Genomic DNA, 57,671 nt, shown 5'->3' on the forward strand with positions numbered 1-57,671 from the left:
CCCCGTCCGCTCCGCCTCACGGCGGTCCGCGTCACTCACCGGTGCCTCCGCCGAGGGCCGCCCGGCGGCTGCCGAGACGCCCGGCCGTCGAACGCCGCCGGGCGGCGGGACGGGGGGTGGAGCCGGAGTCGAGGTGACGGGCCAGCGCGCGCACGGTCGGGTGGTCGAACAGGTCGATCAGCTCGACATGCCGACCGGTCCGCCGGGCGATCGCCGCCTGGACCGACTGGAGCAGGAGTGACTGCCCGCCCAGGTCGAAGAAGTTGTCGTCCTCGCCGACCTCGGGGAGTTCCAGGACCTCGCACCATATTTCGGCGACGAGGGTCAGGGAATCCTTCTCCGTCGGGGATGCGTCAGACATTCCGCTCCTCAAGAATTGCCGAACTGCCCGGGATTCGTGGACAGTCGCCGGGCCGCTTCGGACCGGCGGGCTCCGGGAAAATGATCCGTCCCCACCGGGCGGCGCGTCCAATAAAAGGTCTCCACACCCGCAGAAGGCATCCTTATGAGCCCCGCCGCGAAGGGCTCACCGACGGACGACCGTCTTGCTCCGCATCAGGAATTCCCCCAGGTACCCGTCGTGCGGCAGACCGGGCCGGTGCCAGTGCGTGGCATGGCTGCCGATGTGCAGATTGCTCACCGTCGGCTCGTCCAGCAGCGCCTCCACCAGGTCGGCGTCCCGGTCGCCCGCGGTGACGACGGTCAGCACCAGCGTGTCCTGGAACGGCTCGATGTCGTCGTCGCGGCTCCACGGCGCCACCCACACGCACGGAAAGGGCACTTCGGCTCCCAGCTGGGGCGCGAGCGCCGAGTCCAGCTGGTGGACGACCGGGCGCAGCACCGCGCTGCCGTCGCCGAGTTCGTCGGCGAACCCGCTGCCGCCCAGCCAGGCGCGCGTGCCCTCGGCCCGGCCCAGGACGAACTTCTCCAGCGCCCGCGCCGACTTGGCGTGCTGCACCGGCAGGCACGCCTGCTCGTCGTGCGGCGGCAGGCTCGGCAGCGCCGCCAGCCGCTCGGCGATCGCCCCGGCCAGCGGGGCGGGATCGCCCTCCACCAGGACGCCGGTCACGTTGACGCAGCCGCTGCCCGCGTGCCGTACCGCTGAGTCGACGATCATGTCGAGGTGATCGCGCCACTCCACCCCGGCGGTGAGCAGGATCTTCGAGCGGCCCGGCCGCAGCGACAGCACGCGCGGATCATCCGCGTACCGACGGATCACCTCGTCGCCGCCGTACGCCAGATCCGCCTCCCGTACCAGGGAGTCCGCCGTCTCGTGGGAGCACGGCAGAAGCATGACCCGGTCCGCCCCGAAGCCGGCCTCGCGCAGGGCCAGCACCAGCCGGTGCGCGGTGAACGGCTCCCGGGCGGAGGGCCGGACCGCCACCCGGTAGCCGACCGCCAGCGCCTCCGGCCAGAACCCGTGCGTCCCCGGGTGGTTGCCCGGCACATGCACGGCGAGCACCTCGCCGCGCCGGGTCCACACCGCCTGCGCACTGCGTACGAGCGGATCGTCCGCGTCGGCCACCGCCCCCGCGGGACGCGCCAGCTGAACACTGCGGTACGAGGCCGCGACCCGCTCCGCGCAGGTGGCGGTCGCCTGCTCGACCACCCGGATCGGCAGCCCCGACACCCGGCTCACCAGCTCCTGGTAGCGGGCGACGGTCAGCCCGCCCAGGGTGCCCGTGCGGAACAGTTCGGCGGCCCGGGCGAGCGCCGCCGCCCGCTCGGCGGCCGGCAGCGGGCGCGCGGCGTGCAGCGCCTTCATCGCCCGGTCCGCGAACAGGGTGGGCACCAGGCTCATCTCCGCCACGACGGTGCCCGTCACGTCCGTGACGTCCTGTCGGTTGTTGGTGCGGTAGGGGCCCCGCGGGCCCTGGGCGTCCAGCAGGACGGGCTCGTCGGCGGACGGCCGGGCGGCGCGCTGGACCGGCAGCCCGGCCCGCGCGGTCTCGATCGTCCCCTCGGCGCTCATCAGTAGACCCCCTCGATGACGTCCTCGTCGTCGAAGCGGGCCACCGGCGCGATGTCCGCCGCGGAGTCGCCCTTCGTGCCCTCGGGCGCCGCGACCCGCACCGCGGTGTCCCGCTCCAGGTTGTTCGGCAGCAGCAGCGCCTTGCTCACGTGGTGCATGACCACCTGGCCACGCTCCCCGTAGGCCACCGGACCGCCGCCGGGCCGGACCACTTCGAAGGTGATGTAGGGGGAGAAGGTGTCAAAGACACAGGACTCGCCGGGCTCCGAGCCGTGCCGCTGCCCGGCGATACCGAGGATCATCGTGCTTCCGTAGTGCCCGTAGAGGATCGCGTCGGGGAAGATCTCGGTGCGGTACAGCGCCGCCGTGTCGGGGTCCATCTGGGTGCCGCCCCAACGGATCGCCTTGACCTTCGAGTTGATCAGGTCGACCAGATCGTCGCGGCGGGCGATGCGCTCCAGCAGCGGCGGTGTCACCGTCATCACGCCGATGTCCTGGGTGCGCAGGATGTGCGCCGCCTGGTCGATGACGTGCTCCGCGTAGGCGTCGGCCTGGCTGCCGCCGCCCTGCGCGACCAGCCGCTTCACCCAGCGGGGGTCCAGGTCGACCTGGAAGCCGTACCGGCCGTGGGTGGCGGCGGAGCGGCGGAAGATCTCGCCGACGATGTGCGGCCCGGAGGGGGTGATGCCCAGCCAGTCCACCCCGCGCGGAAAGCCGTGCACGTCGAGGTTGGCGTTGCTCCAGCCCACCAGCTTCTCCAGCCAGTCGGCCGGGCAGACCACGCGCTTGGGCGCGCCGGTGGTGCCGCCGCTCTCGAAGACGCCGACGATGTCGGGGTGCGGACCGTAGCCGCGCGGCACCAGGTCGGCGACCGGGACCTCCCGGAGTTCGTTGGCGACCTGCGGGAACAGGCTCAGGTCCGCGTGGCTCCTGACGTCGGCGCGCGGGTCGAAGTCGAGGGTGCGGGCCCGCTCGAGCCAGTAGCGGGATCCGGTCTCCGGATGGAAGTGCCACTCCATCGCGGCCCTCACCACCTCGTCGGGATCAGGGTCCGCGTCGTACGGAAGGTCAAGAATCTTCGGGTCGGCGGAAGCCACTCGTTCCTCCAGAGAACTTCTACGTCTTGGGTGTATGGGACATTCGAGCACCGCGCGAACGCGTGGATCCTGAGTAGTTACCACTCAATGGCCGACGCGGTGGACCGTGCACAATGGGGCGCGGCGCAAAGGGAACTGAGTCGCTGTGCCGGAAAGGAAGGGGAATCGTGAACACGGGGGAAAGTGCGGGACGGCCGATGAGAGCGATGATCGCCTGGTGGGATCTCACCGACGCCGACGAGAACGCCGAAACGCTCCAGGACTTCGTCGCGGCCGAGGAGAAGCACTGGGCGGAGATACCGGGACTGCTGCTCAAGGTGTGGATCTCCGACCCGGACACCCGCCGCTGGGGGGCGGTCCTGCTGTGGGAGTCGCAGGAGGCCGCCCGCGACGCCGTGCTGCCGGGCAGCCCCGCCGTACGGATCGGCCATCCCGTCGACTTCCGGGCCTGGTTCGACGTCGTCGCCACCACCGGTCCCGGTGTCGCCGAGCACCTTTCGGCGTCCGGCCGCCGCCCCGCGCCGCCCGGGACGGAGTGAGCGGACTCAGTGCGCGGGCCGGATGTTCCGGTTGAACCGGAACAGGTTCCGCGGATCGTGCGTCGCCTTCAGCTTCGCCAGGCGACGCAGGTCGGCCGCCTCCCAGAAGTCCTCGGCGGGTGGCCCCTCGGCGTACCCGCCGTACACCAGATTCTGGAACCGCCCCACTCGCTCCCGCGACGCCACCCCGAGCACCGCGGCCTGTGCCGCCGCGACCTGTTCCCGCCCGGCCCCCGTCAGCGGTGTCAGCACCCGCAGCAGATATCCGGCCGACCGATGGCCCACCGCGTTCGCCCACTTCGGCGGCCGGCCGAGCTGCCCGCCGAGATGACGTACGTCCACCACGCAGGGCACGGCGGCGCCCGGCCCGGCCAGCGCCGTGACCTCGTCGGCCTGCTCGGGGCCGAAGTCCCGCAGCAGCGCGTTGTCACCCTGGTAGGCGTGCGGCATCGGAGGGTCGCGGTAGATCTCCGCGCACTCGGTGTACGGCATCTCGGCGACGGTGTCGGCCAGCAGCGGCCCCAGTTCCCGCAGCGGGGCGACGAGTTCGGCGCCCAGCCGGGAGTCCCCGGTGTACGCGATGCGCACCTGCGCGGTGAACCGTCCCCGAAGGTGCGCGGGGAACATGGGCAGATCCGGATGGGCGACGAGCGAGACCGACGATGTGAGGGCCTCGGGCAGGTCGCGCGTCCAGCGCAGGTAGGCGGCGAGCAGACCGGGGTGACGGGCCAGGTCGAAGGCCAGCTCGCCGCCGTAGATCCTGGTCACCGGCATCAGCTCGATGTCCAGGGCGGTCACCACGCCGAAGTTGCCTCCGCCGCCGCGCAGTGCCCAGAACAGATCGGGTTCGCTCTGCGCGGTCACCGTGACCGGGGTGCCGTCCGGCGTGACCAGGCGCACCGATCGCACATGGTCCGCCGCGTACCCGAACTCCCTTGCCAGCAGCCCCAGTCCGCCGCCCAGCACATATCCGACGACGCCGACACCCGGCGCCGAGCCGTTGAGCGGGGCGAGTCCGTAGCGGGCGGCGGCCTCGACCACCGCCGCGAACCGGGTCCCTGCCCCGACCCTCGCCGTACGGGCGGCGGCGTCCACGACGACGCCCTTCAGCGCGTCCGTGCGCACCAGCAGCCCTCCCGCCGCCGGCACCGAGAGCCCGTGTCCGGTCGCCTGAACGGCCACCGGCATGCCGAGCCCGGCGGCGCACGCGACGGCGGCGGCGACGTCCGCCTCGTCCGCCGCCCGCACGAGCACGTCGGGGCGATGCCGGTAGGCCGTCTGGAAGCCGGCGCACCGGGCGTCGAACCCGTCGTCGCCCGGCAGCAGGACCTCGCCGCGCACCTGGTCACCGAGGGCGGTCAGGGCAGGATTCACGGAATGCACTCCTCGACGGACGCGGTTGCTCGAAGGACGGGTCACAGCAGTACGGGTTCCAGGCGGCCGGAGACGACGTCCTCGCGCAGCGCCCCCCGGTCCACCTTCCCGTTGGCGTTCAGCGGCAGCACGTCCGCCAGGTGGTAGGTGAGCGGGATCATGTACGGCGGCACGGCCGAGCGCAGCCCGTCGTCCACCGCCTCCACGGCGTCCTCGTCCAGCGTCTCCCCGGACAGGACGGCCGCCAGCACGGTCGTGCCCTCGTCGTCCCCCGGCACCGCCACCACCACGGCCTGAGCCACCCCCGGCTGCCGCAGCAGGTGCGCTTCCACCTCGCCCGTCTCGATGCGGTGCCCGAGAATCTTGACCTGGGTGTCGGTGCGGCCGAGGTACACGAACTGGCCGTCCGGCAGCCGCCGGGCCAGGTCGCCGGTGCGGTAGGCGCGTCCGGGGGCTCCGTCGGGGCCGGCCGTCGTGTGGAAGGCGCGCCGGGTCTGCTCGGGGGCGTCGAGATACCCGTCGAAGACCTGCGGCCCGGCAAGGCACAGTTCGCCGGTCGTGCCGTCCGGGAGCACGGTCCCGTCCTCGGCACGGACCGTGGCGGTGGTGCCCGGGTACGGGGAACCGATCGGCACGACGCCGTTCACCGCCGACGCGGGCGAGGCGTCGGCGTCCCAGCGGTGTGCCAGGGCGGCGATGGTGGCCTCGGTCGGCCCGTACAGGTTCTCCAGCACGGACTCGTCGGCCGCCTCCTGCCAGGCCTGCGCGGTGGACACGGCCAGGGCCTCGCCGCAGAAGAGGCTCCAGCGCAGCGACGGCAGGCTGCTGGGTTTCAGCGTCCCGCGTCGCTGTTGGAGGACGGCCACCGAGGGCACCGAGAACCACACCGTCACCTCGTGCTCCCGCACGAAGTCCAGCGGCTCGGCCAGCTCCGCGGCGTCCATCGGCAGCAGACAACCGCCACTGCCCCAGGCCATGAACAGGTCGAACACCGAGAGGTCGAAGGTCTGGTCGAAGGTGTTGGTGAAGCGGTCGTCCGGGCCGAACCCGTACCGCCGCGTGTTGGCGTCCAGGAACGCGACGACGTTGGCGTGGGAGACCGGCACTCCCTTGGGGCGGCCGGTCGAACCCGATGTGAACAGCAGGTACGCACTCTCCTGCGGCCGGGCCACGGGCTCGGTGAGCGGGGCCTGGCCGGCGAGGTCCGTGCGGGTGAGCACGACGGCGTCGTCGGCCGGCCCGCCCGGCCGCTCGTCGCTCTCCGGCAGCAGCAGCCGCGGCACCTTCTTCATGCCGTCGAGCAGCCCCGCCAGCGACGCGGCGGCCCGGTCGTCGACCAACAGGGCGTCGACCTCCGCGCGCTCCAGGATGTCCCGGTTGCGGGCGGCCGGGTACTTCCGGTTCAGCGGAACCACGGTCGCCCCGGCGTAGAGGGCCGCCAGGAACCCGGTGTAGGTGACGGGGGAGCGGTGGCCGAGCACCCCCACCCGTCGCGGGCCGGCCCCGCCGGCGGCGAGCGCGGCCGCCCAGCGCAGGGCTGTGGCGTCCAGCTCGCGGTAGGTCCAGGCGCGCCCGTCCAGCAGGAGCGCGGGGCGGTCCGGGGAACGCAGGGCCGATGCCCGGAAGCCGGAATGGAGGAAGGGACCGGTCGCGGCGGGGGAGTCGGCGGCAGCCTGCATGGTCTTCTCGCGTTTCGCGTCGATGGAAGGGGTGCGCTGGGGGAGCCGGCGCGGGTGCGCCGGGGAGGCGGAGGAGTGCCCCGGGCTCAGGGCTGGAGCCGGACGACCCGCCACTGGCCGCCCTCGCGCTCGTACTGCAACCGCTCGTGCAGCCGGTCGCGGCCGTCCGCCCAGAACTCCACCCTGTCGAAACGGAGTTCGTACGCGGCGAAGGTGGGCGGGCAGGGCAGCGCCCGCCCTTCCCGGGCCAGCTCCAGGGCGCGCGCCCGAAGTGCGGCCACGTCCTCGGGGCCGTCCAGCGGTTCGCTCTGGCGCGAAGCGGTGGTCATGGCGTGGGTGAAGACGGGGCGAGCCCGCCACAGGGCCTCGACGGCCTCGTCCGACAACGGGGTCACCGGACCCGACACCGAGATCTGCTGACTGGTCTCGCGCCAGTACAGCACCCCGGACGCCCAGGGATTGACGGCCAGTTCACGGCCTTTGCGGCTGCCGCGGTGAGTGAGGAAGACCAGGCCCCGGTCGGTCACCTCGCCCGCGACGACGATGCGGGTCGAGGGGCGGCCGTCGGCGTCGGCGGTCCCCAGGGCGAGCGCGCGGGGTTCGCGCACCTCGCGTCGCACCGCCTCCGTCAGCCAGGCGCGCAGCAGCGCGACCGGTTCGGCCGGCGGATCCTCGAATGCGGGAAACGGGACGGTGATATCGGCGGTCAGGCTCTCCGACCTGCTCGGGGTCGGGTAGGTGCTGGTCACGGTTGCCTCCTGGTCGTGCACGCGCGGGCGGACGTGAGCACGCGGCGGCCGGCCCCGTGGGGCGGCCGCCGCGAGCGTGTGGCTCACACCAGCAGCCTGCCTTCGAGGACCATCGCCCCGTCGCCCCCGACCTCGACCCGTGTCACCTTCTCCGCACTGCCCTCGGCAACCGCACGCATGGGGGAGGGGCGGCCCATCTCCACCCCCTGGGTGATGACGATCGGCTGCCCGAAGTCGATCAGCTCGTGCCGCGCGAGGTGGATGGCGATCGGTCCGGCCGCCGAACCTGTGGCCGCGTCCTCGACGACGCCGTAGGCGGGCGAGAACATCCTGCTGCGCCACGCGGACCCCGAACCGGCGAAGCAGTTGGCGGCCATGTCCTCGAACGCGGACAGGGCCCGGTGGTCGGGGTGGAGCGCGGACAGCTCCTCGGTGCTGCCGAGGGCGACGAGGACGTGCCTAGGTCCGTTGCGGTAGATGTCCACCGGAAGGGCCGTCTCCCGCACGCCCAGCGCGGCCAGCAGTTCCTCGCGCCGGTCGAAGGGCTGCCAGGTGGGGATCGGCTGTTCCATCCGGGCCGCCGTGACGAGGTCGCCGGTGCGCTCCAGCTCGAAGGGCACGGTGCCCATCTCCGTCTCCAGCCGCAGCCGGTCGGCGGGGAAGCTCTCGCGCGGGTGGTGGTTGCCGTACGCGATGGCGGTGCCCAGCAGCGGGTGACCGGCGAACGGCAGTTCGTTGACCGGGGTGAAGACCCGGACGCGGGCATCGCCGCCGCGCCGGGGCCGCAGCAGGAACGTGGACTCCGAGAGGTTCATCTCCGCCGCGATCGACTGCATCTGAGTCGCCGTCAGGTCATCGGCGTCGAAGAAGACAGCGACCGGGTTGCCGGTCAGGGGCTCGGTGGCGAAGGCGTCGACGACCACATAGGAGTGCATCCGGATCCCTTTTTCGTGTGCTGGGGTTCAAACGGTCGTTGCCGGAAGTGGGCCCGGCGGTGGTGCTTCAGGCGCCGAGCACGTTCCGTACGGCGTCGGCGAGGATGTCCGGCCCGTGCTGGGTGAGCAGGGACTCGGCGTGGAACTGCATGCTCATGAAGTGCGGGCCGCGCAGCCCGTACACCTCGCCGGAGGCCGCGTCGCGGTTGATCTCGACGACACCGAGCCCGTCGACCTCCTTCTTGTCCTCGGGACTGTGCGCGGCGAAGGTGTTGTAGAAGCCGACCCGCCGGCGTTCGCCGAAGAAGTCGATCTCCTTCTGCAGCCCCTGGCGCGGCCGGGGCAGCCGCCGCAGCTCCAGACCCAGGGTGAGGGCGAGCACCTGGTGGCTCAGACAGACCGCGAGGAACGGCTGCCGACCGGCGAGCAACGCCCCCACCGCCGTGTGCAGATGACCGATCCGAGGGTCCTCCGCGTGGCCCGGGTCGCCGGGGCCGGGGCCCATGACCACCAGGTCGTGGTCGTCGAAGGAGTAGGCCTCGTCGAAGCGCCTCAGTTCCACCTCCAGTCCCAGCGCGCGCAGTTGCCCCGCGATCATCGCCGTGAAGCTGTCCTCGGCGTCCACCACCAGCACCCGGTGGCCCGTCGGCCCGGCCGCCGCGGCGGGGCCCGCGTCGGGGCCGCCGAGCCAGAAGGCGGACAGCTCCTCGTTGCGGCGGGCCAGCCGGGCCCGTACGTCGGGATGCGCGGCGAACGCACCGGTGCGGCCGGCCTCAAGGGCGGCGATCAGACCGGCTGCCTTGGCGCGGGTCTCCGCGGCCTCCTGCACCGGGTCCGAGTGGCGCACCAGGGTGGCGCCCACCCCGATCTCGACCCGCCCGGAAGCGTCGATGTCCGCGGTGCGGATGAGGATCGCGGAGTCCAGGGCCCGCTCCCCGTCGTCGTCGCGCCCGATCAGCGCGGCCACCCCGCTGTAGTAGCCGCGGCCGTCCGGCTCGTACGAGGCGATCACCCGGCAGGCGCTCTCCAGCGGCGAACCGGTCACCGTCGGCGCGAACATCGTCTCCCGCAGGATCTCGCGGACGTCGCGTCCCGTACGGCCCTCGATGACGTACTCGGTGTGCGCGAGCCGTGCCATCTCCTTGAGGTACGGACCGTGGACCCGGCCGCCCGACTCGCAGATCCGGGCCATCATCTTGAGCTCTTCGTCGACGACCATGTACAGCTCGTCGGCTTCCTTGCGGTCGTCCAGGAAGGCCATCAGCTCCGGGAGGGTGGGACCGGACGGCGGATAGCGGTAGGTGCCGCTGACCGGGTTCATCACCGCGGTGCCCGCCCGCAGGCTCACGTGCCGCTCGGGGGTCGCGCCGACCAGGGTGCGCTCTCCGGTGTGGATGAGGAACGTCCAGTACGCGCCTGCCTCCAGCCGCATCAGCCGGGAGAAGAACGCGAGCGCGGAGTGCGGCCCGAACCCGTCGATGTGGGCGACGAAGGACCGCTTGAGGACGAAGTTCGCGCCCTCGCCCGTCCCGATCGCCTCGTCCACGACGCGGCGCACCCGCCGCGCGTAGTCGGCGTCGTCCACGTCGAAGTGCGCTCCGGTCAACGGCGTCGGCACCTGAGGGATGCGCGGGAGCAGGTCGGCCGGGGCCAGTCGCTGCTGCCCGGTGACGGACAGCGCGATCAAGGGCGCCCCGTCGTCGGGTGCCGTGAACCCGCGCTCGGTGATCTGCCGGTACGGCAGCACCGCGAGCACTTCGTGACGGGCGCCGGTACGGTCCGCGTCCGGTTCCGGCAGGGAGATGTCGGAGAGGACCGCCGGCGTGCTGACCTCGCCGACCAGCACGTCGATCGCGTCGCCGCCGCCCGACTCGGGCCGGTGCAGCAGGGCGAAGGGCCCGGACGTGCCGTCCAGCACCTGTGCCAGAAGGTCCACCGGTATGCCGCTCACGTGAGGATCTCCTTGGTGCTGACCACCATCGCGCAGCGGGCCGCCGCGTACTCCAGAGCCATCCTGTGGTGCCGAGCGTCGAAGTCGGCGACCGCGTCGGCCACCAGGAAGGTGCGGATGTCGTGGGAGAACGCCTCGACCGCCGTCATCAGCACACCGACGTGCGCGTACACCCCGCACAGGATGAGCTGGTCGCGTCCGTCCGCCCGCATGCGCTCCAGCAGCGGCGAGCGGTGGAAGGCGCTGTAGCGCCACTTCGTCAGCTCCCAGTCGCCCTCGCGGGGTGCGAGCGCGTCGACGACCGCCCGGTCGGCGGGCTCCTTGCGCATGCCGGGGCCCCAGAAGTCCATGAGCAGACCCCGTTCCTCATCGCTCATGCTGCCCGGCTGCGCCGTGTAGGCGACCTGGGCCCCGGCGGCCGCGAGGCCGTCGCGCAGCGCCGCCGCGTTGCTCACCAGCGGGGCGCGCACCTCGTCGGGGAACGGGGCCAGGAAGAACCGCTGCATGTCGTGCACCAGCAGCACGGCGCGCCGCGGATCCGGTGTCCAGCGGGCGGTGTTGGCCGGCAGCTCCGCCGCTGTGGGGAGGGCGTACGGGTGGATGCGGGGAATTCCAGGCAAGGGATGGGCCTCCGGTTCGGGTTCAGGCGCTCCAGGCGGAGACGACGGAGAGGGCCTGCTGAGGATTGAGCCGCGGGTCGCAGTACGTCAGGTACTTGTCTCCGACGCCCGACAGGCCGGCGTTCGGGTCCAGGCACTCGGTGACGTCGTGCGGGGTGGTCTCCAGGTGCAGCCCGCCGCAGACGCCGCCCTCGCTGCCGACCGCCTCCTGGAAGTGCCGTATCTCGCGCACGATGGTGGTCACCAGCCGGGTCTTGTGGCCGTCGGGCGCCGTGACGGTGTTGCCGTGCATCGGGTCGGTCAGCCAGATCACCGGGTGCCCGGCTGCCCGCACCGCCCCGACCAGCGGGGGAAGTCGGTCGTGCACCAGATCCGCGCCCATGCGGGCGATGAGCGTCAGCCGGCCCGGCACCCTGTCGGGGTCCAGCCGCTCGCACAGGGCCAGCAACTCCTGCGGTGTGGTCGTCGGACCTATCTTGCAGCCGACCGGGTTGGCGGCCTTGGCCAGCAGCGCAACGTGCGCGCCGTCCGGCTGGCGGGTGCGTTCGCCGATCCACGGCCAGTGGGTGGAACCGAGGTAGGGGCGGCCGTCGTCGTCACGGCGCAGCATCGGCAGCTCGTAGTCGAGGAGCAGAGCCTCGTGACTGGTCCACACCGGCGGTCCCAGCGGATCGTGCAGCGGATCCGGCCCCTGCCAGCCGAGGCTGCGCATGATGTCGTCGGCGGCCATGGTGCAGGTGAGGATGCGCAGCGGGTCCAACGCCCGCGTCTCCGGACCCGGTTCGGGCCCGTTGACCATATGGCCGCGGAAGGCGGGCAGCAGGACGCCGCCGATCTCCTCGGTGTCCCGCGAGCGAGGCTTGGCGTACTGGCCGGCGATCCGGCCCACCCGTACGACCGGCTTGTGCGCGGTCATCCGGAGCGTGCCCGCCAGCAGGTCGAGGAGCGCGACCTTGCGGGAGACGTCGACGGGCGTGCACTCCGCGGGATCCTCGGCGCAGTCACCGGCCTGGACGACCAGGGCGTCCCCGGCGGCGACCCGGGCCAGTGCTCCGCGCAGCACGGCGAGGTCGTCGGGGCGCACGAGGGCCGGCCGGACCGACAGGCTCTCGCGCACCCTCGCCACCTGGGCCGGGTCCGGCCAGGCGGGCTGCTGCCGAGCCTCGCGGGTGCGGATGTCGCGCAGCACTTCTTCCACGGAATCTCCAGGGAGGCGGGGGGCGAGACGGAATGGGAGGCGATCGACGGCGTCAGGTGGGGATGCCCGCGCGCTTGATCTCGGGGACCGGAATGCCCAGGGCGCGCAGCTGGTCGAACGGGTTCATGAACTCGCGCTGGAGCTTGATCTTCCCGTCGACCAGCTCGAAGGAGTGCAGGAAGTGGTTCTCGTAGTAACCCTCGGGATAGTCGGCGAAAAGAATCTTGCCGCGGCCGTCGCACTCCACCCAGAAACGGTTCGGGTCCTGGGTCTCGAAGATCTCGACGTTGTACCACTCCCAGTCCGGGAAGGTCTTCAGCGACCAGACGGCGTGCTCGCCGAGCGTGTCCCGCCCGCTGATGCGGATGGGTGCGCCGGTGTCGGTGGTCCACAGCCCGCCCACGCCGTCCTCGGTGAACAGGAGATGCCGGGTCAGCCTCGCCTCGCCGAGGGCGGCCATGTACGTCTCGACCGTGCGGCGGTTCTTCCGGCGGAGCTCGGCCTGGTCGGCGTCCTCGTTGCTGAAACTGATGCTCTGGGCGACGTCGGGCATGCTTGTTTTCCCCCTGTACGAAGGTGCGTTCGGCTCGTCGACCCAGATACTGCCGGTCGTATCCGGGGGCTGCAAGAAAAGAACACTCAGGCCAGTGTCAGGCTAGGCAAACTCTGTGCAAAAAGTGACTCCCGGCAGCGTCAGAGGAATGTCAACTCGCTGGTGAAAGCGGCCGTCTGTGCGGGCTCCGGTGAAGATTTCACGCCACCGGAGAGAACTGAGTAGTGCGGCTGGAACTGAGTGGTGGCTACTCAGGACCGGGCCCCCTCCAGCGTGTTCGGCTGTGGGCACACTTCGCCCGCGATTCGTGTGAGGGCGTCCGAAGGGAACGACGATGAAGTTCGAGAACACCTACCTCGCCGGACTCGGCACCCACGTCCCCGGCCTGGTCACCACGGAGAAGGCCGTCCAGGAAGGCTGGTACGAGGCCCAGGCGCGGGAGGCGTCGGGCCTGGAGTCGGTGGCGATCGGGGACGCGCTGTCGGCCCCGGAAATGGCGGTCCTGGCCGCCGGAGAGGCAATTCGCGGATCCGGGCACGCTCCCGAGGATTTCGGTGCGCTTTTCCACGCGTCCGCCTATCACCAGGGGCCCGACGGCTGGTCCCCGGCTCACTACATTCTCCACAACACGCTGAACACTCCGATAACGGCGCTGGAAATCAAACAGGGCTGCCAGGGAATGTTGAGCGCCCTTGCTTTCTCGGCGCACCGGCTCGCGTGCGACAGCAGCAAGTCCGCCGTCCTCGTCACCGCTGCCGACAACTACTCTGCCCCGCTCGTCGACCGCTGGACGACGTCGCGCCTGTCGATCTTCGGTGACGGCGCCGCGGCCGCCGTCGTCTCCCGATCCGGCGGCCTGGCGAAGCTGCTGTCCATCGGCACGTACTCCGCACCCGGTATGGAGTCCCTGCACCGCGGCAGCGAGCCGATCTTCCCGCCCGCCGTGACGGTCGGCCGAGCGCTGGACTACGAGGAGCGCGTCAAGTTCTGGATGGACGAATGGGCGAAGGGCAACACGCCACCCATGGAGCACCCCGGCGAAGTGCTCCAGAAAGCCCTCGACGTGGCCCTGGCGGACGCCGGCATCACCGCCGGCGACATCAAGCGGGTCTGCCACCCCAGCGCCACCCTCGACGCCCTGCGCGACCAGTTCCTCGATCCGATCGGCTTCGATCTGGAATCCGGCATCTGGGAGCACACCAGCAAGGTCGGGCACATCAGCGCCGCCGACGTGTTCATCGGCCTGCACCACCTGTGCGCCACCGGTCAGGTCGGCCAGGGGGACAAGGTGCTGCTGTTCACCGGCAGCCCTGGTTTCGAAGCCGGGGTCGCCATCGTGGAGATCGTCGGCGAACCGGCCGTGTCCTAGAGAGGTGCCCCCTCACCCTGTCGCCGCCCGTGCCGTACGGAAGGATTCGCCCGACCTCATGACTGATGCCACGCCCGGCCGCACCCGGCCCCAGGTTCCCCTAGTCGCCGGAGAGGAGCTGCGCACCGCCCTGGCCGCGCTGATCGGCATCGCGCCCGCGGAGATCGAGGACGATGCCAACCTCATCCAACTCGGCCTGGAATCACTTCAGATGATGCGCCTGGCCACCAAATGGCGACGTGCGGGACTGACCGCCACCTTCGGTGATCTCGCCGCGTCGCCCACCTACGCCGCCTGGAACGAGCTGATCGTCCGGACGCTGAAGGAGCAGGAGCGCGATACCGCCGGCTGACGCCCCGGTGCCGGGGCGCGGGCCGCGCCCGGGGTCAACCCGTGCGGCCCGCGCCCGCCACCGGGCGCACCGCGAGCTCCGCCCTGCTGGTCACGCCCAGCTTGGCGTACGCCCGGTAGAGGTGGTTCTCCACGGTCCGCACCGACAGGACGAGCCGGTCGGCGATCTCCTGGTTCGACAGCCGGGCGCCCGCGAGCGCCGCCACCTCCTGCTCCCGGGCGGTGAGTTCGTGGTGCGTGCGCGGTTCGTCCCAGGGCGGCGCCGCCCAGGCGGGCACCCCCGTCTCACAGCGCGCGGCCAGCGCCTCCCCACGGCCGCGCGCGGCCCGTGCCGCTCGTGAACCGTCCGCGGACCGGTGCGCACCGGCCGCCTGGGCCGACGCCTCCGCCGCGAGCGGCAGCAGCCCCAACTCCTCGTAGGCGTGCGACACATCGTCCAGAGCCGATCCGTCACGCCGGGCGAGCGCGCGTATGTGACGCAGCCGCACCACGTCCACGGGCGCGCCCACCGTCACGGGCGAGGCGTGCGTCCGCCACAGGGCCAGCGCCCGCCCGGCCGCCCCCGCCCGCGCGGCCAGGTGCAGGGCGGTGAGCCCTTGGGAGCGCCGCCCGGCCCGCAGGGCGCGCCCGGCCGTCTCCAGAGCCTGCCGCGCCGCACCGGCCCGGTCGCCCAGGCACGCGGTCACCCGTGCGGCCTCCAGGGCGACGGCGTCCGCCATCAGCGGATGGCCGGGCTCCGCCTGCTCGGCGGCCCGCGCCTCCCGCAACAGCGAAGCGGCCTCCCGCGTATCGTCCGACTCCGCCACCGCGCCCGCGAGCAGGGCGATACGCCATGCCCGCGTCGTCAGCCAGTCGGCCGGCCCGTGGTACGCCGCCGCCCGGCGCGACAACGCGGCCGCGCGCGTCTGCCGGCCGGTTTCGCGCAGCAGTTGGGCCTCCAGCAGGTCGGCGTGGGCGAGCGCGCGCGGCCCGCCGTCCGCCCGCAGACCCTCCACCGCCGGCCCGACCGCGGCGGGGCCCGAGGTCGCCCGCGCGATCCAGCCGCATAGGAAGGCGGCATCCACTCCCGAGTCCCCGTTCCTCGACGACGAGGGCCGCGGCAGCAAGGCCAGCGCGCCCCGGCCGTCGCCCGACACATACCGCAGCAGCGCCAGCAACGGTCGCGCATCCCCGCTGTCCCCGGCGCCACCGGTCTCCGCCGCGGCCTGTTCGGCCAGCCGCAGCGCCTCCGGGACACGGTCCTTGAACAGCCGGACCAGCGCACGCACCCCCCGGTCGGCGCCGGCGACGGCCTCCGCCTCGGCAGGACGGCCGAGCCCGAGCGCCAGGTTGAGCGCACGGCGGCGCACCACCTCGCCCCGCTGGGGGGGCCGCGCGAAGCAGGCCTCCGCCTCGATGTACCGCCGCTGCCCGGCGAGAGCCGCCCCCAGCATCACGAGCGCCTCATGGGCGGCGGGCCCCGGGACGGCACTCCGCGACAGGGAAGCGCACAGGCTCTCCGCCAGCGCGAAGTCCTCGGCGTGCAGCGCCCCGGTCGCCGCCGCTGCCCGCAGCTCCGCGTCCGGCTGCCGCCCCGTGCCTGCCGTGACCCGTACGATCCGCACCGCGTCGTGCAGACGGCGCGCGCCCGTCGCCCCGATCGCCTCCGCGATCCGCAGGCGCAGCCGGCGCTCCGTCAGCTCGGGCAGACGCGCCGCGAGCACGGCGCCGTACAGCGGTGGATCCAGCCGCAGGGAGAGACGGTAGCCGCTGGTCTCGGCGGTCAGGATGCCGCGGCGCTGCAAGGACTCGGCGGCGCCGCCGAGCCGGGCGACGACGTCGAGCCCGGCCTCCAGCGTGCCCGCGAGCGCCAGCATGCCCGCCAGTTCGCGCTCGTCCGGTGTGAGGTCGCTCAGCAGCAGGTCCACCAGGTCCGCCGGGCCGTCGCCCGGGGGGCCGGAGGGGCCCGGCCAGTGCCAGGTGCCGTCGGTGCGGCGCAGCGTTCCCTCGGCGCGGGCGTGGTCCGTCAGCTCGCGCAGGAGCAGCGCGTTGCCGCCCGACAGCTCCCAGAAGCGTTCGGTGGTGTCGACGCCGACGGGGCCTCCCAGCCGCGCCGCCAGCAGGCCGGCGGTGCCGCTGCGGTCCAGCGCCGCCACGCACAGCCGGCGCATCCGCCGCCCGGCCAGCAGCCGCCGCACCCCCTCGGGCAGCGGCGCGCCCGTCTCGGCCGTGGCGATCAGCAGGGCCTCACCCTGGTGGGCGAGCCGGTGGGCCGCGCCCCACACGGCACGCTCGGCCAGATGCACGTCGTCGATGCCGATGACCAGACGGCCCCGGGCCCGCCGCACGCCGGCCGGTATCCGCTCACCGAGATGTTCACCCCGCACGATGCGTGCCCCGGCCCGCCCCGCCTGCTCCAGCGCCGCCTCCAGCAGGCTGCTCTTGCCGACACCCGGCGTGCCCACCAGCAGCGCGCCCATCCGGTCCGCCGTACAGCGGCCGATCTCCGCGAGCTCCGCCGACCGCGCGACCACGGAATGCGCCGTGTCGGGAGCGTGCGGCACAGTGCGCACGTCGGGCAGGACTGGCACGGTCATTCGGTTCCCCCTACGCCGGGCGCGGCACGCCCGGCCCGGCCCGGCCAGGGCGTGTTTCGAAAGTGGCGCCGTCCGCCCGGAGGGCCTAGGGCGCGACGGCGCGCACGTACACGATCGGGACCGGTACGGTGATCAGCCCGTCGTCGGCGCGCAGGGCGTCCAGCCGCCGGGACACCTCGGCGACCACCCGTGCGCGCTCCTCCTCCTCGATGCGCTCCCACATACCGCGCATCCCGGTGGTGTAGGTGAAGTCCACCCACTGCTGCCCGGAGGTGACGACGACCGGCAGGTCCTCCTCGACGACCTCGCAGTTCACGAAACCCGCCCCGGCGAGCGTCTTGAGGATGGACTCCTCGCTGACGAGCCAGTTCGTGCCCGCCTCGGCGAACTGGGAGTCGTAGGTCCCGTTCTGCTTGAGCGACTGGAGCATGTACGGCATCAGGAGGTCGCTGACGGCGTCGGGGAACAGCGACCACTTGCCGTGCACGGTGGAGAAGAACGACGGGGCCGCCGTCGCGAACCGGCCGCCGGAGCGCAGCAGCTCCCGGTAGGGCACCACGTCGTCGGCGGTCTTCACCCAGATGAACAGGCTGCAGCTGCCGATGACCGCGTCGAACCGCCCCGCCGGGAACTCCGGCCGCTGCCCGTTCATCGTGGTCACGCCGACATGGTCGAGCCCGAGTGCGGCGATGCTCTCGTTCGCGTACCCCACCATCTCCTCGGAGATGTCGATGCCGGTCACCTCACCCCGGACGCCCACGGCCTCGGCAGCGGGGAAGAGCGCCGCGCCGCGGCCGGCGCCGACGTCCAGCACCCGGTTCCCGGCGGATATCCCGGAGAACTCGACGAGCCTGCGCCCGATCGGGCCGAAGAACTCCACACCGCTCTGGTCGTACGACTTCGCCGCGCGGTCGAACAGTTCCTGCATCTCGGCGGTCTTCTCTGTACTTGACACGGTCAGCCTCCTTGCTGGGGAGAGACTGACGAATTGCCCTCCCCGGACCCGCTGTCGATCCCAACACGGGGTTTCGGCAGCGTCCAATAGCGAAGCGTTCCCCGGGCATTGGGAAGTGTTATGCGGCCGGACGAGCCCGACCGCACCACCGCGGCAGCACGATGGCGCGGGCGGATCCGTTCAGTGGGCCGCGGCCTTCTCCGGCTCGGTCGGCATGTCCGCCTCCTGCGCGGCGGGCGTGATCCGGCGCAGCAGGAAAGCGGCCAGGGCCCCCAGCAGCAGCATCATCGGCGCGGCCACGAACGAGTTGACGCGCAGCCCCAGGGCGAACGCCTCCCGCGCCGCGTCCATCAGCGCCTGACCGGCCTGGTCCGGCATCGCCGCCGCTGTCTCCAGCGCGCCGGCGAGGGTGTCGTCCGACCCGGTCGGAGCCCCCGACGGATACGCGTCCGCCAGACTGCGCCCGTACACGGCGGTCGCGATGCTGCCCACCAGCGCGATGCCCAGCGCGCCGCCGAACTCGTGGGCCGTCTCCGAGAGCGCGGCCGCCGGTCCCGCCTGGTCAGGAGGGGCCGCGCCGACGATCAGGTCGGCGCCGAGCGCCGCCACCGGCGTCACTCCGACGAACATCAGGATGGAGGCCGTCAGCACCGTCCCCGGACCGTCCCCCGCCGAGACCCCGCTGAGGATGACGAAGCCGACGGCGGCCAGCACCAGCCCCGCCGCGAACACATAACCCGGTCGCACCCTGCGCACGAGCGTGATCGCCGCGAACGCCGACACCAGCCCCGACAGCACGGCCGGCAGCAGCCACAGCCCGGTCTCCAGCGGAGACAGCCCCAGCACGCTCTGCAGGAACTGGGCGATCAGGAACTGGTTCCCCATCAGGAAGACGACGGTCAGGAGGAGGATCGTCAGGGACGAACTGAAGGCCCGGTCGGCGAACAGACGCAGGTTCAGCAGGGGATGCTCCAGCCGCCCCTGGCGCCGCACGAACACGTAACCGACCAGCAGCCCGGCCACGATGGCCGCCCCGGACGCGGTGTCGATCCCGTACTTCGCGGTCTCCTTCAGCCCGTAGATCACGGCGAGGACCGCCACCAGCGACAGCGCCGAGCTCACCAGGTCGACCCGCCGGCCCTCCGGGTTGCGGTGCTCGGGCAGCAGAACGGGGCCGAGGGCGAGCAGGGCCACCATCACCGGCACCGCCAGCAGGAACACCGAGCCCCACCAGAAGTACTCCAGCAGCACCCCGCCCACGACCGGGCCCAGCGCCCCGCCCAGCATGAACGACGTCGACCAGATCGTGACGGCCGTGGTCCGCTCGGCGGGCCGGGGAAACATGTTCCGGATCAGCGACAGAGTCGACGGAGCCAGACACGCGCCCGCCACGCCCAGCAGTGCCCGGGCCGCGATCAGCAGCTCCGGCGAGGTGGCGTACGCGGTCAGCACGGACATCAGCCCGAAGGCCCCCGCGCCGATCAGGAGCAGCAGCCTGCGGCCCACCCGGTCGCCCAGGGTGCCCATGGTGACGAGGAAGCCGGCGATCGCGAAACCGTAGATGTCGGTGATCCACAGGAGTTCGGAACTGCTGGGATCAAGGTCCGCGCTCATCTGCGGCACGGCGAGGTGCAGCAGGGTGAGGTCCATCGTCACCAGCATGGAGGGCAGTGCCAACACGGCCAGCCCGATCCACTCCCGTTTCGTCGCACGGGGTTGCGCGTTGTCCATCAGCGGCGCTCCTTCGTCGTTCTCTCGGCGCGGGCTCGTGCCCTCGCAGGGGGGAGCGGCCCGGAGCACGTCGGCCGCGCCCCGCCCGGAGAACCTCCCGGGCGGGGCGCGGTCCGCACTCAGGCCGCCGATCGCCGGGCGATCAGGAACCGGGGGTGTCCGTGCGCGTCGGTGCGGGAGGCGACCGCGTCGAACCCGGCCTCGCGCACCACCGCGATCACCTGGTCCGCCAGGGCGTCGTCGTGCTCGATCGCCAGCACCCCGTCGTCGGCGAGCAGCCGGGCCGCGGCGGCGGCCGTGGCCCTGACCGCGTCCAGCCCGTCCCAGCCGCCGCGCACGGCAGCCCGCGGCTGGTGCGCGGAGAGCTCGGGGGCGATCTGCACCCGGTCGGGGACGCTCGGCACCACGGCGGTGATCAGCTGCACGCCGCCGGCGAGGTCGGCCAGGAGTTCCGGATCGCCCGCCTTCCCCTCCACGAAGGCCACTGCGTCCGCGGCACCCGCGGTCTGCGCGTTGCGCCGCGCCCAGGTGAGGGCCGCCGCGTCGTCCACACCGGTCACCTTCGCGCCCGGCCGCCGTGCGGCCACCGCGATCGCCAGAGCACCCGACGCCGTGAACAGGTCGACCACGCGGGGCTGTTCGGCCGTGCACCACGTCAGCGCCTCGGCGACCAGCGTCTCGGAGCGGCGTTGCGGGACGCGTGCCCCGGGGCCCACGTCGAGCCGGAGGTCGAAGAAGGGGGCCCGGCCGGTCAGGTACTCGAGCGGTTCGCGCTCGGCCCGGCGGCCCACCAGCGCCCAGAACTTCCCGGTCTGTTCCTCGGTCATCGCGGCGTCCAGAGCCGCGTCCGGCGTGGCCTCGGCGGACGGCTCCTCCAGGACGTACGCGGCCAGCTCGAGGGCGTCCGCGCGACCGGTGGGAACCCGTACGGCGGTGAGCAGTTCGGCGGCGCGCTCCACATGGCGGCGCACGGTGTCGGGTGCGGCGGGGTGCGGCGCGGAGAACCTGGCGCGGCTGTTCTCGTAGTACGTGCGCAGCCACTTGGCGATCTCGGGCTCGGTGCGGGCCGCGGCGAGCACGTCGGGCTGCGGGGTGAAGTCCGGGTCCAGCTCGTCCGCCCACTGCGCCCACACGGGCTTCAGGCTGACGTCGAAGTACTCCTGCCAGCCGGTGGGCACCGTCCAGCCCTGCTCGTACCCCGTCGCCAGAGTGTGCTCCACCGTCGCCTCGACCACGGCGTCGCGCGACAGGCCCTGCAGCGGGGCGCGCTCGGGGGTGAAGGCGTCGAAGTCCTCCTCGCCCTTGCCCTCCAGCATCCGGGTGGCGAACTCCTTGGCCAGCAGCGGCGACAGGAACAGTCCGTCGCGGTAGGTGCCCGTCATCAGCCACAGCCCGTCCAGCGGGCTCTCGCCGAGCAGCGGGAAGCCGTCCAGGGAGATCGGCCGGTTGCCGACGTTGACCGCGCTGACCGTGCTGCTCCACAGGTTGCGGCGGGTCTGCCGGTGGGCGCACTCCAGCAGGAACAGCAGGTCGCCCATGACCGGGTCGGCCAGCGGGTGGGGGCTGACGATGTTGGTCGCGCCGACGTAGACGCGGCCTGCCCCGCGCGGCACCACGTGCAGTCCGCAGGCGAAAGCCCGGTTCGGGGTGCGGATGACCGATTCGGGCTGGGTGCCGTCCTGGAGGGTGACCAGCGCGGAGATGCCGACGCCCGACACCAGGCGCGGGATGCAGTCGCCGAGTCCGGGCACCGAGTCGACGAGCGTCTGGGTGCCGACGCCGCCCGCGAGGAGCACCTGCCCGGCGGAGAGGGTCCGTCCGTCCTCCAGGACCACACCGCGCGCCCGCCCGTCCTCGTCGACGACCGAGAGGGCCTGCCCGTCGATCAGGTCGACGCCCAGAGCACGGGCGGTGTCCGTGAGGCGCAGCAGCAGTCGGCCGGAGTCGACGGCGTGCTCACCGGGTATGTGCAGTGCCTGCAGCGGACGGGAGTTGGGGTCCGGGTCCAGCCAGTCGACATCCGCCGGATCGACGGTCTCCCACGGCTCGTCGTGCTTGTCGAGCGTGGCGCGGATCGCCTCGAAGTTGCCCGAGTCGATGGGGCCCGTGCCGACGCTGTTGAGCAGGACGGTGGTGCCTTTCGCGGTCAGGATGTCCTGCCCGTCGGACAGCCCGCCGGAGATGCTCTCCAGCCACTGCGGCCAGATGTCCTTGGCCCGCAGGTCGAGGGCGAATTTGGCCTGCCCGTAGGTGTTGCCCAGGAGGCCGGTGGTGACCTCGCCGAAGCACCCGAGCATGGCCCCGGCGGCGGTCGAGGCGGCGAACGGCCGGTGCGGGCGGCCGACCAGGCACACGGATGCCCCGCGACGGGCGAGTTCGACCGCGGTGGACGAGCCGAGGGCTCCGTTGCCGACGACGATGACGTCGTAACCGGCTTTCTGCCCCTGATCGGGAAGGGTCGACATCGTAAGAACTCCTTCAAGGGTGCGCCCCCAGGGGGCGTCCGGTCCGTGCGTCCGGACTCGCGCGCGACCGCTCGAAGCGGCGGGCGCAGTCCCCGAAGACTCCTTCGACCGGTGGACGGGACCGTGGTCGGCCGGCCCGATCATCATGGGCAGGCGTCTTCCCGGCCGTCCAATAGCCTGCGGAGCTGAGCCCCAGAAGGAATCCTTATGCGTACGGGCGCAGGTCACCGACCACGCGTGAGGGTCGACCAAACCCCCGTCCGGTCCGCCGGCAAGGGATGCCGCGGCCGGACCGGCAGGCGTCAACCCGCCTAATTTCACAGTCTTCTGACGACCCCTCACCGCCGAGCCGACTCCAGCTCGGTGACGACCATCCCGGCTGCCAGCGCTCGGGCGGCATCGGCGAAGTAGTCCTCGTCGGCCCCTGGTGCGAGGCCCAGAAGGACGCCCTGACTGAGGCCCACGAACAGCGCGTTGAGCGCGATGGTGAGCCGATGGGACTGGTGGGACGTCACCGGCTCCCGCCCGTGTCGCCTTCCGGCGAACAGGGCGATCAGCTGGTTCTCCTGGGACCGGACGGACGCCGCCAGCCGACCGCCCAGCTCCGGGTCGTGCAGGGCCCTGTCGAGGAAAGTGATCTGGAGCGACAGACGCGACACCGCCTCCGGGTCGTCACAGCTGCGCCGGTAGTACCGGGCGAAGGCGTCGACCGCCTCCAGCAGGTCGACCCCGGCGGGGACCGCCTGCTCGATCTCCTCGTAGTAGGGCCGCAGATGCTCGGTGATCAGGGCGACCATCAGGCCGTTCTTGCTCCCGAACAGGGAGTAGACGGCGCCGGTGGTCAGACCGGCGCGTTCGGCGATCTCGTCGAGCCTGGCCGTGTACCCGTCCCGGGTCACGATCTGGAGCGCCGAATCCAGCAGGGCGCTGCGATTGCGCTCCTTGGCCTGGGCCCTAGTCATTCGCATAACTCAAATATTGCCGTAATCTGGTTATGGAAACAACCCGACGAGCTCCAAGGAGGACGCTCATGGCTCAGACCGTGACATCGCGAGTGCCCCGCGAGATGGTGGGCGCCGCAGCCGACGGTGCCTTCAAGGTGGTGCTCGCCGTGGCCTTCGTCGCCGGCGCCGCCCCGCTCGGCGAACTGCTCGGTGCGCCGGTCTGGCTGATGGTCGGCGCGGGCGTCGCACTGCTGGTCGGAGGCGTCATCGAGCTCAGGTATCTCCGCGGCCGGCCGATGCGCACCTATCTGAAGCTCATGATCGGCTACGACGCGTGCTGGGTGCTGGCCGCCCTGGTCGGGCTCCTGATGGCCTGGCAGGGCAGCACTGCCGGTGGCGAGGTCTGGATGGGGTACCAGGTGATCGCCCCCCTCGTCTTCGCCGCCCTGCTGATCGCGGCAGCGCCCGCGCGGCTGCCGTCGGAGGCGCGGGGCGACGCCTCCGCCTGACCGCGTCACCGCCCGGGCTCGCGCCTGACCGCCGAGCCCGGGTCTCGGCTCAGCTGCGGGCGATGCCGTCCTGTGCCGCCTCGTCCAGCCAGTGCGCCCGGCCGATGGTGACCAGCCGCAGGCGTCGCCGGGCCACCCGGACGACTTCCGCCTCGCCATCCGGCCCGGCCTCCAGCAGGGTCGACGTGGTGATCACCATGTGGTCCACATAGAGGCCGCCGAGCATCAGCAAATCCTCCTCGCTCCACCCCGCGGCCCCCGGCTCCTGGCCGAGCGCGCTCGCCACCTCCTCGGCGAACCGCCGCAGCCGAGCCGCGATCGCCGCGCGCACCGGGCCGACCCCGCCGTGCTGCTCACGGGCGATGAACCGGAAGTGGTCCTCGGCCTCGCCCTGGGCGTCGCCGACCTCGCCGCCCTGGTCACCGCCAACGGCGCCGTCGCCTGGAGCGGCGGGGGCTGACGTACACCCCGAAGCGGCCTCGTGAGCCGCCGTCCCCGTTCCGGATCGGACTCCGGACCGCGTCCTTCGGCCGTTCTCCGTACCGGTCCGCCGCACTCCATGAAGGCGTGCGCGGGGGCCAGGCCGTGACGCGCCCGGCATGCGCCCCACCCCGGGCTCGTAGAATCGGCTCCACCATGGCTTACCTCGACCACGCCGCGACCACCCCGATGCTTCCCGAAGCGGTCGGGGCGATGATCGCCCAGCTCTCCGCCACCGGCAACGCGTCCTCACTGCACGCCGCCGGCCGCCGGGCTCGCCGTACCGTCGAGGAGTCCAGAGAGGCCCTCGCGGACGCCCTCGGCGCACGCCCCAGCGAGGTGGTGTTCACCTCCGGCGGCACGGAGGCCGACAACCTCGCCGTCAAGGGCCTCTACTGGTCCCGCCGCGACGCCGACCCCCGCCGCACCCGCGTCCTCGCCGGCCCCGTCGAACACCACGCCGTCCTCGACGCCGTCGACTGGCTCGCCGAACACGAGGGCGCGACCGTCGACTACCTCCCCGTCGACCGCCACGGCCGGGTCCACCCCGAAGACCTGCGCGAGGCGATCCTCCGGAACCCCGACGACATCGCGATGATCACCGTGATGTGGGCCAACAACGAGATCGGCACGATCATGCCGGTACGTGAACTGGCGGCGGTGGCGGCGGAGTTCGGGATCCCCATGCATGCCGACGCGGTCCAGGCGTTCGGTCAGCTGGAGGTCGACTTCGCCCGCTCCGGACTGGCCGCGATGACGGTCAGCGGACACAAGATCGGCGGCCCGTTCGGCATCGGCGCGCTGCTGCTGGGCCGCGACCACACCCCCGTGCCCGTCCTGCACGGCGGCGGCCAGGAGCGGCACGTACGCTCCGGCACGCTGGACGTGCCCGCCGTCGCCTCGTTCGCGGTCGCCGGACGGCTGGCGGCCGAGCGGCGCGAGGAGTTCGCCCGGCGGGTGGGCACCCTGCGCGACGAGCTGGTGACCGCCGTGCGCCTGGCCGTACCGGACGCCGTGCTCGGCGGCGACCCGGACTCGGCCGGACGCCTGCCCGCCAACGCCCACTTCAGTTTCCCCGGCTGCGAGGGCGACTCCCTGCTCCTGCTGCTGGACGCGCAGGGCATCGAGTGCTCCACCGGCTCCGCCTGCACCGCAGGGATCGCCCAGCCCAGCCACGTACTCCTGGCCACCGGGACCGATCCGGACCTGGCCCGGGGCACTCTGCGCTTCTCGCTCGGCCACACCTCGACCGAGGACGACGTGAAGGCGCTCGCCGAGGCGATCGGCCCCGCGGTCGAGCGGGCGAGGACGGCAGGGCTCAGCTGACGACAGGACCTACGCCTTCGCCGACGGCGTGGGGGAAGGGCTCGGCGGCGCCGTCGCGGCCCGCCGCACCAGCTCCAGGTACCGGTCCCAGTCCCAGTGCGGCCCCGGATCGGTGTGGTCGGTGCCCGGCACCTCCACATGCCCGATGATGTGCTCCCGGTCGACGGGTATGCCATGCCGCGCGCAGATCGACGCGGTGAGCCGCGCCGAGGACTCGTACATCGCCTTCGTGAGGTCCTTCGGCCGGTCCACGAACCCCTCGTGCTCGATGCCGACGCCGCGCTCGTTGTACGCGCGGTTGCCCGCCTGGTACGCCACGTCGAGCTCGCGGATCATCTGCACCACCCGCCCGTCCTGCCCCACGATGTAGTGCGTCGCGGCCTGGTGGGCGGGGTCCTGGAACACCCGCACCGCACTGGCGAAGCTGCCCTGGGTGACGTGGATGATCACGCGGTCGATCGTGAAGTCGTCCGGCCGGTCCGCCTGCCGCCAGTTCGCCTCCGACGCGGCCACCCAGGTCGCCCCCGCGTAGTCCAGCTCGCCCGGCTTCCGGGGCTTCTCCACCCCGGGCACCTGCCACCACAGACGCCTGACCCGGTCGCGCGCGAGCACGGCGGCGGTACCGGCGGCCGCCACCGCACCGCCGCCGATCAGCAGCGCGCGCCGGCTGACGCCGTTCGCCGGCTTCTTCCGCGAAGACGAGCCCGCAGTCGAGCCCGAAGACTTTCCCGAGGGCTTTCGCGCGCCCCGGGTGCTCCCGTTGTTCCCCATGTGATCGTCAACGCATATCCGCGAGCGTTCGGTTCCCGGCGACCCGTACCCTGGAGGAGCTATGACTCAGACTTCCCAGCGCCCCCTGCGTGTCCTCGCCGCCATGTCGGGCGGCGTGGACTCCGCCGTCGCCGCGGCCCGTGCCGTCGAAGCGGGCCACGACGTGACCGGTGTCCACCTCGCCCTGTCCGCGAACCCCCAGTCCTTCCGGACCGGGGCGCGCGGGTGTTGCACCATCGAGGACTCCCGGGACGCCCGCCGCGCGGCCGACGTCATCGGTATCCCGTTCTACGTCTGGGACCTGGCGGAACGCTTCCGCGAGGACGTCGTCGAGGACTTCGTCGCGGAGTACGAGGCCGGGCGCACCCCCAACCCCTGCCTGCGCTGCAACGAGAAGATCAAGTTCGCCGCGCTGCTCGACAAGGCCCTCGCCCTCGGCTTCGACGCCGTGTGCACCGGCCACTACGCCACCGTCGTACGCACCGAGGACGGCAGCCGCGAGCTGCACCGCGCCTCCGACATGGCCAAGGACCAGAGCTATGTGCTCGGCGTCCTGGACGAGAAGCAGCTCGCCCACGCCATGTTCCCCCTCGGCGACACCCTCACCACCAAGGACGAGATCCGCGCCGAGGCCGAGCGCCGGGGCCTGGCCGTCGCCAAGAAGCCCGACAGCCACGACATCTGCTTCATCGCCGACGGCGACACCCAGGGCTTCCTGGCGAACCGCCTCGGCGGCCCGGCCGAGGGCGACATCCTCGACGAGTCCGGTACGAAGCTGGGGACCCACGAGGGCGCTTTCGGCTTCACCATCGGCCAGCGCAAGGGCCTGAAGATCGGCCACCCGGCCCCCGACGGCAAGCCGCGCTACGTCCTCGACATCTCCCCGGTGAACAACACCGTCACCGTCGGCCCCGTCGAGGCGCTCGACGTGACCTCGCTGACCGCCATCAAGCCCCGCTGGTGCGGAACGCCCCCGTCCGGCCCCGGCACGTACACCGCCCAGCTCCGCGCCCACGGCGGCGAGACCGAGGTCACGGCCGAGCTGGTGGACGGCTCCGAGCTGAACATCACCTTCACCGAGCCGGTCCGGGGCGTGGCCCCCGGCCAGGCGGTCGTCCTGTACGACGGCACGCGCGTGGTCGGCTCGGCCACCATCGCCACGACGTCCCGGCGTGAGCGGGTGGCCACAGGCGGCTGAGGGAGGCCGGCCGGTGCCCTTCGATGGCCGCATCCCGACCATCTCGTATGATCAAGCCGGGCTGGCTCAGCCCACTCGACCGTCATAGGCTGCCCCTTGCGGACCGTCCGCGCGAAGACGCACGTGGCGGGGCAGTCACCCCGTCCTGTCAGGAGGTACCGGTGCTCCTGCGCTTTCGGGTGGCCAATCACCGCTCGATTCGTGACGAGTGCGAGTTGTCGCTGATCGGGACGGCGCTGAACGAAGGCACCGCCCGCGACACCGGCCTGCGCCACGACGACCATGAGGTGACGGCCCTCCCCGTGGTCGGCGTCTTCGGAGCCAACGCCTCCGGGAAGACCAACCTGATCAGCGCGCTGCGCGACATGAGAGCCGCTGTGCGCACCTCCTTCGCGGACTGGCCCAAGTCACCCGGGGTGCCCCGCAAGCCCTTCAAGCTGGATCGTGAAAGCTCCGAGGAGACGAGCCTCTACGAAGTAGATCTCACGCTCGGCCGAAAGCCGGTCCGGTTCACCTACGGTTTCGAGCTCTCGGACGACCGGGTGGAGGCCGAGTGGCTGCACGCCTACCCGAACGGAGAGCGGGAGATCTGGTTCGACCGGGAGGCCGACCGGCCTGATGCGGAAGGCGGCGAGTTCGTCTTCGAGAGCGACAGTTTCGTCGGCCAACGGGACGCGCTGGTCTCCTTCACCCGGCCCGACGCCCTGTTCCTGTCCACGGCGGCCACTGCCAACGACAAGCAGCTCTCGGCGCTGTACCGATGGTTCCTCGACAACCTGTGGCTGATGACACCGGGCGCGGACGTCGTCCACCGAACGAAGTGGACTCAGGAGCTGCTCGGCGAACCCGGCCGCAAGGGTGGCTACGGTGAGCGCATTCTGCAACTGCTCTCCGTTGCCGACCTAGGTGTCACCGGCATCGAGATCGACCGCGAGACGCAGGAGATCCGGCTGCGCCACCGGACCACGGAAGGCGAGGACGTCTCACTGGACTTCCTCACAGAAGAGTCCTTCGGCACGCACGCCTGGTTCGCCTTCCTCGGCCCGATGCTCACCGTGCTCGACAAGGGCGCCGTACTTCTGGTCGACGAGCTGGATTCGAGCCTCCACCCGACGCTGGCCGCCGAGGTCGTCCGGATCTTCCAGGACCCGAAGGCGAATCCCCGTGACGCTCAACTGATCTTCACGACGCATGATGCCACTTTGCTCGGCAGTGAGGTCCTGGACCGGCCACTGGGCAGTGATCAGGTCTGGCTCACGGCGAAGGACCGTACGGGAGCGACCGAGATCTATCCCCTCACCGCAGCCCGTCCGGCGGACGACGAGAACCTGGAACGTGGCTATCTGCGGGGCCGGTACGGCGGCACCCCGCGTGTCAGCGCGGGCGAGATCGCCCGTGAGGTGTCCTGGCAGGAGGCGAAGGCGTCAGCGTGAGTACGTGGGACAAAGGGCAGCAGACCCCGTCGGCGCACGACGGGAGTGAAGCCCCGTCGGAGGCTGGTAGCCCGAAGCCGAAGAAGCGCCGGAGTGGAAAAGGCGAAGCGCAGCCCCTGATTCCGGCCCCGACTCCGCCGGTGGACGATTCCCGTGCGGTGCGCGTGGTGTACGTCGGCTGCGAGGGCGAGTCCACCGAGCCGGACTACCTCAACCACCTCAATGCCAGGTTCGGGGACGGCAGCGGTTACGAGGGGCAAAGGTTCCGTATCCAGCCCGTCTACAAGAAGAATGGCTATACCCCGGCGGAGGCTGTGGCCGCCGTGCGCGAGAAGGCGCAGGAGGACGACGCGTGGGCCATGTTCGACCGTGACGACCACCATGACATCCCGAAAGCCTTGAGGGAGGCGGCGGAGACCTCGACCGAGGTCTGTTTCTCCCATCCTTCCTTCGAGCTGTGGCTGCTGCTCCACTTCCAGGAGTTCGGCGGGCGTCAGAGCGGCAAGAACAAGGAGATCCTGAAGAAGCTGCGACAGGCGCACCCCGCGTTCAAGAAGTTCGACACCAAGAACGACAAGAGCGTGAAGGACGACCGGCGAGCGGCGCTGGACGCAGACGGACTTCTGGAAGAGGCGGTGTCCCGGGCGAAGCGTCTGGTCAGCCAGTGCGAGCACGGTTCGTGCAAGGCGAACAACGCCAAGACGAACCGGTTCAGTCGCGACAACCCGCCGAAGACCACGCCCGCGTGGGCCGCGCGCTCGGGGCACGCACACGACTGCGAGACGCTACGACGCGACCCCTCGACCGATGTATGGCGTCTGGTCGTGAGCCTGGGCATCGTCAAGGACCCCTCACGGACAGCGACGGACTGGGGCCACAGTTACTCAGCAGGGGCCTGGGGCGTCTAGGCTGCCGTAGCACTTCCGGTTCCCCAGGCCTCCTCGGGGCCCCTCGATCTCCCAGTCGTACGAAGGAATGGCGCGTGGCCAGAATCACCCTGCCCGAGCTCGAAAGGCACCTCTTCTCGGCCGCGGACATCCTGCGCGGACGGATGGACGCCTCGGAGTACCGCGACTACATCTTCGGCATGCTGTTCCTCAAGCGGGCCTCGGACGAGTTCGAGCCCGAGTGGAAGCGCGAGTACGCGACGGCGCTGGATTCGACGGGCGACCCGGTGAAGGCGCGAAAGCGGGCCGACAATCCCGAGCGCTACACCCGTGTCTTCTACGTTCCGCCGCAGGCCCGCTGGTGGAAGGGCCCGCATGTGATCGACCCGGTCACGCCGGACGGTGAGACCGCGACCGTGCCGGGTATCCGGTATCTCACCGACAAGGTGGGCCAGGGACTCGACCAGGCGCTGATCGCTCTGACCGAAGGCAACCGGAGGCTGGCCGGCGTCACCTCCCACATCACCTTCAACGAGGTCATCGGAACGAAGCCTCGCTTCACCAACTCCGAGCTGCGCTCCCTCATCCGTCACTTCAGCCTCTACCAGCTGCGGAACGAGGACTTCGAGTTCCCCGACATGCTGGGGGCGGCGTACGAGTATCTGCTCGGCAGGTTCGCCGACTCGGCGGGGCAGCGCGGCGGGGAGTTCTATACCCCGCGCTCGGTGGTCCGGATGCTGGTCCGGCTGATCGATCCGAAGCCCACGGAAACCGTCTACGACCCGTGCGCGGGCTCCGGCGGCATGCTCATCGCGGCACGGGAGCATGTGGAGGAACACGGGGGCGACCCCAACGAGTTGGGGGTCAACGGACAGGACAAGAACGGCCCTTCCTGGTCCATGGCCAGCATGAACATGGTGCTTCATGGCATCCGTGAGTTCGAGCTGGAGCACGGTGACACCCTGACCGAGCCGCTGCACCTGACGCCGGACGGCCGACTGCGCACTTTCACCAAGGTCCTTTCGAACCCGCCCTTCTCGCTCAATTACGACGCGGATCTCGTCGCCAAGGCCGACGAGCTGTACGGCACCCGGATGAAGTGGGGCTGGGCGCCCGAGGGTGGCAAGAAAGCCGACCTGATGTTCGTCCAGCACATGGTCTCGGTGCTGGAGCAACGGGGTACGGCGGCGATCGTCATGCCGCACGGCGTGCTGTTCCGGGGCGGCAAGGAACGGGACATCCGGGAAGGGCTGCTGAAGGACGACTGCATCGAGGCGGTGATCGGCCTCGGCCCGAACCTCTTCTACGGCACCGGCATCCCGGCGTGCGTTCTGGTCCTGCGCCCCCCACGCCGCAAGCGCGGGGAGCGCGAGAAGAAGGTCCTGTTCATCAACGCGGACCGTGACTTCACAGCGGGACGAAACCAGAACGAGCTCGGCCCCGAGCACGTGGAGAAGATCGTCACCGTCTTCCAGGCATGGCGACAGCTCCCCGGCTACTCGCGCGCTGTGGAGGTCAAGGACCTGCTGGCGGCGGAGGCGAACCTCAACATTCGCCGCTGGGTGGACAATTCACCGCCGGCCGAGCCACAGGACGTACGGGCACACCTGTACGGCGGAGTTCCGGTGAGCGAGGTCGCGGGCAAAGAGCAGCTTTTCACGGCGTACAGGGTCGATGCGACGGCGCTCTTCGCCCAGCGGGACGACGATCCGGAGTACTACGACTTCCTGGACGAGGGACCGGAGGCGACAGCCCAACGTATCCCGGGTCTGGCGGCGGACCGCGAGAGGAAGCTGTGGGAGGCGTACGGCACCTGGTGGGAGGAGCACGCCCCGGGCTTCGCCCAGCTCGCGGCGGACCGGAAGCTGATGGACCTCCGAGGCCGTTTGGTGACCGGATTCACCAAGTCGGTGGGAGACGTCGGCGTCCTGGACGAGTACACGACGGCCGGGATCATGGCCGACTGGTGGACGGCGAACAGGTACGACGTCAAGGCACTCGCGGCCGGCGGTTTCGAACGGGTGCTGGCAGGCTGGGTCGACTCGGTCGAAGCGATCGTCGACCCGGCGCTGCCGCCGACGGAGGAGGGCGACACCCCGGCGAAGAAGCCAACGGTGTCCGGCGCTGACCGCCGCCGAGCGATGGACCACCCGGTGGTGCGTGCGTTGATCCCTGAGTTCCTCGACGCGGTGTCCTCGGCCGATACGGCGGTGACGGAGGCGGACGCGGCGTACCGGGCGGCGCTGGAAGCAGTGGCGGAAGCGAGGCCGTCGCCGGTTGCTGACGCGGAGGACGACGCCGATACCGATGCCGACGAGCCGTCCGACGGCGATACGGAGACTGTGGCCCCGGTCTCTCCGGAGGAGATCGCCTGCCTGGACAAGGTGCTGGCTGCGCGCAAGCGGGAGCTGGCGGCGGCGAAGAAGAAGCGGAAGGCGCTGGACGACCGTTTCCTGAAGGACCTGCGGGCGGCAGCCGAGGTCGCCGTGGTGACGTCGGGCGACGCGGAGCGGGTGGTCCTTGAGGTCCTGGACGGCGACTTGAGCCGCCGCCTGGGCGCTTCGGTCGCCTCGGGCCGCCGTGAGCTGGTGGCTGCGTTCCGGCGCTGGGCCGAGAAGTACGCGGTGTCGCTGGAGGAGCTTGAGGCGGAGAGCGACTGGGCGGCGGGGGAGCTGGCGGGGTGGCTTAAGGAGCTTGGGTATGCGCGCACCAACTGACTCAGATGCCAAGCCTGTTATGACCGTGCTCGAGCATTATCTGCTAGGCATCGAGACAGGGAAGAGCCCTGCTGCGCAAGACACTCCTGCTGGTGATGGCGAGTGGGGGGTACTTAAGGTAAGCGCGGTCCAACCCGGCAGATTTGAGGCGCTGGAAAACAAGGTTGTCCGAGAAGCAGCGAACATCTACCCCTCGTTTGAAGTAAGGCCGGGGGACTTGCTGATGACGCGGGCCAATACGGAGGACCTTGTCGGGTTCGCCTGCGTAGTGGAGTCAACCCAGCAACGACTCATGCTCAGCGACAAGACGCTGCGACTCTGCGTCGACGAGGCCGTAGCTGACTCGAGGTTCGTCGCGCTGGTGCTGTCACAGCCTGCTACTCGCGCGCAGATCCGTGCGCTGGCGACCGGTACGAGTGCTGGCATGAAGAACATCAGCCAGAAGAGTATTCGCTCACTCAAGGTGCCAAAAATTTCACTGGATCAGCAACGGCTTTTGGTTGACTCTCACGCAGCATTTGAGTGCCGAATTTCTGCACTGGAAAAGTCGCTAGAAAAATTGATCTCTGTGCGGAGAGGGCTCGTTCGCGATGCAATGTCTGGCCCTCTGGTAAAAATCAGTGATCTCCTTTCTGACAAGCCGAGGAATGGATTCTCGCCGCCTGAAGTTCACGAGTGGACGGGGCTTCTGACGCTGGGCCTTGGGTGCCTAACCCCTCAGGGCTTCATTCCGCGACAGTTGAAGAGCATTCCGAGCACGGTTCAGGCTAAGAGGTTCATTCTCTCCGACGGTGACCTTCTTATGAGCCGAGCCAACACTCGGGAACTTGTTGGGCTTGTAGGGCGTTTTCGTGATGTTGACCAACCCTGCATCTATCCGGACTTGATGATGAGATTGCGACCCGATACGGATCGCTGCCTCCCTTCATATCTGGAGATCATTTTGGGGGCTAGCGCTATCCGTAAGGCTGTTCAGGCTGCCGCACGAGGTACTTCCGAAAGTATGGTCAAGATCAGTGCTGGTGTTGTTGAAGCGCTTCGCATTCCTCTTCCTGCCCTCCGAGTGCAGGAAGAGGTCGTCGCGACCGTGGGAGCGCTGGACGCCAGGATCGCCAAGCAGGGTGCGGCAGTGGCCAAGCTTCGCGTGATTCAGCAGGGTGTGGTCGAAGATCTCCTCCGGGGCAGGCAGCCAGCGTTGGCAGCGTAGAGCCGGAGGGTGGCCGGCGCCTGCCAAGGTGTCACTCCTCGACAGGCACGAATTTGTCGGCCTTTAGTCCTTGTACGAGTGCATGGAGCGCGATGCGGGTCGTAGGGATGATCCGGGACGGCCGGGTGCTGTCGCGGAGGGAGACACGGTTCTCCTTGGTCGCGGCGACTTCCACGCAGTTGTTACCGCCGTCGCCCGAGAACGAGGACTTTATCCAGCGCAATTCAGACGTGTAAGGCATCTCTTTACATCTCCTTGATGATGGTGTGAATGAAATCCCTTGACTTCGATGCAGTCAAGGCCATTTGCTCGGTCAAGTCCAGCCGGGTGCGGAAGTTGGCGAGCTGGGCCGGGGAGTCGATGAACACCGCTCCCGTCGGCGCGTCCATCTGCACTGTGTCCAGGTGACAGTTGGAAGCCTCGGCGTAGAGGACCGACGAGTCCAAGAGGGGGAAACCGCCGACTGCGAACGGGATCACTCGCAGTGTTACATTGGGACGTTCGCCGGCGTTGAGCAGGTATCGCAGTTGAGCTCGGGCGATGCTGCGGCTGCCGATCTGCATGCGCAGCGCGGCCTCGTGGATAATTCCGATGTATGGCACGGATGTTTCTCCGGTCACTACCGACTGCCGAGCCAGGCGGTGAGCCACCCTCAGTTCCACTTCCAGACGCTGAAGTGGGGGCACGGGCAGTTCGAAGGTTGCTCGTGCGTGGTCCTCTGTCTGGAAGAGGCCAGGCAGATGAGCGGTTTGGGCTGTCCGCAGCCGTACGGCGTCATGTTCAAGCTCGGAAACGTCGAGAAACCCGGGGGGAATCTTGCCCCGGTACTCGTCCCACCAGCCCGCCTGGCGTCCGCCGGTCATAGCGGCAAGTGAGTCGATCAGCTCCGGGTCGTTGCACTCGTAGATGCTTGCCAGCCGGCGTAGCCGTTCTTCGCTGATACCGAAGCGCCCTGCTTCGATGTTGGAGATCATCGTGCGGTCCGACCCCAACAGGGCGGCTGCCGTTGGTGCAGACATGCCTGCCGCATCCCGGAGTCGTCGAAGTTCCATTCCGAAGCGCCGCTGCCGGATGGTGGGGGTGTGTCGCGGTGCCATGGAGTGTCTCCTCGCTCGCTCGCGCGCAGTCTGCCTGCGTCGTGCGGCAGGGGGCGCGATACGGCATGAATGTAACCCGTTTTAGTGACATGGGTAGCACGGGTTTTGAGTATGCCCTACGGTCTTAGGTGTGCCACTCGTTCAACGTCGGGGAGTGCACCGGCTTCGTCCTGTCCGTCCGGGATGGCGGAGCCGCAACCGGTACTGCCATCGTCGACACACCGCCTGAACAACCCGGAACTACCCAATAGTTCAACTCCACCTACTCATTCACGTCACGCACCCAGGAGGTGCTTCGTGAGCAGACCCGCAACCGAAGCTCGGCCCAGACCCCGCGTTGGACAACCTTCTTCCCAGAGTGCCCGTCCCGTTTCGTGGGCGCACGCAGTATGGCCCCAGCATTCTCCGCGACCTCGCGTAGAGGCTGACGAGCACCTCCGCATTGCACACCGCAGGGTGGGTGGCTGCCTGAACTTCCCGGCTGCTCCTCGTGCCGAAGGTCTTCACTTGGAGGAGTAGCCCCAGCCTGCCCCATTCGTGCCGTCCAGTCGGAGCGTCGGGAGCGGCAGCAGGTGCGGAATGGCGATTCGCGATCTGGTCGCCGACCGCTGGGGAGGTCGCGCCGTGCGGGAGGGGGGCGTGCGGACCCGGCGGCAGGACCACCTGCTTCGAATCAGCCATGAACAGCTGTCCTCCACCGAAACCCAGACCGTGGAGCCGTTCCCGCGCCGTTGCTTGACGTAGGCCCTGTCTTCGTCTGCGGACGCGTGGAACACGGCGATCACCCGAGCGCGCCACCGAGGCGAACTGCGAAAAGTGTCGAGACCAACAAGACCGCTTGACAGGTGAGGAGAGTCCCATGACCGAGGTGCCGGCGACGACGGAAGCCCGTTCAGAGCCAGAACTGATGCCCCCGCTGGGGCATCAGGAATACGCGACCCTGCTGGCGGAGGTAGTGGCCGAGTCCATGCCCCGGCTCTTCGCCGTCGTACAGGAGGTGGGTGACCGGGAAGACGGGTGGGTGGCCGCCTGGGGCCTGGCGTTCGAAGGTCGGGCCGAGGTGGTCCCGTACGGGACGGGTGTTCGTATGAGTCTGCCGTCGGCCGAGAATGCCCTCCGGTACTTCGGGCGAGGTGGAGACGTCAGGGCAAGCCTGCACTGGATCGGTTCCTGAGTCGCCGGGCCGCGATATCGACCGGTGCTTGTGACTTCCGACCCAGGTACGGGCCGAGGCCGGCCCCGGGGCCCTCCCGCGCTGGTCAGCACATGAGCAAGCGGCCTGGCCCCTATTCTCGTCCCCCGCTCACCCGCGGGTAGAGTTTCGCGCACATCCTTTCGGGGGGTGCGCGGGACGTACGGTGACGGGCGGACGGGGAGACCAGCGATGGGGCAGCCGGAGTACGACAAGGCCGAGAAGCCCCTGATCGACCAGCTGGTCGCGATGGGTTGGCAGTACGTACAGGGAGGGGAACCCGGCGTGCCCGCGACCCTTGCGAGCGCTTCCGGGCGTACCTCCTTCACACAGGTCGTGTACGACGACCGGTTCCGTGACGCTGTGGCCCGGCTCAACCCCGACCCCCGCGCCGACGACGGCCGGACCTGGCTCTCGCCGGGGCAGTTGGACCACCTTCTCGCGCGTATCAAGGGAACCGCGCCCGGCCAGGGCCTCCCCGGACGGGGCGCGGCCGGGAACCGCGAAGCGACCGACATGCTCCGGAACGGCATCAACGCCCGTACGGTCCCCGGCTGGACCCCCGAGCATCCCGAACACATCCGCCTGGTCGATTGGGGCGGCGAGTTCGGTCCCGTAGGCAAGGGCGAGAGCGAAGGCAGCGCGAGGGGAAACGATCTTCTCGCGGTCTCCCAGTTCCGGGTGGAACGCAAGGGTGCCAAGCCCGTCACTCCCGACCTCGTCCTGTTCGTCAACGGTCTGCCCTGGGTGGTGATCGAGTGCAAGGCCCCCCTGCTGACCGACACGGACAGCAGGGCCGCGGTGGACGCGGCCGTTGATCAGGTCATCGGCTACGCGGGTGCCGGTTCGGCCGCTCCCGTCGCCGAGTTCGTACGGTACGCGCAGGTGCTCATCGGCACGGATCGTGACCATGCCGAGCTGGGCACCGTGACAGCCGGGCCGGAGCACTTCGCGCCCTGGCGAACGGTCCGGCCTCGTTCGGAAGCCGACGTGCGCGCCGATGTGGGCAAGAGCGAGAGCACGCCGCTGACCGCCCAGGACGTACTCGTGGCGGGTCTTCTGTACCCCGCCCACCTGTTCACCCTCGTTCGCGACTTCACCACCTGGACCGGACACGGCAACCGTGCGGGGAAGATCATCGGCCGCTACCAGCAGTTCCGGGCCGTGCTGACTCTGTCGACACGGCTCCGGGACAGGAGCGAGGCGGTCGCGGCCGAGCGCGACGTATCTCAGCGAGGCGGGGTCATTTGGCACACCCAGGGCTCCGGTAAGAGCCTGACCATGGCGTTTCTCGTGCGGCATTTGCGCAGCAACCCGGACCTCGCCAGCCATAAAGTGGTGGTCGTCACCGACCGGATCGACCTTGAGAAGCAGATCCGGCGGAGCCTCGGCGCCAGTGACGAGAAGGTACACCGTGCGTCGAGTGTGAAGAGCGCCCGCAAGTACCTGGCCGTCGATGTGCCCGATCTGGTGCTGATCACGCTCCAGAAGGCCCGCAAGGACGACATGGCGGACGACGGCAGCGTCGAATCCCTCGGTGAGGACACCGAGGACACCGAGGACGACGAGCCTGACGACAAGGGCAACGAAGCCCGGATCCACAACCTGGTCGCCAACCCGCATCACACGGTCGTCGTCCTGATCGACGAGGCCCACCGGGGGAACGCCCACTGGCAGCACGCCAGGCTGCGCGCCATGCTGCCGAACGCCGTTCTGGTCGGCTTCACCGGTACCCCGATCATCGACAAGCGCCGGAAGACGACCGAGAAGATCTTCGGTGCGTTCGCGGACACCTATACCCTCCGTGACGCCGAGCGGGATGGGTCCGTGGTACCTGTGCGCTACGAGGCGTACGCGGTGCCGCTCGAAGTGATCGAGAAGGCAGCGCTGGACGCCAAGTTCGACGAGAAGATTCCTGGTGATCCGCAGCAGAGGATCCGGGTGTTGAACAAGTTCGCGCGGCGGAAGGAAGTCCTGGAAGCCCCTTCCGTGATCGCGGCGAAGGCCGGTCACATCCTCCACCACTGGGCTACGTCGGCCCTCCCGGACCGGTTCGGCGCACAGGTGGTCGCGGTCTCCAGACTCGCGGCCGTCCGCTACCGAACGGCCCTGCTCGCGGCGCGGAACCGGCTGCTGGAACGTCTGGACGCGCTGGACCCCGACCTCGCATATGATCCGCTCGCCGCTCTGCACGCCACGGACGAGGAGCGGGAGCTGCTCAACCTGCTGCCGCACCGTCACGTCCTCGCCTCTCTCGATGCGGCAGTGGTGATCTCCAAGTCCCAGCCAGGAAAGCCCAAGGATCCTGAGGACTGGACGTGCTGGACCACGAAGTCCCACCAGGACGCGCATATCGCGCGGTTCAAGAGCGGCATCGGGGATCCGTCGGAGGCTGCCGATGATCCGTCCTGGGTCGTCGACCCGCATGGCACGGTCTCGCCGGGGTGGGGGACCGCAGCAGCGGACGGCGAGGTCTGGCACGAGACGACGCAGGGAGAGGAGGACGGGCAACGCGAGGAAGAGCCGGCGGATGGCGCCGCCGAGAGCGACGAAGCACCCTTGGCCTTCCTCCTCGTCCAGTCCATGCTCCTCACCGGCTTCGACGCCCCCGTCGAGCAGGTTCTCTACCTCGACCGTGCCATGAAGGGAGCGGGACTTCTCCAAGCCGTGGCGCGCACCAACCGCCCCTGGCGGGCCAAGAAGTGGGGACAGGTCGTCGACTTCATCGGCATCGGCCCCGAACTGGCACGTTCCCTCGCCGCCTACGACCAGGAACACCTTCGCCAGGTGTTCGGCTACGACGACGTTTCGGTGGATCACCTTGACCGGACCTTGGGCGATGGCCCAGACGGAGAGGCAGGTGTGGGATCCGACGACTTCCGCAGAGCCGAGCCCGCTCGTGAAGGGCTGCTGCTTCAGTCGGATGTCGCGGCCAACGTTCTGTTGTCCGATCTGGACAAGAAGATTCGCGCCTTCCTCGGTATGGACGCTGCCCTGCTCGCCGACGAGACCAAGCGCGAGGACCTACTCGCGAGGCTCGCGGACCCGTCGCTGCGGGGCGAGTTCGACGAACTCGTACGAGACTTCCTCACGGCCGTCAACGCCGTACTGCCACGCCCCGAAGCCTTGAGATACGAAGGCGCTGCCCGGCAACTCGGGGAGACACAGATACTGGCCAGGCGCCGCTATCTGGACGGGCGAGATCAGTTCAGCCCCCGCCGCTACGGCGCGAAGGTACGTCAGCTGATCTCCCAGCACCTCCGGGTAGCCATGATCGAGCAGCGAGTCCCGCCGGTGGAACTCACCGACGCCAACTTCATGGAGCGGGTCGATGCTAACCGCGACCCGCGCGCCAGGACGGCGTACATGACCAGTTCGCTCGACCTGCACATCACCGCGCACATCGCCTCCGACCGAGGGCGATACACCAAGTTCAGCGAGCGGCTCGACGAGATCACCCGGCGCATGGCGCAGGACTTCGAGCAGGCTGCCGCCGACCTGACCGATCTGATCCGAGACGTGAACACGCCGACCGAGGAGCCCGACGAGGCGGGCGGACTTGCCCCCCGGACCGAGCAGCCCATCTACCGGCTATTGCGCCAGCAGCTCGACGAGTCAGGGGCGGCCGGAATACCGGTGGGGGCCGATTTCTACCAGGCCGCCCGAGAGCTGGCGGCGGACATCGCGGTGTTGGTGCGACCTGCACAGTTCGTCACCCTGGCCGACACACAGGACCGGGTGCGCAAGGAGCTGCGCTTCCAGCTGGAGGTGCGTCTCGACATGGACTGGGACCACACCGGTCCGCTCGCCAACCTTCTGCTGGAGTTGGCGGTCGAGCGCCGGGAGGACTTCCTCGGGTATCGCCCGGACGCCTCGTAGGTCCCGGCGGCGGTGACAGACCCGGGTGGTAGGAATGTCCGGTGAGCACATCTGTCCAGCAGGCGATCGCGGCCCTGCCCGTCCCCGGGGAGTGGCTGTGGGATGTCGTCGTGCGGCCCCGTCGGCGGACTCTGGGCATCGAGGTGACACCCGACGGTGGAGTGCTGTTCGCCGTGCCGGCGGATGCCGATCCGGCTGCCGTCGCCGACGCCGTACGGTCGAGACTGCCGCGGCTGGCCCGGGAGGTCCGGCGTAGGCAGGAGCGCCCCGCTGAGCCGGTCAAGGACCTGATCGGTGGCACCAGCTTCAGCTATCTCGGAAGGCGCCACCGGCTGAGGGTTGTCTCTGCGGATTCCTCAGGCGCTTCGAGGGAGGCACAGCGGGTGCGGCTCTACCGGGGTTGGCTGGAGTTGCCGCGGCTGGAGACGACGGGAGAGGAAGCGCTCCGGATCACCGGGTGGTACACGGCGTGCGGCGATCGCTGGCTGTCGGCGCGGCTGCCTTCCCTCGCCTCGCGCATAGGAGTGACACCCCGACCGGTCGTGGCCCGTGATCTCGGCCGCCGCTGGGGTGCCCTGGAACGGGACGGGTCTGTCTCGGTCCACTGGGCGCTGATGCAGTTGCCCCCCGCGCTGGTCGATCTGGTCCTGGTCCATGAGCTGTGTCACCTGCGGGCCGCCGGGCACGGTGCCGCGTTCCGTCGAGAGGTGCGGCTCGCGCTGCCCGGGGCGGATGAGCTGGAGCGCTGGTTCGCGGAGGAGGAACCCCACCTGTGGCGTGGGGCGGTTCGCTCGCGTTGAGGGTGCCGGTTCGACGCTTCAGGCAGAGAGCGAAACCCTGCGGCGCGCCGGTACGGGGTTGCGCCCAAGCCGGTGTCATACACGGAAGCCCAGGTGACCACGGCAGTGAGACCGAGTTGGCGTCCGGCTTCGCGTCTCTGCCCCACCGGCTCACGACGCCTGCCGGTACGCGTACACGTCCTTCGCGAAGAACTGCGCCAGCACCGGCGCGAGCACCTGGGGCGCCACCTCGCGCATCTGGCCCGTCAGCGTGCGGTGCCGGCCGCGCGGCAGCGCCTCGGCCAGGGTCCGGGTCGCCGCGCGCGCCGGGGGGCTGCTGAAGCCGCCGCAGATCACCAGCGTCCGGGCCGCGACGGCCGCGAACCGCTCGACCGGGACCGCACCGTCGCCCAGCACGGCGTCGTCGTACGCCAGGGTGTGCGCCATCGCCTCCAGCTCCGGCCAGAGCGAGGTGCGCCGCATCCGGGCGGCCGTCTCCTCCGCGACACCCGTCATCGACAGGAACAGCTCCACCGCCCCGCCCCGGTCCCCGGCCGCCAGCAGCCGGTGCAGCCGGGCCGTGCAGCGGGCCTTGAACAGCAGCCCCGACGCGCCCGGCGTATAGGGCGGCTCGTACACGGCGAGCAGCTCCACCGACAGCCCGGCGGCGACCGCCTCCAGGGCCAGCGCCCCGCCCGACGACATCCCGAAGACCGACGCGCCCGCCCCGGCGGCCCCGACGACGGCGGCCAGATCCTCGACCTCCCGCGCCACGGAGCAGCGCCCGGCGTCACCGGTGGCGCCCCGGCCCCGGCGGTCGTAGGTGAGCACCGTGAAGCGCGGAGCGAGCAGGGCGGCCAGCGGGGCGTCGGCCGCCGAGGCGCTCAACGCCCCGCCGACCAGCACCAGCGGCGGGCCGTCGCCCTGGCGTCGGTAGGCGATCGGCGTCCCGTCGGCGGAGAGAATCCTGTCCATGGGAGTGCAGACCGGGGCGGTCGGGGAAACTCATCGTTCCGGCGGAGAAAACTTCATGGAGCCCGTGGCGAGGGTCAGCCGGCCACCGTCTCCGTGGCGTAGAAGCAGAAGTGGTCCTTGATCGCCGCGACTTCGGGCTTCGGGTCCGGGTAGGCCCAGACGAGATCGTCGGCACCGGGTCGGGACCAGTAGGAGGCGTCCCCCTTGAACGGGCAGTGGGTGGAGGTGTCCGACGGGGAGAGCAGGTCGGTGCGGACGTCCTCGGGCGGCAGGTAGTAGCGGACCGGGCAGCCGGTCTCACGGAGCACGAGCGGGCGGCGGCTCTCGGCCAGAAGCTGTCCGTCGTGCACCACCCGGACGTGCTCGGTGCCCGGCTCGACGGTGATGCGGTGTCCTCGCGTGGCAGTCATGCCCGTTCCAGCGGCGTACGCGCCCGTATTCTTCCCGCCCCGACTGCTGTGGCCGGATTTCTCCCCGGAACGAGGGAGCGATCGGGGGAGTGTCCGAGGCGGGTCGTACGGTTGCCCCATGAACATCTGCGTCTTCCTCTCCGCCGCCGACCTCGACGACCGCTACACCGTGCCCGCCCGGGAGTTCGCCGAGCTGCTCGGCAGGGGCGGGCACACCCTCGTCTGGGGCGGATCGGAGAGCGGGCTGATGAAGGTCGTCGCGGACGGCGTGCAGGCGGCGGGCGGGCGGCTCGTGGGCGTATCGGTCGATTTCCTCGCCGCGAAGGCCCGCACGAACGCCGACGAGATGGTGATCGCCCGTGACCTCGCGGAGCGCAAGGCGCTCCTCCTGGCGAAGGCCGACGCCATCGTGATCATGGTCGGTGGGACCGGGACGCTCGACGAGGCCACCGAGATCCTGGAGCTGAAGAAGCACGGCAAGCACACCAAGCCGGTCGTCCTGCTGAACACGGCGGGCTTCTACGACGGGCTGCGCCAGCAGTTCCAGCGCATGGAGGACGAGGGCTTCCTGCCCATCCCCCTGACCGACCTGGTCTTCTTCGCCAAGGACGGCGTCGGCGCGCTCGCCTACCTGGAGGAGTCCGCCGGTCACCAGTGAGGAGTCCGACGGTCACTGGCGACCAGGTGCGGTCCTAGGATCGCCCCATGTCTACCCACCTCATCACCGGCGCCGGTTCCGGCATCGGGGCCGCTGTCGCCCGCCGTCTCCAGGAGCGCGGCGACGACGTCGTCCTGCTCGCCCGCGACGCCGGCCGCGCCAAGGAGTTCGCCGACCGCTACCCGGGCGCGCGCACTCTCGTCGGGGACCTCGGCAACCCCGACCGGCTGTCCTGGTCGTTCGGCCAGCAGCCCATGCCCGAGCGGATCGACACCCTGCTGCACATCGCGGGCGTCGTCGAGCTCGGCGAAGTCGGCGAGCTCACCCCCAAGGCCTGGCACTTCCAGCTCAACGCCAACCTGATCGCCCCCGCCGAGATCACCCGCCTCCTGCTCCCGCAGCTCCGCGTCTCCCAGGGCCAGGTCCTGTTCGTGAACTCCGGGGCGGGGCTCGCCGCCCACGCCGGGTGGAGCGCGTACGCCGCGAGCAAGCACGGCCTCAAGGCGCTCGCCGACTCCCTGCGCCACGAGGAGCACGGCAACGGGGTGCGCGTCACCACCGTCTACCCGGGCCGCACCGCCAGCCCCATGCAGGTCAAGGTGCACCAGCAGGAGGGCAAGGAGTACGACGCGGCCCGCTGGATCGACCCCGAGTCGGTGGCCACCACGATCCTGATGGCGATCGACCTGCCGCGCGACGCCGAGGTCAACGATCTCACCGTCCGCCCCGGCCGCTGACGTCCCGGGGAGCCGCTGACCTCCCGGGGAGCAGGGCCCCCGCCCCGGACCGTAGGCTTCCCGCGTGAGCGAGAAGAGCAAGTTCAGCGGGTGTCCGGCGACCGGCATCGGGTCGATGCCCGGGGGAGACGCGAGGGAGGCGGCGAAGACCGTCACCGGTTCCTTCGCCGACGGGCAGGGCATGCCGTACCTGGCGGAACTGCCCGCGCGCGGGCCGGGCGCCGACATGATCGGCCGGACCATCGGCATGCTCGTCGAGATGTACGGACACGTCGAGCCGAGCGGCTGGCGGATCAGCGACCGGCCCGGCCGCGACACCCGCCGCGCCCGCTCCTGGCTGGGGGAGGACCTGGACGCCCTGGAGGAGTTCACCCAGGGGTACGAGGGCCTGCTCAAGGTCCAGGCCGTCGGCCCCTGGACCCTGGCCGGAGCGCTGGAGCTGCGCGGCGGCGAAGCCATGCTGGCCGACCCCGGCGCCTGCCGCGACCTGGCCGGGTCGCTGGCCGAGGGGCTCCGCGCCCACCTCGCGGAGGTCCGCCGCCGGATGCCCGGGGCGCAGGTCGTCCTCCAGCTCGACGAGCCCTCCCTGACCGCCGTCCTGCTGGGCCGGGTCCGCTCCGCCAGCGGCTACCGCACCTACCGGGCCGTCGACCGCCAGGTCGTCGAGGGGACCCTGCGCGACGTCCTCGCCGCGGCGGGCGAGGACGGCACGACGCTCGTCCACTCCTGCGCCCCCGAGGTGCCGTTCGCGCTGCTGCGGCGGGCCGGGGCCGACGGGATCTCGTTCGACTTCTCCTTGCTCACCGAGCGTGAGGAGGAGGCGATCGGGGAAGCCGTCGAGGGCGGCACCCAGCTCTTCCTCGGCGTGGTGCCCTCCACCGACGCGGCCTCGGAGGGATTGTCGGACCCGGGCGGTAGCGTCATGGGGGTCAGGACGTTGTGGGGCAGGCTGGGGCTGAATCCGGGGACTCTCGCCGAGTCCGTCACGATCACCCCGTCGTGCGGTCTCGCGGGTGCGTCGCCCGCGTACGCCCGCACCGCGCTCGCCCACAGCGCCCGGGCGGCGAGGTCGCTCGCGGACAACCCTGAGTGACGGGGACGACGGGTACACAGGAGGACGGGACGATGGCGGGCGAAGAGCGGGTGGAGCAGGAGAGCACGGTTCCGGCGGACGTGCGGGAGAAGCACGCGCTGCTGGCCGAGCAGATCGAGGAGCACCGCTTCCGCTACTACGTGAAGGACCAGCCGGTCGTCAGCGACGGCGAGTTCGACCGGCAGCTGCGTTCCCTGGAGGCCCTGGAGGAGGAGCACCCGTCGCTGCGCACCCCGGACTCCCCGACCCAGAAGGTCGCCGGGCCCTACCGCACGGAGTTCACCTCCGTGGCCCACCGCGAACGCATGCTCTCCCTGGACAACGCCTTCGACGACGAGGAGCTGGCCGCCTGGGCGGACCGGGTCGCCAAGGACGTCGGCACCCCCGACCACCACTTCCTGTGCGAGCTCAAGGTCGACGGCCTCGCCGTCAACCTCACCTACGAGCAGGGCCGCCTGACCCGGGCGGCGACCCGCGGCGACGGCCGTACCGGCGAGGACATCACCCCCAACGTCCGGACGATCGCCGAGATCCCGCACCGCCTCAAGGGCGAGAACATCCCCGCGCTCGTCGAGATCCGCGGCGAGGTCTTCTTCCCCATGGAGGACTTCGAGGAGCTGAACGCCCGGCTGGTCGCCGCCGACGACAAGCCCTTCGCCAACCCGCGCAACGCGGCGGCCGGATCGCTGCGCCAGAAGGACCCCAAGGTCACCGCCGTCCGCCCGCTGCACATGGTGGTGCACGGCATCGGCGCCCACGAGGGCCTGAGCATCGACTGCCTCTCCGCGGCCTATGAGCTGCTCCACGCCTGGGGCCTGCCCACCGCCCAGCACAACAAGGTCGTCGACTCCCTCGCCGGCGTACGGGAGTTCATCGCGTACTACGGCGAGAACCGGCACTCCGTGGAGCACGAGATCGACGGCGTCGTCGTCAAGCTCGACGAGATCCCGCTCCAGGGTCGCCTGGGCTCCACCTCGCGCGCCCCGCGCTGGGCCATCGCCTGGAAGTACGCCCCCGAAGAGGTCAACACCAAGCTGGTCAACATCCGCGTCGGCGTCGGACGCACCGGCCGCGTCACCCCGTACGCACAGGTCGAACCGGTCGAAGTGGCCGGTTCCGAGGTCGAGTTCGCCACCCTGCACAACCAGAACGTGGTGAAGGCCAAGGGCGTCCTCATCGGCGACACCGTCGTCATCCGCAAGGCGGGCGAGGTCATCCCCGAGATCCTCGGCCCCGTCGTCGACCTGCGCGACGGCACGGAGAAGGCCTTCGAGATGCCGACCCACTGCCCCGAGTGCGGGACGGAACTGCGCCCGATGAAGGAGGCCGACATCGACCTCCGCTGCCCCAACGCCCGCACCTGCCCCGCCCAGTTGCGCGAACGCGTCTTCTACCTCGCCGGACGCAAGAGCCTGGACATCGACCACTTCGGCTATGTGGCCGCCGCCGCCCTGACGCGGCCCCTGGAGCCCGCCGAGCCCGTCCTGCGCGACGAGAGCGATCTGTTCTCCCTCACCGTCGACCAACTGCTGCCGATCCGGGCGTACGTCCTGGACCAGGACAGCGGGCTGCCCAAGCGCGACCCGAAGACCGGCGAGGAGAAGATCGCCACGGTCTTCGCCAACCAGCAGGGCGAGCCGAAGAAGAACGCGGTGGCCATGCTGGAAGGCATCGCCGCCGCCAAGGAAGCCCCGCTCGCCCGGATCCTCACCGGGCTCTCCATCCGGCACGTCGGCCCGGTCGCCGCCCAGGAGCTGGCCCGTCAGTTCCGCTCCATCGACCGGATCGACGAGGCGAGCGAGGAGGAGCTGGCCGCCGCCGACGGCGTCGGACCGACCATCGCCGCCTCGGTCAAGCAGTGGTTCGCCGAGGACTGGCACCGCGAGATCGTGCGCAAGTGGCGCGAGGCCGGAGTGCGCATGGCGGACGAGGACTCCGGGACGGACGAGGGCCCCCGCCCCCTCGAAGGACTCACCGTCGTCGTCACCGGCACCCTCGCGGGCCACACCCGCGACGGTGCCAAGGAAGCGCTCCAGGCGCTGGGCGCGAAGGTCGCCGGATCGGTGTCGAAGAAGACCGCGTTCGTGGTCGTCGGCGACAACCCCGGCTCCAAGTACGACAAGGCGATGCAGGTGAAGGTGCCCGTGCTGGACGAGGACGGATTCGCGATCCTGCTCGAACAGGGACCCGAACGTGCGAAGGAGGCGGCCCTGCCCGCCCCGGAAGCCGCTCCCGGCACCGACCCGGAGGACAGCGGGGAGTAACCACCCGCCGGACCTCCGTTCGCCCGGTGTTCTCCGGATCGAGACGCCTTCGAGACGCCGCCCCGGCGTGGCGCGGCATATACGGGGAAGGAAACGGGGCAGAGGGGTGAAGAAGGGGCCGCCGTTCCCCGAATGGCCCTGCCGCGCCACCCGTTCGGGTCAATAGCAGATGGTGACGGGTGGTCGGTTCGCATGAGGGCAAGAGCTGTAGAGCGCTGCCCCTGGGAGCCTTTCGCGGCCTACTGTTGAGAGGTGCGCCCGCCGTGCACGGCTGCTCGACGGGCCGTGGTGCCACGGGAGCGGGCGCCACCGAGGGACATCGGCACCGCCGGCTGTGAGAGGGACGGAATGAAACCGACCGAGAGCGCCGCACCGGTGTCGCGGCTGCAAGGTTTCGTCGGCCTCACGCCCCCCGTGGGCGCCGCCGTCGTGGGGACCGCCGCGGCGCTGCTGGCGGTCGGGTCCTACCGGACCGTCCAACAGGGGCACGCGCTCTTCCCGGACGGCGCGGTGGGCTGGTCCCTCGCCGTCCTCACCGGGATCATCGTCGGCCATCTGGTGGCGCTCGGCCGCGACCGGTGGTGGGGCGGCACCGGCTCGGGGGCCGCCCTCACCCTCGCCGTGCTGCTGCTGTTCGGCTGGCTCCCGGCCGTGCTGGTCAGTCTCGCCGTCGTGGTGCTCGTCGGGACCGCCCGCAGACACCGCTGGTGGCAGGGGCTCCTGCACGGCGGGGTGGACATGCTGGGCATCGGCGCCGCGGCCCTCGTGCTGGCCGCCTTCGGCGAGGTCCCCACCGTCGAGGAACCCTGGCGGCCACTCGACTGGGGCATCGCGGCCGTCCCGGAACTGCTCCTGACGGCATCGACGTATCTGCTCGTCACCCGGGTCCTGCTGTGGTACGCCCAGGCCCCGCACAACGGCGGGCTGCCCACCATCGCCCGTACCGCGATGCTGCGGCAGGGACTCGTCGCCGTCGCGCTCCTCGGGCTCGCTCCGCTGATCTGCGCCGTCGCGATGTCCATGCCCGTCCTGCTGCCGCTCTTCGCGGTGCCGCTGATCGCCCTCGACTCCACGCTCTGGATCGCCCGCGCCCGCGCCGAGGAGCAGCTGCGCGACCCGCTGACCGGGCTGCCCAACCGCCAGTGGCTGCTGGAGCGGACCTGGTCGGCGCTGGAGGACGCGGAGTCCGTCGGCACCCGCTCCGCCCTGGTCCTCATCGACCTGGACCGCTTCCGCGCGGTCAACGACACCCTGGGCCACCTGGCCGGCGACCGGCTCCTGCTGCAGATAGCGGAGCGCCTGCGGCTCGCCCTGCCGCGCGGCGCGGAGGCCGCCCGGCTCGGCGGTGACGAGTTCGCCGTGCTGCTGCCGCACACCGACTCGACCACCAGCGCCCAGCAGGTCGCCCGCCACCTGGTCGCCGAGCTGTCCTCCCCGCTCGACCTCGACGGGCTGACCCTCGTCCTGGAGGCCAGCGCGGGGGTCGCCGTCTACCCCGACCACGCCCTGGACGCCGAAGGCCTGCTGCGGCGGGCGGACGTCGCGATGTACCAGGCCAAGCGGGACCGTACGGCCGTGGAGGTCTACGAGTCCAAGCGGGACAGCAACACCCCCGACCGGCTCGGGCTCCTCGGCGACCTGCGCCGGGCGCTGGACGCGAGCGAGGTCGAGCTGCACTACCAGCCCAAGGTCCGCTTCGACGGGCAGGTCGCCGGTCTGGAGGCACTGGTGCGCTGGGTGCACCCGGAGCGCGGCCGGGTCCCCCCGGACGAGTTCATCGCGATCGCCGAGTCCTCCGGTCTGATGCCGCACCTCACGGAGTACGTCCTGGAGACGGCGCTCGCCCAGGTCGCCCGCTGGCGGGCGCAGGGCCTGTTCGTGCCCGTAGCGGTCAACGTCTCCCCGCGCGACGTCCACACCCCGGGCTTCGCGGGGAGCGTGGCGGCCCGGCTCGCCCGTCACGGTGTGCCCGCGGGAGCGCTCCAACTGGAGATCACCGAGCATGTGCTGCTGGAGGACCCGCAGCGTGCCGCCGACACCCTGGCCGGGCTCACCGCGCACGGCGTGAAGATGTCCCTCGACGACTTCGGCACCGGCTACTCCTCCCTGGTCCACCTGCGCAGACTGCCGGTCAGCGAGCTGAAGATCGACCGGTCCTTCGTGGCCCGGCTGGCGGTCGACCACGAGGACGCGGAGATCGTCCGCTGCACCATCGACCTGGCCCACTCGCTCGGCCTGGTCGTCATCGCCGAGGGCGTCGAGGACGACGAGACGTGGGAGCGGTTGCGGGACCTCAGGTGCGACGCGGTGCAGGGCTGGCTGGTGGCCGCGGCGATGCCGCCGCAGGAGACGACGGCCTGGCTGCGGGCCCGCGGCGAGCACGGCTGGCGCAGGCCCGCCGAACTGAAGGCCCGGGCGGCGGCCGCCGCCGCCACCGGGTCGGCCACCGGCTCGATGAACGCGTCGCTGAACGGGGCGGTGAAGGGCGCGGTGAACGGGGCGGTGAAGGGCGCGATGAACGGGACGGTGAAGGGCGCGATGAACGGGACGGCGGAGACCGAGAGCTCCTGATTAGCCGCCCCTTTCGAACACCCTCCCCCGAGCCCCGGCCCCGGCCCGGGGCTCGCCCCTTTCCGGGCCCGCCGCCCGGAAAGGCGTAGCCCGATCGGGGCGGGGCACCCGCTTCCGGGAGACCCCATAGGATTGGGGGTCGGTGGCACATTTCCACCTGCCGCGCGACGCCTGGCACGCACGCTCGCCGCGTTGCCGAAACGCCCACGTGGTTCCGCCACGAGGGCGCTCCGGCGCCTTGCGATCGCACGTACCGGATGCCGCGCGGCCCGTCCTTCGGACGGACGAGGCACATGTGCCGCCGACCCCAGCCCAAAACCACACACCAACCCCTGAGGATCGCTGCATGCCTGGCATCACGCGCGAGGAGGTCGCCCACCTCGCCCGGCTGGCGCGTCTGGAGCTGAAGGGCGAAGAGCTCGATCACTTCGCCGGTCAGCTCGACGACATCATCGGCGCGGTCGCCCGCGTCTCCGAGGTCGCCGACCAAGACGTACCGCCGACCTCCCACCCGCTGCCGCTGACCAACGTCATGCGCGCGGACGAGGTCCGTCCGTCGCTCACCCCCGCGCAGGCGCTCTCCGGCGCCCCGGCCCAGGAGCAGCAGCGTTTCAAGGTGCCGCAGATCCTGGGGGAGGACTAATCACCATGACGGACATCAGCACCATCATCAAGCTCACCGCGGCCGAGATCGCCGGAAAGATCGCCTCCGGCGAGCTGACCGCCGTCGAGGTCACCGAGGCCCACCTGGCCCGGATCGACGCGGTCGACGAGAAGGTCCACGCCTTCCTGCACATCGACCGCGAGGGCGCCCTGGCCCAGGCCCGTGCCGTGGACGCGAAGCGGGAGGCGGGCGAGAAGCTCGGCCCGCTCGCCGGCGTCCCGCTGGCGCTGAAGGACATCTTCACCACCAAGGACATGCCGACCACCGTCGGTTCCAAGATCCTTGAGGGCTGGGTCCCGCCGTACGACGCCACGCTCACGCGGAAGCTGCGCGCCGCCGACGTGGTCATCCTCGGCAAGACCAACATGGACGAGTTCGCCATGGGGTCCTCCACCGAGAACAGCGCCTACGGCCCCACCGGCAACCCCTGGGACCTCACCCGCATCCCCGGCGGCTCCGGCGGCGGCTCCTCCGCCGCGCTGGCCTCCTACGAGGCCCCGCTCGCCATCGGCACGGACACCGGCGGCTCGATCCGCCAGCCCGCGGCCGTCACCGGCACGGTCGGCGTCAAGCCCACCTACGGCGGCGTCTCCCGCTACGGCATGGTCGCCTTCTCGTCCTCCCTCGACCAGGGCGGGCCCTGCGCCCGTACGGTCCTGGACGCGGCGCTGCTCCACGAGGCCATCGCCGGGCACGACCCGCTGGACTCGACCTCCATCGACGCACCGGTCCCGCCGGTCGTCGAGGCCGCCCGCAACGGCTCCGTACAGGGCATGCGCGTCGGCGTCGTCAAGCAGTTCCGCGGCGAGGGCTACCAGGCCGGTGTCCTCCAGCGGTTCGACGAGTCGGTCGAGCTGCTGAAGTCGCTGGGCGCGGACATCGTCGAGCTGGACTGCCCGTCCTTCGACCTGGCGCTCTCCGCGTACTACCTGATCGCCCCGTCCGAGTGCTCCTCCAACCTGGCCCGCTTCGACGCCATGCGCTACGGCCTGCGGGTCGGCGACGACGGCACGAAGTCGGCGGAGGACGTCACCGCGCTCACCCGCGAGGCGGGCTTCGGCGACGAGGTCAAGCGCCGCATCATCCTGGGGACGTACGCGCTCAGCTCCGGCTACTACGACGCGTACTACGGCTCGGCCCAGAAGGTCCGCACCCTCATCACCCAGGACTTCGAGAAGGCCTTCGAGCAGGTCGACGTGATCGTCTCCCCGACGACCCCGACCACCGCCTTCCCGATCGGCGAGCGCGCCGACGACCCGATGGCCATGTACCTCGCCGACCTGTGCACCATCCCGACCAACCTGGCCGGCAACTCCGCCATGTCGCTGCCCTGCGGCCTGGCCCCGGAGGACGGTCTGCCGGTCGGACTGCAGATCATCGCCCCCGCCATGAAGGACGACCGGCTCTACAAGGTCGGAGCCGCCGTCGAGGCCGCCTTCGTGGAAAAGTGGGGGCACCCGCTGCTTGAGGAGGCTCCGTCGCTGTGAGTGCCATGGCAAAGAAGGCCAGTAACTTCAAGAAGTCCAAGACCGGGCTGTACGTCTCGCTCGGCAGTACCGCGTTCGGCGCGATCAGCATCGCCAAGCAGGCGAAGCTCGCCCGCCAGGACAACGACGTGCTGCGGCTCGTCGACGCGGCCGTCTCCGCGGCCGCCATCGTCACCGGACTCGCGATCCTCTATCGCGAACTGAAGCGTCTCGGCGACGACGACGTTCTGCTGGGCTGAGAGGGATAAGTTTCACCGTGACTGTCACTGACCTGGTGTCGTACGAGGACGCGCTCGCGTCCTACGACCCCGTCATGGGCCTCGAAGTCCATGTCGAGCTTGGCACCAAGACGAAGATGTTCTGCGGCTGCTCCACGGAGCTGAAGCAGGACGCCAACTCCCAGACCTGCCCGGTCTGTCTCGGACTGCCCGGCGCGCTGCCGGTCGTCAACGAGATCGGCGTGGAGTCGGCCATCAAGATCGGCCTCGCGCTCAACTGCGAGATCGCCGAGTGGTGCCGCTTCGCCCGGAAGAACTACTTCTATCCGGACATGCCGAAGAACTTCCAGACCTCGCAGTACGACGAGCCGATCGCCTTCGAGGGCTATCTGGACGTCCAGCTGGAGGACGGCGAGATCTTCCGGGTGCAGATCGAGCGCGCCCACATGGAGGAGGACACCGGCAAGTCGACGCACGTCGGCGGCGCCACCGGCCGTATCCACGGCGCGTCCCACTCCCTGCTCGACTACAACCGGGCCGGCATCCCGCTCATCGAGATCGTCACCAAGCCGATCGAGGGAGCAGGCGCCCGTGCCCCCGAGGTCGCCAAGGCGTACGTCGCCGAGCTCCGCGAGCTGATCAAGGCCCTCGGGGTCTCCGACGCCCGCATGGAGATGGGCCAGATGCGCTGCGACGTCAACCTGTCGCTGCGCCCGCACGGCCGTGAGGCGTTCGGCACCCGCTCCGAGACGAAGAACGTGAACTCGCTGCGTTCCGTCGAGCGGGCCGCGCGCTTCGAGATCCAGCGGCACGCCGCCGTGCTGTCCTCGGGCGGCACCATTGTGCAGGAGACCCGGCACTTCCACGAGGAGGACGGCTCCACCACGGCCGGCCGCATCAAGGACAACGCCGAGGACTACCGCTACTTCCCCGAGCCGGACCTGGTCCCCGTCGCGCCCCCGCGCGACTGGGTGGAGGAGCTGCGCAAGGGCCTCCCCGAGCTTCCCCGGCTGCGCCGGGCGCGGCTCAAGGAGGAGTGGGGCGTCAACGAGCACGACATGCAGTCCATCCTCAACGCGGGCGCGGTCGACCTGATCGTCGCCACGACCGAGGCGGGCGCACCCTCGGACCAGGCCCGCAAGTGGTGGATGGGCGAGCTGGCCCGTAACGCCAACGAGACCGGCCGCGGTCTGGACGAGCTGCCGATCACCCCGGCGCAGGTCGCCCGGGTGGCCGCGCTCGTCGCCGCGGGCGACCTCAACGACAAGCTGGCCCGCCAGGTCATCGAGGGCGTCCTCGCGGGCGAGGGCGACCCGGACACCGTCGTCGAGAAGCGCGGCCTGAAGGTCGTCTCCGACGAGGGCGCGCTGTCCACGGCCGTGGACGAGGCCATCGCGGGCAACGCGGCCATCGCGGACAAGATCCGCGGCGGCAAGGTCGCGGCGGCGGGCGCGCTCGTCGGCGCGGTCATGAAGGCCACCCGCGGCCAGGCGGACGCGGCACGCGTGCGCGAGCTGATCCTGGAGAAGCTCGGCGTCGAGGGCTGATCACCCGGGTTCGATCCACCGAGCACGTCCCGAAGGGGCGGTGCACCCGCACAGTGCGGGTGCACCGCCCCTTCGCGTTGTTGGACTTCCGGTCCGACCTCTTGGACGTTCACCACCGGTCCGTGCGCAGTCCTTCCCGACGCCACGTGGGCTGACTAGCTTCCCGGCTGTAACCACCGGAACCAGGAGGCTCTTTTGACCACGGACATGTCACGGCGACGGCTCTTCGCGCTGGGCGGCGGCGCGCTCGGCGCCGCTGCGGCCGGATCGTTCCTGCCGCCGTCGCTCCAGGCCGCCATCGCCGCGCAGCCCGCCCACGCGGGGTCCGGCGGAGGAGGAGGCCTCGGCTCCATCAAGCATGTGGTGATCCTGATGCAGGAGAACCGTTCCTTCGACCACTACTTCGGCACCCTGCGCGGCGTACGCGGCTTCGGCGACCGCAACGCCATCGAGCTGCCCACCGGCACAACGGTGTTCGAACAGCCCGCCGCGGCCGGCTCGACCGTGCTGCCCTTCCCGGTGCGCGGGGCAGCCGAGGCGCAGAAGAAGGACCTTCAGTACATCGGCGCCCTCGACCACTCCTGGAACGGTGGCGCGAAGGCCTGGGGCGGCGGCTGGATGAACGGCTGGATCAGCGCGAAGACCGCGGCGACGATGGCGTACTACGACCGCCGCGACATCCCGCTCCACTACGAGCTGGCCGACACCTTCACCGTCTGCGACGCCTACCACTCCTCGGTCCACACCTCCACCAGCCCCAACCGCAACCACCTCTGGAGCGGGAAGACCGGCTTCGAGCCGAACGGGAAGCGGGCCGTCGGCAACGACGCGTACAACGAGGGGACCCACCCCGGCTACGACTGGTCCACCTACGCCGAGCGGCTGGAGAAGGCCGGGCTCAGCTGGCGCACGTACACCGAGTGGGAGAACTTCACCGACAACCAGATCGAGTTCTACGCCACCTTCAAGGCGATCGCCCGCAAGGCGCTGGCCAGGACCGGCGGGCCCACCTACATGGAGGCCTTCTACGCGAAGGTCCGGGGCGCGTCCGAGACCGAGCGCACCCGGCTCCTCGGGCTGCTGGAGGAGGGTGTCGCCACTCTCGACCGGCGCGAGCGCAGCCTGTTCGAGCGGGGGCTGCGCCGGGTGCCGACCGGGACGCTGGCGGACGAGTTCGCCAAGGACGTGGCGGCCGGGACGCTTCCCGCCGTCTCCTATCTGGTCCCCTCGGCGATCGACTCCGAGCACCCGAGCACCTCCTCGCCGGTGCACAGCGCCACCGTCGTCTACAAGATCCTCGACGCGCTCGGCAAGCACCCCGACGTGTGGCGGCACACCGCCGTGCTGATCAACTACGACGAGAACGACGGCTTCTTCGACCACGTCCCGCCGCCCGTCGCACCCCCCGAGGTCGCCGACGAACAGTGGGAGGGCCGGCCCACCGGCCTCGGGATCCGGGTGCCGCTGCTGGTCGTCTCGCCGTGGACCGTCGGCGGGTACGTCTGTTCCGAGGTCTTCGACCACACCTCCGTCATCCGCTTCCTGGAGCGCTGGACCGGCGTGAAGGAACCCAACATCGGCGACTGGCGGCGGCGGGTCACCGGCGACCTCACCTCCGCCTTCGACTTCACCCGGGCCCGCCGGCAGCCCGCCGTCGAGCAGCCGGCGGCGATACCGCCGCTGAGCGGACGCTGGCAGCCGAAGCCGCCCGCCGTCCAGCACCTCCCCGAGCAGGAGCCCGGCGCACGCCCGGCGCGCCCCCTGCCGTACCAGCCGGACGCCCGGGCGAGGCGGTCGGGCGGCACCCTGCGCGTGGAGCTCGCCAACACGGGCCGGTCCTCGGCGCACTTCGCGCTGTACCCGTACGCCGGTGAGTTCCCGGTCCCGCAGCACAAGGACGTCCCCGACACCGCGCACTGGAACGTCCCGCTGACCGGGGAGGCGTACCGCTTCACGGTCACCGGGCCGAACGGCTTCCGGCGCGAGTTCGCCGGACCGGCCGACGGGGGAGCCGAGGTCGCCTCCCGCATCGACCACCGCGACCGCGACCTGCACCTCACCCTGCGCAACACCGGCCGCCGGACCCTGACCTTCCTGGTGCGGCCGCTCGGCTACGTCGACGAGGACGACGTACGGGACTGGACCCGCCGCGTCACGGTCAAGCCGGGCCGCAGCCGGGCGCTCGTGCACTCGGCGGCCGACGCCCACGGCTGGTACGACCTCGCCGTCACCGTCGACGGGGAGGACGGCTTCCGGCGTCGGCTCATGGGCCACATCGAGAACGGCCGCGCCAGCGTCTCCGGCTGACCCGGCCAAACCTGGGGCACAGGGCCTGGTCTGTCGCGTGCGGGGAACAGATCAAGCCCTGTGACCATGGCCACGAAACGGACAAAGGATCACCTTCTGCTGGCAGAGTGGCGGTCGCAAGGTCGTGAGGCGTTTACGGGCAGATAACGTCATCTGTGGGTAAATGTTCCTACACCCACAGGGAGCTCATCCGTTGGCTGCCATCGCTCGCTGGTGCATCAGGCACCGCCTCGTCGCCGTTCTCATCTGGCTCGCCGCCCTCGGCGGGACAGCAGCCGCGGCGGGCTTCGCGGGTTCCGCGTACTCCAACGACTACGAGGTCCCCGGCACCGAGTCCGGCCGCGCCACCGAACTGCTCTCCCGCGGCTTCACCGACCTCGGCGGCGACACCGACACCGTCGTCTGGCACACCACCGGCTCCACGGTCCGGGCCGCCGACGTCGAGCAGACCATGACCCGGACGCTCCACGCGATCGAGGAGCTGCCGGGCGTCGGCGCGGTCACCGGCCCCTACGGAGGCACCGGCCCCGGCCAGATCAGCGAGGACGGCCACACCGCGTACGCCACGGTCACGTTCGACCACCCCGTCGACGAGATCCCCGCCTCCCAGGCCCGCGCCCTCGTCGACACCGCGAAGGGAGCCGAGGCCGACGGGCTCCAGGTCGAGCTGGGCGGCACCGCCGTCGCCCTCACCGAAGCGCCCGGCGTCCACCTCGCCGAGGGGGTCGGCGTGGTCGTCGCGGCCGTCGTGCTCTTCCTCGCCTTCGGCTCGCTCGCCGCCAGCCTGCTGCCCATCGCCACCGCCCTGGTCTCCGTGGGCACCGCCTACGCGGGCATCGTGCTCCTCGGCCACGCGATGACCGTGGCGGACTTCGCCCCGATGCTCGGCATGCTCATCGGGCTCGGCGTGGGCATCGACTACGCCCTCTTCATCGTCACCCGGCACCGCAGAGGGCTCCGGCGCGGGATGTCCGTCGACGAAGCGGCGCAGAACGCCGTCACGACCACCGGGCGTGCCGTCGTCTTCGCCGGGGCCACCGTCTGCATCGCCCTGCTCGGCATGCTGATCCTGCGGCTCGGCTTCCTCAACGGCGTCGCCATCGCCGCCTCGCTCACCGTCGTCCTCACCGTGCTGGCCTCGGTCACCCTGCTGCCCGCCCTGCTCTCCCTCATCGGGACGCGGGCGCTCAGCCGCCGCGAGCGGCGGCAGCTCGCCGAACACGGGCCGCGGCCCGAACTGCCCACCGGCTTCGCCGCCCGCTGGTCCGCCTTCGTGGAACGGCACCCGAAGCTCCTCGGCGGGATCGCGGCCGTCGTCATGGTGGTGCTCGCCCTGCCCGCCCTCGGCCTCCACCTGGGCACCTCCGACCAGGGCAACAACCCGGCCACCGCCACCACCCGGCAGGCCTACGACCTGATCGCCGACGGCTTCGGGCCCGGCGTCAACGGCCCCCTCACCATCGCCGCCCAGCTCGACGGCGCGGACGACCGGCTCGCGCTGGACTCGCTGCCCGGGAAACTGCGCACCACCGAGGGCGTCGCGTCCGTCAGCCCGGTCACGTACAACAGCGCCGGCGACACCGCCTTCCTCACCGTCGTCCCCGCCTCGTCCCCCCAGTCGCAGGACACCAGCGAGCTGGTCGACCGGATCCGGGGCGAGGTGCTGCCGCCGGTCCGGGACAACACCTCGCTGGAGGCCCACGTCGGCGGGGTGACGGCGAGCTACGACGACTTCGCCGAGATCATCGTCGGGAAACTGCCGCTCTTCGTCGGGGTCGTCATCTCCCTCGGCTGTCTGCTCCTCCTCCTGGCGTTCCGCTCCATCGGCATCCCGCTCAAGGCCGCCGTGATGAACGTGGCCGCCGTCGCCTCCTCCTTCGGCGTCGTCGTGGCCGTCTTCCAGTGGGGGTGGGGGAGCGAGCTGCTCGGCCTCGGCAGCGCCGGACCCATCGAACCCTTCCTCCCCGTGATCATGGTCTCGGTCCTCTTCGGCCTCTCCATGGACTACCAGGTCTTCCTCGTCGGCCGGATGTACGAGGAGTGGCTGGAGACCGGCGACAACCGGCGGGCCGTACGGGTCGGCCTCGCCGAGACCGGCCGGGTCATCAACTCCGCCGCCGTGATCATGATCTCCGTCTTCCTCGCCTTCGTGCTCAGCGGCGACCGGGTCATCGCCATGTTCGGCATCGCGCTGGCCACCGCCGTCG

At 70.8% G+C, this 57,671-nt stretch carries 46 protein-coding genes and 1 pseudogene (2 of these 47 only partly in view); 24 read left to right on the plus strand and 23 right to left on the minus strand.

Annotated features, from left to right (window positions below; all coding sequences use genetic code 11):
- The 4 genes from D581_RS01000000137725 to D581_RS0125520 form a co-directional block, all read right to left on the minus strand.
- Positions 1-39, minus strand: the 5' end (the start) of a protein-coding gene (locus D581_RS01000000137725) for a type I polyketide synthase (protein WP_018960020.1). 2,703 nt of this gene lie to the left of the window's left edge; the window shows 39 of its 2,742 coding nt (coding positions 1-39); the start codon lies at positions 37-39; its stop codon lies beyond the left edge, outside the window.
- Positions 32-361, minus strand: a complete 330-nt coding sequence (locus D581_RS0125510; RefSeq protein ID WP_018960021.1) for a phosphopantetheine-binding protein — start codon at positions 359-361, stop codon at positions 32-34. The genes D581_RS01000000137725 and D581_RS0125510 overlap by 8 nt, the downstream gene beginning before the upstream one ends.
- A 165-nt stretch (positions 362-526) precedes the next feature.
- Positions 527-1,972, minus strand: a complete 1,446-nt coding sequence (locus tag D581_RS0125515) for an aldehyde dehydrogenase family protein (protein ID WP_018960022.1) — start codon at positions 1,970-1,972, stop codon at positions 527-529.
- On the minus strand, positions 1,972-3,069 hold the full coding sequence (locus D581_RS0125520; RefSeq protein ID WP_018960023.1) for a phenylacetate--CoA ligase family protein: 1,098 nt from the start codon (positions 3,067-3,069) through the stop codon (positions 1,972-1,974). Before D581_RS0125520 ends, D581_RS0125515 begins: the two co-directional genes overlap by 1 nt.
- Before the next feature lie 197 nt (positions 3,070-3,266).
- Here D581_RS0125520 and D581_RS01000000137730 point away from each other — a divergent pair, with 197 nt between their 5' ends.
- On the plus strand, positions 3,267-3,608 hold the full coding sequence (locus D581_RS01000000137730) for a hypothetical protein (protein WP_063738213.1): 342 nt from the start codon (positions 3,267-3,269) through the stop codon (positions 3,606-3,608).
- 6 nt (positions 3,609-3,614) lie between these two features.
- Here the strand turns inward: D581_RS01000000137730 and D581_RS0125530 are convergent, their stop codons facing one another.
- From D581_RS0125530 to D581_RS0125565, 8 genes are all read right to left on the minus strand, one after another.
- Positions 3,615-4,982, minus strand: coding sequence for an FAD-binding protein (locus D581_RS0125530; protein WP_018960025.1), 1,368 nt, complete (start codon positions 4,980-4,982; stop codon positions 3,615-3,617).
- A gap of 41 nt (positions 4,983-5,023) precedes the next feature.
- Positions 5,024-6,661, minus strand: a complete 1,638-nt coding sequence (locus D581_RS01000000137735; protein WP_063738219.1) for an amino acid adenylation domain-containing protein — start codon at positions 6,659-6,661, stop codon at positions 5,024-5,026.
- An 86-nt stretch (positions 6,662-6,747) separates the two neighbouring features.
- The gene (phzG, locus tag D581_RS0125540; RefSeq protein WP_018960027.1) at positions 6,748-7,410 is read right to left on the minus strand and encodes a phenazine biosynthesis FMN-dependent oxidase PhzG; all 663 of its coding nucleotides are present in this window, start codon (positions 7,408-7,410) and stop codon (positions 6,748-6,750) included.
- An 83-nt stretch (positions 7,411-7,493) separates the two neighbouring features.
- Positions 7,494-8,345, minus strand: a complete 852-nt coding sequence (locus D581_RS0125545) for a PhzF family phenazine biosynthesis protein (protein WP_018960028.1) — start codon at positions 8,343-8,345, stop codon at positions 7,494-7,496.
- A 67-nt stretch (positions 8,346-8,412) separates the two neighbouring features.
- Entirely contained in the window at positions 8,413-10,296 is a 1,884-nt protein-coding gene (locus D581_RS0125550; RefSeq protein WP_018960029.1) for a phenazine-specific anthranilate synthase component I, read from the minus strand.
- Complete coding sequence (locus tag D581_RS0125555; protein ID WP_018960030.1) at positions 10,293-10,916, minus strand: isochorismatase family protein; 624 nt, start codon at positions 10,914-10,916, stop codon at positions 10,293-10,295. The genes D581_RS0125550 and D581_RS0125555 overlap by 4 nt, the downstream gene beginning before the upstream one ends.
- 22 nt (positions 10,917-10,938) lie before the next feature.
- A complete protein-coding gene (locus D581_RS0125560) occupies positions 10,939-12,114 on the minus strand; it encodes a 3-deoxy-7-phosphoheptulonate synthase (protein WP_018960031.1) in 1,176 nt (391 codons plus the stop codon).
- Between the two features lie 52 nt (positions 12,115-12,166).
- Positions 12,167-12,667, minus strand: coding sequence for a PhzA/PhzB family protein (locus D581_RS0125565; RefSeq protein ID WP_018960032.1), 501 nt, complete (start codon positions 12,665-12,667; stop codon positions 12,167-12,169).
- Between the two features lie 334 nt (positions 12,668-13,001).
- Here D581_RS0125565 and D581_RS0125570 point away from each other — a divergent pair, with 334 nt between their 5' ends.
- Positions 13,002-14,036 (plus strand): ketoacyl-ACP synthase III family protein, encoded by a 1,035-nt coding sequence (locus tag D581_RS0125570; protein WP_018960033.1) that lies wholly within the window; start codon positions 13,002-13,004, stop codon positions 14,034-14,036.
- A gap of 58 nt (positions 14,037-14,094) precedes the next feature.
- Positions 14,095-14,388 (plus strand): phosphopantetheine-binding protein, encoded by a 294-nt coding sequence (locus D581_RS01000000137740; RefSeq protein ID WP_018960034.1) that lies wholly within the window; start codon positions 14,095-14,097, stop codon positions 14,386-14,388.
- Positions 14,389-14,422: 34 nt separating this feature from the next.
- Here the strand turns inward: D581_RS01000000137740 and D581_RS0125580 are convergent, their stop codons facing one another.
- From D581_RS0125580 to D581_RS0125600, 5 genes are all read right to left on the minus strand, one after another.
- Positions 14,423-16,963 (minus strand): LuxR C-terminal-related transcriptional regulator, encoded by a 2,541-nt coding sequence (locus D581_RS0125580; RefSeq protein WP_018960035.1) that lies wholly within the window; start codon positions 16,961-16,963, stop codon positions 14,423-14,425.
- Positions 16,964-17,048: 85 nt separating this feature from the next.
- On the minus strand, positions 17,049-17,918 hold the full coding sequence (locus tag D581_RS0125585) for a class I SAM-dependent methyltransferase (RefSeq protein ID WP_158688635.1): 870 nt from the start codon (positions 17,916-17,918) through the stop codon (positions 17,049-17,051).
- A 180-nt stretch (positions 17,919-18,098) separates the two neighbouring features.
- A complete protein-coding gene (locus D581_RS0125590; RefSeq protein ID WP_018960037.1) occupies positions 18,099-19,649 on the minus strand; it encodes an MFS transporter in 1,551 nt (516 codons plus the stop codon).
- A 119-nt stretch (positions 19,650-19,768) separates the two neighbouring features.
- On the minus strand, positions 19,769-22,114 hold the full coding sequence (locus tag D581_RS0125595; protein WP_018960038.1) for an FAD-dependent oxidoreductase: 2,346 nt from the start codon (positions 22,112-22,114) through the stop codon (positions 19,769-19,771).
- Between the two features lie 338 nt (positions 22,115-22,452).
- Entirely contained in the window at positions 22,453-23,076 is a 624-nt protein-coding gene (locus D581_RS0125600; protein ID WP_018960039.1) for a TetR/AcrR family transcriptional regulator, read from the minus strand.
- Between the two features lie 68 nt (positions 23,077-23,144).
- Here D581_RS0125600 and D581_RS0125605 point away from each other — a divergent pair, with 68 nt between their 5' ends.
- Positions 23,145-23,567: a hypothetical protein gene (locus D581_RS0125605; RefSeq protein ID WP_032753014.1), complete on the plus strand. Its 423-nt coding sequence runs from the start codon at positions 23,145-23,147 to the stop codon at positions 23,565-23,567.
- Positions 23,568-23,616: 49 nt separating this feature from the next.
- Here the strand turns inward: D581_RS0125605 and D581_RS01000000137745 are convergent.
- Positions 23,617-23,955, minus strand: a pseudogene (locus D581_RS01000000137745) (TetR family transcriptional regulator); the annotation flags it as partial.
- 248 nt (positions 23,956-24,203) lie between these two features.
- On the opposite strand from D581_RS01000000137745, the gene D581_RS0125615 reads away from it, so the two are divergent.
- Entirely contained in the window at positions 24,204-25,373 is a 1,170-nt protein-coding gene (locus tag D581_RS0125615; protein WP_018960043.1) for a cysteine desulfurase family protein, read from the plus strand.
- A 9-nt stretch (positions 25,374-25,382) separates the two neighbouring features.
- Here D581_RS0125615 and D581_RS0125620 read toward each other — a convergent pair whose 3' ends face one another.
- Positions 25,383-26,144 (minus strand): peptidoglycan recognition protein family protein, encoded by a 762-nt coding sequence (locus D581_RS0125620; RefSeq protein ID WP_018960044.1) that lies wholly within the window; start codon positions 26,142-26,144, stop codon positions 25,383-25,385.
- 61 nt (positions 26,145-26,205) lie between these two features.
- Between D581_RS0125620 and mnmA the strand changes: the two genes are divergently transcribed.
- The 5 genes from mnmA to D581_RS1000000141370 all read left to right on the plus strand — a co-directional run bounded on the left by mnmA (position 26,206) and on the right by D581_RS1000000141370 (position 33,586).
- Positions 26,206-27,342, plus strand: coding sequence for a tRNA 2-thiouridine(34) synthase MnmA (gene mnmA, locus D581_RS0125625; protein ID WP_018960045.1), 1,137 nt, complete (start codon positions 26,206-26,208; stop codon positions 27,340-27,342).
- Positions 27,343-27,503: 161 nt separating this feature from the next.
- Positions 27,504-28,775: an AAA family ATPase gene (locus tag D581_RS0125630; protein WP_018960046.1), complete on the plus strand. Its 1,272-nt coding sequence runs from the start codon at positions 27,504-27,506 to the stop codon at positions 28,773-28,775.
- Between the two features lie 140 nt (positions 28,776-28,915).
- Positions 28,916-29,683, plus strand: coding sequence for an RloB family protein (locus D581_RS0125635; RefSeq protein ID WP_158688636.1), 768 nt, complete (start codon positions 28,916-28,918; stop codon positions 29,681-29,683).
- Between the two features lie 74 nt (positions 29,684-29,757).
- Positions 29,758-32,379: an HsdM family class I SAM-dependent methyltransferase gene (locus tag D581_RS0125640; RefSeq protein WP_018960048.1), complete on the plus strand. Its 2,622-nt coding sequence runs from the start codon at positions 29,758-29,760 to the stop codon at positions 32,377-32,379.
- Positions 32,363-33,586, plus strand: coding sequence for a restriction endonuclease subunit S domain-containing protein (locus D581_RS1000000141370; protein ID WP_158688637.1), 1,224 nt, complete (start codon positions 32,363-32,365; stop codon positions 33,584-33,586). Before D581_RS0125640 ends, D581_RS1000000141370 begins: the two co-directional genes overlap by 17 nt.
- Positions 33,587-33,617: 31 nt before the next feature.
- Here D581_RS1000000141370 and D581_RS1000000140045 read toward each other — a convergent pair whose 3' ends face one another.
- On the minus strand, positions 33,618-33,827 hold the full coding sequence (locus tag D581_RS1000000140045; RefSeq protein WP_078625926.1) for a DUF397 domain-containing protein: 210 nt from the start codon (positions 33,825-33,827) through the stop codon (positions 33,618-33,620).
- Between the two features lie 4 nt (positions 33,828-33,831).
- The gene (locus D581_RS0125655; RefSeq protein WP_063738214.1) at positions 33,832-34,683 is read right to left on the minus strand and encodes a Scr1 family TA system antitoxin-like transcriptional regulator; all 852 of its coding nucleotides are present in this window, start codon (positions 34,681-34,683) and stop codon (positions 33,832-33,834) included.
- An 859-nt stretch (positions 34,684-35,542) separates the two neighbouring features.
- Between D581_RS0125655 and D581_RS01000000137750 the strand changes: the two genes are divergently transcribed.
- The 3 genes from D581_RS01000000137750 (at position 35,543) to D581_RS0125675 (ending at position 40,554) form a co-directional block, all read left to right on the plus strand.
- Positions 35,543-35,857, plus strand: a complete 315-nt coding sequence (locus D581_RS01000000137750) for a hypothetical protein (protein WP_018960053.1) — start codon at positions 35,543-35,545, stop codon at positions 35,855-35,857.
- Between the two features lie 210 nt (positions 35,858-36,067).
- On the plus strand, positions 36,068-39,754 hold the full coding sequence (locus D581_RS0125670) for a type I restriction endonuclease (RefSeq protein ID WP_018960054.1): 3,687 nt from the start codon (positions 36,068-36,070) through the stop codon (positions 39,752-39,754).
- Between the two features lie 41 nt (positions 39,755-39,795).
- On the plus strand, positions 39,796-40,554 hold the full coding sequence (locus tag D581_RS0125675; RefSeq protein WP_018960055.1) for a YgjP-like metallopeptidase domain-containing protein: 759 nt from the start codon (positions 39,796-39,798) through the stop codon (positions 40,552-40,554).
- Positions 40,555-40,704: 150 nt separating this feature from the next.
- Here the strand turns inward: D581_RS0125675 and D581_RS0125680 are convergent, their stop codons facing one another.
- Together D581_RS0125680 and D581_RS0125685 are read right to left on the minus strand one after the other, a co-directional pair.
- The gene (locus D581_RS0125680; RefSeq protein ID WP_018960056.1) at positions 40,705-41,508 is read right to left on the minus strand and encodes an alpha/beta fold hydrolase; all 804 of its coding nucleotides are present in this window, start codon (positions 41,506-41,508) and stop codon (positions 40,705-40,707) included.
- Positions 41,509-41,582: 74 nt separating this feature from the next.
- Entirely contained in the window at positions 41,583-41,918 is a 336-nt protein-coding gene (locus tag D581_RS0125685) for a DUF427 domain-containing protein (protein ID WP_018960057.1), read from the minus strand.
- A gap of 118 nt (positions 41,919-42,036) precedes the next feature.
- Here D581_RS0125685 and D581_RS0125690 point away from each other — a divergent pair, with 118 nt between their 5' ends.
- The 11 genes from D581_RS0125690 to D581_RS0125740 form a co-directional block, all read left to right on the plus strand.
- Positions 42,037-42,576: an LOG family protein gene (locus D581_RS0125690; protein ID WP_018960058.1), complete on the plus strand. Its 540-nt coding sequence runs from the start codon at positions 42,037-42,039 to the stop codon at positions 42,574-42,576.
- A gap of 47 nt (positions 42,577-42,623) precedes the next feature.
- The gene (locus D581_RS0125695; RefSeq protein ID WP_018960059.1) at positions 42,624-43,313 is read left to right on the plus strand and encodes an SDR family oxidoreductase; all 690 of its coding nucleotides are present in this window, start codon (positions 42,624-42,626) and stop codon (positions 43,311-43,313) included.
- A 64-nt stretch (positions 43,314-43,377) separates the two neighbouring features.
- A complete protein-coding gene (locus D581_RS0125700; protein ID WP_018960060.1) occupies positions 43,378-44,406 on the plus strand; it encodes a methionine synthase in 1,029 nt (342 codons plus the stop codon).
- Between the two features lie 32 nt (positions 44,407-44,438).
- On the plus strand, positions 44,439-46,670 hold the full coding sequence (ligA, locus tag D581_RS0125705; protein WP_018960061.1) for an NAD-dependent DNA ligase LigA: 2,232 nt from the start codon (positions 44,439-44,441) through the stop codon (positions 46,668-46,670).
- Between the two features lie 348 nt (positions 46,671-47,018).
- A complete protein-coding gene (locus D581_RS0125710; RefSeq protein ID WP_018960062.1) occupies positions 47,019-49,241 on the plus strand; it encodes a bifunctional diguanylate cyclase/phosphodiesterase in 2,223 nt (740 codons plus the stop codon).
- A 346-nt stretch (positions 49,242-49,587) separates the two neighbouring features.
- Entirely contained in the window at positions 49,588-49,884 is a 297-nt protein-coding gene (gene gatC, locus D581_RS0125715; protein WP_003966094.1) for an Asp-tRNA(Asn)/Glu-tRNA(Gln) amidotransferase subunit GatC, read from the plus strand.
- 5 nt (positions 49,885-49,889) lie between these two features.
- Positions 49,890-51,392 (plus strand): Asp-tRNA(Asn)/Glu-tRNA(Gln) amidotransferase subunit GatA, encoded by a 1,503-nt coding sequence (gene gatA / locus D581_RS0125720; protein WP_018960063.1) that lies wholly within the window; start codon positions 49,890-49,892, stop codon positions 51,390-51,392.
- Between the two features lie 5 nt (positions 51,393-51,397).
- Entirely contained in the window at positions 51,398-51,631 is a 234-nt protein-coding gene (locus D581_RS0125725; protein ID WP_018492329.1) for a hypothetical protein, read from the plus strand.
- A 17-nt stretch (positions 51,632-51,648) separates the two neighbouring features.
- Positions 51,649-53,157, plus strand: coding sequence for an Asp-tRNA(Asn)/Glu-tRNA(Gln) amidotransferase subunit GatB (gene gatB, locus D581_RS0125730; protein WP_026290907.1), 1,509 nt, complete (start codon positions 51,649-51,651; stop codon positions 53,155-53,157).
- Positions 53,158-53,352: 195 nt separating this feature from the next.
- Complete coding sequence (locus D581_RS0125735) at positions 53,353-55,464, plus strand: phosphocholine-specific phospholipase C (RefSeq protein ID WP_018960065.1); 2,112 nt, start codon at positions 53,353-53,355, stop codon at positions 55,462-55,464.
- A 193-nt stretch (positions 55,465-55,657) separates the two neighbouring features.
- Positions 55,658-57,671, plus strand: the 5' portion of a protein-coding gene (locus tag D581_RS0125740) for an MMPL family transporter (RefSeq protein WP_018960066.1). 248 nt of this gene lie beyond the right edge of the window; the window shows 2,014 of its 2,262 coding nt (coding positions 1-2,014); it begins with the start codon at positions 55,658-55,660; the stop codon falls past the right edge of the window.

It is taken from the genome of Streptomyces sp. CNB091, assembly GCF_000377965.1.

Bases quoted from the DNA above. Each gene is read 5' to 3' on its own strand.
- D581_RS0125510 (WP_018960021.1), bottom strand. From the start codon at position 361: ATGTCTGACGCATCCCCGACGGAGAAGGATTCCCTGACCCTCGTCGCC.
- D581_RS0125515 (WP_018960022.1), bottom strand. From the start codon at position 1,972: ATGAGCGCCGAGGGGACGATCGAGACCGCGCGGGCCGGGCTGCCGGTC.
- D581_RS01000000137730 (WP_063738213.1), top strand. From the start codon at position 3,267: ATGAGAGCGATGATCGCCTGGTGGGATCTCACCGACGCCGACGAGAAC.
- D581_RS01000000137735 (WP_063738219.1), bottom strand. From the start codon at position 6,661: ATGCAGGCTGCCGCCGACTCCCCCGCCGCGACCGGTCCCTTCCTCCAT.
- D581_RS0125545 (WP_018960028.1), bottom strand. From the start codon at position 8,345: ATGCACTCCTATGTGGTCGTCGACGCCTTCGCCACCGAGCCCCTGACC.
- D581_RS0125565 (WP_018960032.1), bottom strand. From the start codon at position 12,667: ATGCCCGACGTCGCCCAGAGCATCAGTTTCAGCAACGAGGACGCCGAC.
- D581_RS0125570 (WP_018960033.1), top strand. From the start codon at position 13,002: ATGAAGTTCGAGAACACCTACCTCGCCGGACTCGGCACCCACGTCCCC.
- D581_RS01000000137740 (WP_018960034.1), top strand. From the start codon at position 14,095: ATGACTGATGCCACGCCCGGCCGCACCCGGCCCCAGGTTCCCCTAGTC.
- D581_RS0125580 (WP_018960035.1), bottom strand. From the start codon at position 16,963: ATGACCGTGCCAGTCCTGCCCGACGTGCGCACTGTGCCGCACGCTCCC.
- D581_RS0125590 (WP_018960037.1), bottom strand. From the start codon at position 19,649: ATGGACAACGCGCAACCCCGTGCGACGAAACGGGAGTGGATCGGGCTG.
- D581_RS0125595 (WP_018960038.1), bottom strand. From the start codon at position 22,114: ATGTCGACCCTTCCCGATCAGGGGCAGAAAGCCGGTTACGACGTCATC.
- D581_RS0125600 (WP_018960039.1), bottom strand. From the start codon at position 23,076: ATGACTAGGGCCCAGGCCAAGGAGCGCAATCGCAGCGCCCTGCTGGAT.
- D581_RS0125605 (WP_032753014.1), top strand. From the start codon at position 23,145: ATGGCTCAGACCGTGACATCGCGAGTGCCCCGCGAGATGGTGGGCGCC.
- D581_RS0125615 (WP_018960043.1), top strand. From the start codon at position 24,204: ATGGCTTACCTCGACCACGCCGCGACCACCCCGATGCTTCCCGAAGCG.
- D581_RS0125620 (WP_018960044.1), bottom strand. From the start codon at position 26,144: ATGGGGAACAACGGGAGCACCCGGGGCGCGCGAAAGCCCTCGGGAAAG.
- mnmA (WP_018960045.1), top strand. From the start codon at position 26,206: ATGACTCAGACTTCCCAGCGCCCCCTGCGTGTCCTCGCCGCCATGTCG.
- D581_RS1000000141370 (WP_158688637.1), top strand. From the start codon at position 32,363: ATGCGCGCACCAACTGACTCAGATGCCAAGCCTGTTATGACCGTGCTC.
- D581_RS1000000140045 (WP_078625926.1), bottom strand. From the start codon at position 33,827: ATGCCTTACACGTCTGAATTGCGCTGGATAAAGTCCTCGTTCTCGGGC.
- D581_RS0125655 (WP_063738214.1), bottom strand. From the start codon at position 34,683: ATGGCACCGCGACACACCCCCACCATCCGGCAGCGGCGCTTCGGAATG.
- D581_RS01000000137750 (WP_018960053.1), top strand. From the start codon at position 35,543: ATGACCGAGGTGCCGGCGACGACGGAAGCCCGTTCAGAGCCAGAACTG.
- D581_RS0125670 (WP_018960054.1), top strand. From the start codon at position 36,068: ATGGGGCAGCCGGAGTACGACAAGGCCGAGAAGCCCCTGATCGACCAG.
- D581_RS0125680 (WP_018960056.1), bottom strand. From the start codon at position 41,508: ATGGACAGGATTCTCTCCGCCGACGGGACGCCGATCGCCTACCGACGC.
- D581_RS0125685 (WP_018960057.1), bottom strand. From the start codon at position 41,918: ATGACTGCCACGCGAGGACACCGCATCACCGTCGAGCCGGGCACCGAG.
- D581_RS0125690 (WP_018960058.1), top strand. From the start codon at position 42,037: ATGAACATCTGCGTCTTCCTCTCCGCCGCCGACCTCGACGACCGCTAC.
- D581_RS0125695 (WP_018960059.1), top strand. From the start codon at position 42,624: ATGTCTACCCACCTCATCACCGGCGCCGGTTCCGGCATCGGGGCCGCT.
- ligA (WP_018960061.1), top strand. From the start codon at position 44,439: ATGGCGGGCGAAGAGCGGGTGGAGCAGGAGAGCACGGTTCCGGCGGAC.
- D581_RS0125710 (WP_018960062.1), top strand. From the start codon at position 47,019: ATGAAACCGACCGAGAGCGCCGCACCGGTGTCGCGGCTGCAAGGTTTC.
- gatC (WP_003966094.1), top strand. From the start codon at position 49,588: ATGCCTGGCATCACGCGCGAGGAGGTCGCCCACCTCGCCCGGCTGGCG.
- gatA (WP_018960063.1), top strand. From the start codon at position 49,890: ATGACGGACATCAGCACCATCATCAAGCTCACCGCGGCCGAGATCGCC.
- D581_RS0125725 (WP_018492329.1), top strand. From the start codon at position 51,398: ATGGCAAAGAAGGCCAGTAACTTCAAGAAGTCCAAGACCGGGCTGTAC.